At 52.6% G+C, this 57,671-nt stretch carries 52 protein-coding genes and 2 pseudogenes (2 of these 54 running past the window's edge); 32 read left to right on the top strand and 22 right to left on the bottom strand.

Going from position 1 to position 57,671, the window contains the following annotated elements; genetic code table 11:
- Positions 1 to 1,301, bottom strand: partial view of an APC family permease gene (locus tag K3T83_RS55310; RefSeq protein ID WP_220211675.1) — the 5' portion only. It extends 148 nt beyond the left edge of the window; 1,301 of the gene's 1,449 nt are visible here — the first part of the coding sequence; it begins with the start codon at positions 1,299 to 1,301; the stop codon falls past the left edge of the window.
- Between the two features lie 214 nt (positions 1,302 to 1,515).
- On the opposite strand from K3T83_RS55310, the gene K3T83_RS55305 reads away from it, so the two are divergent.
- On the top strand, positions 1,516 to 2,742 hold the full coding sequence (locus K3T83_RS55305; protein ID WP_236065364.1) for an ROK family transcriptional regulator: 1,227 nt from the start codon (positions 1,516 to 1,518) through the stop codon (positions 2,740 to 2,742).
- Positions 2,743 to 2,772: 30 nt separating this feature from the next.
- Here the strand turns inward: K3T83_RS55305 and K3T83_RS55300 are convergent, their stop codons facing one another.
- Complete coding sequence (locus K3T83_RS55300) at positions 2,773 to 3,360, bottom strand: hypothetical protein (RefSeq protein WP_220211674.1); 588 nt, start codon at positions 3,358 to 3,360, stop codon at positions 2,773 to 2,775.
- A 26-nt stretch (positions 3,361 to 3,386) separates the two neighbouring features.
- Positions 3,387 to 3,800 carry a PPOX class F420-dependent oxidoreductase gene (locus tag K3T83_RS55295; RefSeq protein ID WP_220211673.1) on the bottom strand — a complete coding sequence of 138 codons (414 nt, stop codon included), beginning with the start codon at positions 3,798 to 3,800 and terminating at the stop codon, positions 3,387 to 3,389.
- 346 nt (positions 3,801 to 4,146) lie between these two features.
- Between K3T83_RS55295 and K3T83_RS55290 the strand changes: the two genes are divergently transcribed.
- Complete coding sequence (locus K3T83_RS55290; RefSeq protein WP_220211672.1) at positions 4,147 to 5,328, top strand: epoxide hydrolase family protein; 1,182 nt, start codon at positions 4,147 to 4,149, stop codon at positions 5,326 to 5,328.
- A 399-nt stretch (positions 5,329 to 5,727) separates the two neighbouring features.
- Positions 5,728 to 9,738: a Pls/PosA family non-ribosomal peptide synthetase gene (locus tag K3T83_RS55285; RefSeq protein ID WP_220211671.1), complete on the top strand. Its 4,011-nt coding sequence runs from the start codon at positions 5,728 to 5,730 to the stop codon at positions 9,736 to 9,738.
- A gap of 72 nt (positions 9,739 to 9,810) precedes the next feature.
- Here K3T83_RS55285 and K3T83_RS55280 read toward each other — a convergent pair whose 3' ends face one another.
- The 4 genes and pseudogenes from K3T83_RS55280 to K3T83_RS55260 form a co-directional block, all read right to left on the bottom strand.
- Positions 9,811 to 10,608, bottom strand: a complete 798-nt coding sequence (locus K3T83_RS55280; RefSeq protein WP_220211670.1) for a BPL-N domain-containing protein — start codon at positions 10,606 to 10,608, stop codon at positions 9,811 to 9,813.
- Positions 10,609 to 10,824: 216 nt separating this feature from the next.
- Positions 10,825 to 11,463, bottom strand: coding sequence for a TetR/AcrR family transcriptional regulator (locus K3T83_RS55275; protein ID WP_220211669.1), 639 nt, complete (start codon positions 11,461 to 11,463; stop codon positions 10,825 to 10,827).
- Positions 11,384 to 12,029, bottom strand: a pseudogene (locus K3T83_RS55270) (zinc ribbon domain-containing protein); the annotation flags it as partial. The gene K3T83_RS55275 and the pseudogene K3T83_RS55270, both read right to left, overlap by 80 nt.
- Positions 12,030 to 12,124: 95 nt before the next feature.
- Positions 12,125 to 13,273, bottom strand: coding sequence for an alpha/beta fold hydrolase (locus K3T83_RS55260; protein WP_220211666.1), 1,149 nt, complete (start codon positions 13,271 to 13,273; stop codon positions 12,125 to 12,127).
- 104 nt (positions 13,274 to 13,377) lie between these two features.
- On the opposite strand from K3T83_RS55260, the gene K3T83_RS57570 reads away from it, so the two are divergent.
- Positions 13,378 to 13,509, top strand: a complete 132-nt coding sequence (locus tag K3T83_RS57570) for a hypothetical protein (protein WP_268963625.1) — start codon at positions 13,378 to 13,380, stop codon at positions 13,507 to 13,509.
- Positions 13,510 to 14,113: 604 nt separating this feature from the next.
- On the opposite strand, the gene K3T83_RS55255 is transcribed toward K3T83_RS57570, so the two are convergent.
- The 3 genes from K3T83_RS55255 to K3T83_RS55245 all read right to left on the bottom strand — a co-directional run bounded on the left by K3T83_RS55255 (position 14,114) and on the right by K3T83_RS55245 (position 15,458).
- Complete coding sequence (locus tag K3T83_RS55255) at positions 14,114 to 14,341, bottom strand: hypothetical protein (RefSeq protein ID WP_220211665.1); 228 nt, start codon at positions 14,339 to 14,341, stop codon at positions 14,114 to 14,116.
- 152 nt (positions 14,342 to 14,493) lie between these two features.
- Positions 14,494 to 14,640 carry a hypothetical protein gene (locus K3T83_RS55250; RefSeq protein ID WP_220211664.1) on the bottom strand — a complete coding sequence of 49 codons (147 nt, stop codon included), beginning with the start codon at positions 14,638 to 14,640 and terminating at the stop codon, positions 14,494 to 14,496.
- Positions 14,637 to 15,458, bottom strand: a complete 822-nt coding sequence (locus K3T83_RS55245; RefSeq protein ID WP_220211663.1) for a radical SAM protein — start codon at positions 15,456 to 15,458, stop codon at positions 14,637 to 14,639. The genes K3T83_RS55250 and K3T83_RS55245 overlap by 4 nt, the downstream gene beginning before the upstream one ends.
- A gap of 391 nt (positions 15,459 to 15,849) precedes the next feature.
- Between K3T83_RS55245 and K3T83_RS55240 the strand changes: the two genes are divergently transcribed.
- The 3 genes from K3T83_RS55240 (at position 15,850) to K3T83_RS55230 (ending at position 19,186) form a co-directional block, all read left to right on the top strand.
- Positions 15,850 to 16,893, top strand: a complete 1,044-nt coding sequence (locus K3T83_RS55240; RefSeq protein ID WP_220211662.1) for a sugar-binding transcriptional regulator — start codon at positions 15,850 to 15,852, stop codon at positions 16,891 to 16,893.
- A 32-nt stretch (positions 16,894 to 16,925) separates the two neighbouring features.
- Positions 16,926 to 17,834 carry a class I SAM-dependent methyltransferase gene (locus K3T83_RS55235; protein WP_220211661.1) on the top strand — a complete coding sequence of 303 codons (909 nt, stop codon included), beginning with the start codon at positions 16,926 to 16,928 and terminating at the stop codon, positions 17,832 to 17,834.
- Positions 17,835 to 18,289: 455 nt separating this feature from the next.
- Entirely contained in the window at positions 18,290 to 19,186 is an 897-nt protein-coding gene (locus K3T83_RS55230; protein WP_220211660.1) for an MBL fold metallo-hydrolase, read from the top strand.
- A 147-nt stretch (positions 19,187 to 19,333) separates the two neighbouring features.
- Here K3T83_RS55230 and K3T83_RS55225 read toward each other — a convergent pair whose 3' ends face one another.
- Together K3T83_RS55225 and K3T83_RS55220 are read right to left on the bottom strand one after the other, a co-directional pair.
- Positions 19,334 to 20,278 (bottom strand): LLM class F420-dependent oxidoreductase, encoded by a 945-nt coding sequence (locus K3T83_RS55225; protein WP_220211659.1) that lies wholly within the window; start codon positions 20,276 to 20,278, stop codon positions 19,334 to 19,336.
- A 232-nt stretch (positions 20,279 to 20,510) separates the two neighbouring features.
- The gene (locus K3T83_RS55220) at positions 20,511 to 21,356 is read right to left on the bottom strand and encodes a class I SAM-dependent methyltransferase (RefSeq protein ID WP_220211658.1); all 846 of its coding nucleotides are present in this window, start codon (positions 21,354 to 21,356) and stop codon (positions 20,511 to 20,513) included.
- Between the two features lie 351 nt (positions 21,357 to 21,707).
- On the opposite strand from K3T83_RS55220, the gene K3T83_RS55215 reads away from it, so the two are divergent.
- Positions 21,708 to 23,276 carry an aminotransferase class V-fold PLP-dependent enzyme gene (locus K3T83_RS55215; protein ID WP_220211657.1) on the top strand — a complete coding sequence of 523 codons (1,569 nt, stop codon included), beginning with the start codon at positions 21,708 to 21,710 and terminating at the stop codon, positions 23,274 to 23,276.
- Positions 23,277 to 23,283: 7 nt separating this feature from the next.
- Here the strand turns inward: K3T83_RS55215 and K3T83_RS55210 are convergent, their stop codons facing one another.
- Entirely contained in the window at positions 23,284 to 24,099 is an 816-nt protein-coding gene (locus K3T83_RS55210) for an AraC family transcriptional regulator (RefSeq protein WP_220211656.1), read from the bottom strand.
- 107 nt (positions 24,100 to 24,206) lie between these two features.
- Between K3T83_RS55210 and K3T83_RS55205 the strand changes: the two genes are divergently transcribed.
- Positions 24,207 to 24,836, top strand: coding sequence for a LysE family translocator (locus K3T83_RS55205; RefSeq protein WP_220211655.1), 630 nt, complete (start codon positions 24,207 to 24,209; stop codon positions 24,834 to 24,836).
- A 166-nt stretch (positions 24,837 to 25,002) separates the two neighbouring features.
- Here K3T83_RS55205 and K3T83_RS56985 read toward each other — a convergent pair whose 3' ends face one another.
- Both K3T83_RS56985 and K3T83_RS55190 read right to left on the bottom strand, forming a co-directional pair.
- On the bottom strand, positions 25,003 to 27,435 hold the full coding sequence (locus K3T83_RS56985) for a DHA2 family efflux MFS transporter permease subunit (protein ID WP_236065363.1): 2,433 nt from the start codon (positions 27,433 to 27,435) through the stop codon (positions 25,003 to 25,005).
- A gap of 150 nt (positions 27,436 to 27,585) precedes the next feature.
- The gene (locus tag K3T83_RS55190) at positions 27,586 to 28,212 is read right to left on the bottom strand and encodes a TetR/AcrR family transcriptional regulator (protein WP_220211654.1); all 627 of its coding nucleotides are present in this window, start codon (positions 28,210 to 28,212) and stop codon (positions 27,586 to 27,588) included.
- Between the two features lie 329 nt (positions 28,213 to 28,541).
- Here K3T83_RS55190 and K3T83_RS55185 point away from each other — a divergent pair, with 329 nt between their 5' ends.
- The gene (locus tag K3T83_RS55185; protein WP_220211653.1) at positions 28,542 to 29,798 is read left to right on the top strand and encodes a cytochrome P450; all 1,257 of its coding nucleotides are present in this window, start codon (positions 28,542 to 28,544) and stop codon (positions 29,796 to 29,798) included.
- A gap of 165 nt (positions 29,799 to 29,963) precedes the next feature.
- Here K3T83_RS55185 and K3T83_RS55180 read toward each other — a convergent pair whose 3' ends face one another.
- Entirely contained in the window at positions 29,964 to 30,212 is a 249-nt protein-coding gene (locus tag K3T83_RS55180; RefSeq protein ID WP_220211652.1) for a hypothetical protein, read from the bottom strand.
- Positions 30,213 to 30,280: 68 nt separating this feature from the next.
- Between K3T83_RS55180 and K3T83_RS58520 the strand changes: the two are divergent.
- From K3T83_RS58520 to K3T83_RS55150, 6 genes and pseudogenes are all read left to right on the top strand, one after another.
- Positions 30,281 to 30,744: pseudogene (locus K3T83_RS58520) on the top strand (MaoC family dehydratase).
- 251 nt (positions 30,745 to 30,995) lie between these two features.
- On the top strand, positions 30,996 to 32,672 hold the full coding sequence (gene hutU / locus K3T83_RS55170) for a urocanate hydratase (RefSeq protein ID WP_220211651.1): 1,677 nt from the start codon (positions 30,996 to 30,998) through the stop codon (positions 32,670 to 32,672).
- A gap of 62 nt (positions 32,673 to 32,734) precedes the next feature.
- The gene (locus K3T83_RS55165) at positions 32,735 to 32,941 is read left to right on the top strand and encodes a hypothetical protein (RefSeq protein ID WP_220211650.1); all 207 of its coding nucleotides are present in this window, start codon (positions 32,735 to 32,737) and stop codon (positions 32,939 to 32,941) included.
- Entirely contained in the window at positions 32,942 to 34,300 is a 1,359-nt protein-coding gene (locus K3T83_RS55160) for an amidase (RefSeq protein ID WP_220211649.1), read from the top strand.
- Positions 34,301 to 34,514: 214 nt separating this feature from the next.
- Entirely contained in the window at positions 34,515 to 35,255 is a 741-nt protein-coding gene (locus tag K3T83_RS55155; RefSeq protein ID WP_220211648.1) for a phytanoyl-CoA dioxygenase family protein, read from the top strand.
- 28 nt (positions 35,256 to 35,283) lie between these two features.
- A complete protein-coding gene (locus K3T83_RS55150) occupies positions 35,284 to 36,168 on the top strand; it encodes an AraC family transcriptional regulator (RefSeq protein ID WP_220211647.1) in 885 nt (294 codons plus the stop codon).
- An 8-nt stretch (positions 36,169 to 36,176) separates the two neighbouring features.
- Here the strand turns inward: K3T83_RS55150 and K3T83_RS55145 are convergent, their stop codons facing one another.
- Both K3T83_RS55145 and K3T83_RS55140 read right to left on the bottom strand, forming a co-directional pair.
- Positions 36,177 to 36,665, bottom strand: coding sequence for an anthrone oxygenase family protein (locus tag K3T83_RS55145; protein WP_220211646.1), 489 nt, complete (start codon positions 36,663 to 36,665; stop codon positions 36,177 to 36,179).
- A gap of 30 nt (positions 36,666 to 36,695) precedes the next feature.
- A complete protein-coding gene (locus K3T83_RS55140; protein WP_220211645.1) occupies positions 36,696 to 37,553 on the bottom strand; it encodes a MerR family transcriptional regulator in 858 nt (285 codons plus the stop codon).
- 218 nt (positions 37,554 to 37,771) lie between these two features.
- Between K3T83_RS55140 and K3T83_RS55135 the strand changes: the two genes are divergently transcribed.
- From K3T83_RS55135 to K3T83_RS55085, 11 genes are all read left to right on the top strand, one after another.
- On the top strand, positions 37,772 to 39,181 hold the full coding sequence (locus K3T83_RS55135; RefSeq protein WP_220211644.1) for a hypothetical protein: 1,410 nt from the start codon (positions 37,772 to 37,774) through the stop codon (positions 39,179 to 39,181).
- A gap of 162 nt (positions 39,182 to 39,343) precedes the next feature.
- Positions 39,344 to 40,192 (top strand): class I SAM-dependent methyltransferase, encoded by an 849-nt coding sequence (locus K3T83_RS55130; protein WP_220211643.1) that lies wholly within the window; start codon positions 39,344 to 39,346, stop codon positions 40,190 to 40,192.
- A gap of 140 nt (positions 40,193 to 40,332) precedes the next feature.
- Positions 40,333 to 40,836, top strand: coding sequence for a flavodoxin domain-containing protein (locus K3T83_RS55125; protein WP_220211642.1), 504 nt, complete (start codon positions 40,333 to 40,335; stop codon positions 40,834 to 40,836).
- Between the two features lie 39 nt (positions 40,837 to 40,875).
- On the top strand, positions 40,876 to 41,253 hold the full coding sequence (locus tag K3T83_RS55120; RefSeq protein ID WP_220211641.1) for a hypothetical protein: 378 nt from the start codon (positions 40,876 to 40,878) through the stop codon (positions 41,251 to 41,253).
- On the top strand, positions 41,243 to 41,704 hold the full coding sequence (locus K3T83_RS55115; RefSeq protein ID WP_220211640.1) for a pyridoxamine 5'-phosphate oxidase family protein: 462 nt from the start codon (positions 41,243 to 41,245) through the stop codon (positions 41,702 to 41,704). The genes K3T83_RS55120 and K3T83_RS55115 overlap by 11 nt, the downstream gene beginning before the upstream one ends.
- Positions 41,705 to 41,837: 133 nt before the next feature.
- Positions 41,838 to 42,383: a helix-turn-helix domain-containing protein gene (locus tag K3T83_RS55110; RefSeq protein ID WP_220211639.1), complete on the top strand. Its 546-nt coding sequence runs from the start codon at positions 41,838 to 41,840 to the stop codon at positions 42,381 to 42,383.
- Between the two features lie 20 nt (positions 42,384 to 42,403).
- Positions 42,404 to 42,841, top strand: a complete 438-nt coding sequence (locus tag K3T83_RS55105) for a VOC family protein (RefSeq protein WP_220211638.1) — start codon at positions 42,404 to 42,406, stop codon at positions 42,839 to 42,841.
- A gap of 187 nt (positions 42,842 to 43,028) precedes the next feature.
- Positions 43,029 to 43,460, top strand: coding sequence for an SRPBCC family protein (locus K3T83_RS55100; RefSeq protein ID WP_220211637.1), 432 nt, complete (start codon positions 43,029 to 43,031; stop codon positions 43,458 to 43,460).
- Between the two features lie 272 nt (positions 43,461 to 43,732).
- Entirely contained in the window at positions 43,733 to 44,215 is a 483-nt protein-coding gene (locus tag K3T83_RS55095) for a MarR family winged helix-turn-helix transcriptional regulator (RefSeq protein ID WP_220211636.1), read from the top strand.
- Complete coding sequence (locus K3T83_RS55090; RefSeq protein WP_220211635.1) at positions 44,212 to 45,198, top strand: ABC transporter ATP-binding protein; 987 nt, start codon at positions 44,212 to 44,214, stop codon at positions 45,196 to 45,198. Before K3T83_RS55095 ends, K3T83_RS55090 begins: the two co-directional genes overlap by 4 nt.
- Positions 45,199 to 45,216: 18 nt before the next feature.
- Positions 45,217 to 46,035, top strand: a complete 819-nt coding sequence (locus tag K3T83_RS55085) for an ABC transporter permease (protein ID WP_220211634.1) — start codon at positions 45,217 to 45,219, stop codon at positions 46,033 to 46,035.
- Between the two features lie 36 nt (positions 46,036 to 46,071).
- Here K3T83_RS55085 and K3T83_RS55080 read toward each other — a convergent pair whose 3' ends face one another.
- Positions 46,072 to 46,686 carry a TetR/AcrR family transcriptional regulator gene (locus tag K3T83_RS55080; RefSeq protein WP_220211633.1) on the bottom strand — a complete coding sequence of 205 codons (615 nt, stop codon included), beginning with the start codon at positions 46,684 to 46,686 and terminating at the stop codon, positions 46,072 to 46,074.
- A gap of 133 nt (positions 46,687 to 46,819) precedes the next feature.
- On the opposite strand from K3T83_RS55080, the gene K3T83_RS55075 reads away from it, so the two are divergent.
- From K3T83_RS55075 to K3T83_RS55055, 5 genes are all read left to right on the top strand, one after another.
- Complete coding sequence (locus K3T83_RS55075) at positions 46,820 to 47,890, top strand: WD40/YVTN/BNR-like repeat-containing protein (RefSeq protein WP_236065361.1); 1,071 nt, start codon at positions 46,820 to 46,822, stop codon at positions 47,888 to 47,890.
- 951 nt (positions 47,891 to 48,841) lie between these two features.
- Positions 48,842 to 50,212, top strand: coding sequence for an extracellular solute-binding protein (locus tag K3T83_RS55070; RefSeq protein WP_220211631.1), 1,371 nt, complete (start codon positions 48,842 to 48,844; stop codon positions 50,210 to 50,212).
- A 58-nt stretch (positions 50,213 to 50,270) separates the two neighbouring features.
- On the top strand, positions 50,271 to 51,218 hold the full coding sequence (locus tag K3T83_RS55065; protein ID WP_220211630.1) for a carbohydrate ABC transporter permease: 948 nt from the start codon (positions 50,271 to 50,273) through the stop codon (positions 51,216 to 51,218).
- Complete coding sequence (locus tag K3T83_RS55060; RefSeq protein ID WP_220211629.1) at positions 51,218 to 52,096, top strand: carbohydrate ABC transporter permease; 879 nt, start codon at positions 51,218 to 51,220, stop codon at positions 52,094 to 52,096. The genes K3T83_RS55065 and K3T83_RS55060 overlap by 1 nt, the downstream gene beginning before the upstream one ends.
- A 266-nt stretch (positions 52,097 to 52,362) precedes the next feature.
- Entirely contained in the window at positions 52,363 to 52,899 is a 537-nt protein-coding gene (locus K3T83_RS55055) for a hypothetical protein (RefSeq protein WP_220211628.1), read from the top strand.
- A 16-nt stretch (positions 52,900 to 52,915) separates the two neighbouring features.
- Here the strand turns inward: K3T83_RS55055 and K3T83_RS55050 are convergent, their stop codons facing one another.
- From K3T83_RS55050 to K3T83_RS55040, 3 genes are all read right to left on the bottom strand, one after another.
- Entirely contained in the window at positions 52,916 to 55,213 is a 2,298-nt protein-coding gene (locus tag K3T83_RS55050; RefSeq protein WP_220211627.1) for a hypothetical protein, read from the bottom strand.
- A gap of 342 nt (positions 55,214 to 55,555) precedes the next feature.
- A complete protein-coding gene (locus K3T83_RS55045; protein WP_220211626.1) occupies positions 55,556 to 57,451 on the bottom strand; it encodes an ABC transporter ATP-binding protein in 1,896 nt (631 codons plus the stop codon).
- Positions 57,448 to 57,671, bottom strand: the 3' end of a protein-coding gene (locus K3T83_RS55040; protein WP_220211625.1) for an ABC transporter ATP-binding protein. The gene runs 1,657 nt beyond the window's last position; the window shows 224 of its 1,881 coding nt (coding positions 1,658-1,881); its start codon lies off the right edge, out of view; it ends in the stop codon at positions 57,448 to 57,450. Before K3T83_RS55040 ends, K3T83_RS55045 begins: the two co-directional genes overlap by 4 nt.

Below are 57,671 nucleotides of genomic sequence, written 5' to 3'. Positions count from 1 at the left end.
TGCCAACCAGAAGCATAATAGACATACACCCAACCAATCAATGCAATCAGGCTCGGCAGCGGATACAGCCACATGCGATACGGTCGCCTCAATTCTGGTTGCCTCAGACGCAACACAGTCAGCGCTACAATCTGCCCAACCCCTTGAATGAGCACGATCACCGCAATCAACATATTGATGACCGTAGAAAGATCGAAAAAGGAACCAATTGCCGTGATTACTCCCATCACAAGCAACGCTCTATGTGGAATACGAAGGCGCGGATGCAATGTTCCAAACTGCCTCAGAAATACGCCATCACGGGCCGCATTATAAGGAACACGCGATCCACCAAGCAGTCCTGCAAAGACCGAAGCAAATGCAGTGATGATAATCAACACCGTTACCACACTCGACACACCCTTCCCCCACACCTGCTCTAGCACCAATGACGCAATCGACGGCGACTTCGCGACCTCCTGCCAGGGCACAACGCCCAACACCCCGATGTTGAGAGCCAGATACAGCACCATGATACCTAGCACCGAAATGATAATCGACCAGGGAATCACACGCCCCGGCGTTCGGATCTCATCCCCCATATATGCCGTCGTGTTGTAACCCAGATAATCATAAACTCCAATGATCAATCCCGCGCCCAACCCGACAAAAAAATGGCCATCGAGCGTAAATGCGTTCGCCGGATAAGCAAACGCCAGATCTGGATGAAAGTGGGTCAGCGCTGCAACTATCACGATCCCAATCGACAGCAACATAATCACAAACAGAATATTCGTCAGCAGACCAACAGACTCAATACGCCTGTAGAGCGCAAAGATAACAATTGCAACGATCAGTAGCGACACAAGATGTATCTGCCACCAGTTCATATTCGGCCACAAATACCCCATATACTGGACCAGCCCGATCACTCCCGTTGACATAATCAAAGGAATGGAAAGAATAGCCGTCCAGATAAATAAAAATGGCATCAGCCGCCCCGTGCGATACTGATACGCTTCGCGCAGATAGATATACGTCCCTCCTGCCCCCGGCATCGCTGCCCCCAACTCCGACCAGACCAGCCCATCAGCCAGAGCAAGAATTGCCCCCGCAATCCAACCTATAATCGCTTGCGGCCCACCAAACGCCGCCACCATCAGTGGAATCGTAATAAACGGCCCGATGCCACACATCTGCGTCATGTTGATTGCTATCGCGGTAGGCAACTTAATACTGCGCACAAATCCATTTGTTGCCTGCTCTACACCGCTTTCTGCTGGCATCTTCTCAGGTTGCCCATTGATGCTTGAAGAGCTCATAAAAACCTCCTCACTAATAGGGTTGATAGGAGACATGACTTGCATAAAGGGTCTATAATTAGTTAGTATAGTTTCCTAACTTCGCTTTGTCAACCGTATGACAAGACATATTTCACGCGCAAACTGTAGGCGGTATGCCCCTTCATCATCTGGGTACGATAGTTTACAATGATGGCGCAAAAGGGAGCGGACAAATTATAAAGGAGTTATGTCGATGCCCATGACCAATGGCAGTCTTTCTCACATCTCTCAGCCAGGAACTCCATCACTGCTACGTGCTATCAACGAACGATCCTTGCTGGAATACCTGCGCACTCATGGCCCAACTTCACGCGCTCAACTCGCACGCGCCTCTGGACTCTCTAAGCCAACGGTCTCGCAAGCGCTGGCAAGTCTTGAACAGGCCCAACTCGTAAAAGCTGTTGGTCAATCAGCATCGAGTAAAGGAGGGCGAGTGGCTATATTATATGAACCCAATCCAGAAGCGGGCTACGTTCTAGGTATCGATGTTGGCCGTAGCTGGGTACACGCCGCCGTCGCCAACCTTGCAGGCCACATTCTTGCCCGTGCAGACCAGCAAAACCACGCCCAAAATGCCTCAAGCCTCGTGGCCTTCATTAGCCAGCTCGCCCATGATCTGGTTATGAACGCAGGTTTATCGTGGTCTCAGGTCGTTCATGCCGTCATCGGCACCCCTGGTGTCCTCGATGCACAGAGCAAACGCGTACTTTTCTCCGCAAATCTTCCCGAATGGGGAAAGCAAGGGCTGCTAGCAGAGTTACAGGCTGCTTTTCATCTCGATCTCTCGGTAGAGAATGATGCCAACCTTGCGGCCCTCGGTGAGCGTTCATTCGGCTGGGGAACCGACGCCAGCACATTTGTCTCTCTTACCGTTGGTACTGGCATTGGTATGGGTATTGTCATCAACGGAGTTCTCTACCGAGGCGCTCATGGAGCCGCAGGAGAGATCGGTTTTCTCCCCTTCGGACTCAATGAGGCCGAGGAGCAAGGCGCGGTACTCAGCGAAAATTATCTCGGCATGTTTGAAGAGGCAACTTCAGCAGAAGGCATTGCTCGTCTGGCACGCAAACACAGCTTGCCCTCTTCGCTTTCTGTTAAACAGATCTTTGACGCAGCCGAGCAAGGCGATCCACAGGCTCTAGCTGTCATCGAACAGGAAGGATATCACCTGGCACAGGCTGTCGCGACCATCGCCGCCGTCCTTGATCCAGAACTGGTCGTCATTGGTGGAGGCATCGGACAACGCATTGAGCTGCTACGAGCGCCATTAGAACGCCGATTACAACAACTCACACCCCTGCGGCCTCGCATCGTCGCGACAAAGCTAGGTGCTGATAGCGTTTTGCTTGGTGCCATCGCAACCGCGCTAGAAACCGCCCACAATCTCGTCTTTCAACACTATTTCAACGGCCTATCATAAAAGAGCTGCTGTCCTTCAGCAGCTCACTCGCTAAGTCGATGATGTTTCCCATCTTTTATACAATATCTCCATATGTTTCGCTAAAAGTTGCCTGGTCTCAGTTTGATAGCGTTGGAGTTGCTCAAAGGTATAAGGGTATCCCTCGCTTATATATTTGCTGGCTCTTTCAGACCAGGGTTCATCCGCCCGACGTAAATAGTCAAGCGTGGCGGCGATTCCCGCACCCACCAACAATTGATCGTTCAAACCACACATGGTATCAAAACTTGTCGTTTTTGCCTCCCATAACAGTTGCACATCTTCAACTTCTGCCAGCACAAAGAGCATAAAAGCACATACTTTTATGCTCTCACTAAAACCGTAGTTATAGCGGTGATATACGATTTCTTGCTCTAAAAGCATCCGTAGAAAGGCTCGATCTGCCAAAGAAAACGATCCAAACAAGAGAGAAAGCACCAGCATGCGAAATTTCGCGTGCTGATCACCTTCCTCTGTCGGGGTATACATAATCATATCCCGCAAATACTCAGGGGGAAGAGAGGGTTGGTAGCTACGTACCTCGTCAACATAAAGCTCTGCAAACTCCTTGAGCCTGGGAAGAGAATAATCGTCATCCATAGAGCAACGATACCTCCCGAACCTGATTATTGTTTCCCTTCTGGTGGAAAGACAAGCACGCGCTCTGGCTCAACAACAAGCACTACACGCTCCTCTGGCCGCCCTGTCTCTTCGGGAGTAGCGTCTCGATTGTTGTACTTCTGCGAGGCCGCATTGATAAAACGAAAATCGGGATCTTCATCCACGCGTACAACACGGCCTCGAATCTCAAGGGCACGATAGGGATTGGCAATATCAGCAAGGGCAACTGCAACACGGGAATCACGCAACACATTGCGATACTTCTGCCGTTTCTTATTAAACGCGAACAGGAGATACGTTCCGTCCCAGAGAAACCAGACAGCACTTACCTGTGGCTCTCCCTTTGGCCCAAGCGTCGCTAGATAGCCCAGCGCGCGAGATTGTAAGATATCAAGATGGGATGCTGGAATATTCGCCATAATTCAATAACTACCTTTCTCTTTTTCTCATTTGAGAAAAGTATATCCCTCTTACATCATGAATGCAAATCATTTCTTACATAACTTTATGAATATCTCACATATACATTTAAGACTTTAGAAAAATACTGTCAGTTTGTCAACCATTTCTTTGCGCCATACGAGAGAGGTCAGTCTGACGATACCTCGTCGTATAATGCTGAGATGGGTGAGCACTCAAATTGGGCAAAAAACTGACATACTCTCTCCAAAAAGTCAAACGAGGGTCGCTCCTGTCCTCTTTCAGCAGTACATTCTCTTTGTCAGCAGAGCACGAACGAGATAGTAACACAAGGAGAAAGATCAGATGAGTATTTACCCATTTACTATCGCCATTCAAGAGACCGACCTGGATGACTTGCGCGAGCGTATCGCTCACACGCGCTGGCCCACCCAATTGCCCGGCCTCGGCTGGAGTAGAGGCGTTCCGCTCGACTACCTCAAGGATCTGGCCTCCTACTGGCAAACCTCTTACGACTGGCGCAAGCACGAGGACAGACTCAATGAGATCCCACAGTTTGTGACCCAGATTGATGGTCAGACCATCCACTTCCTGCATGTGCGCTCCCCCGAACCCGATGCCCTGCCGCTGATCCTCACCCACGGCTGGCCAAGTTCGCCCGTCGAGTTCTTGAAGCTGATTGGCCCGCTGACGGATCCACGTACCCACGGAGGCAATCCGAGCGACGCCTTTCATGTGGTGATCCCATCGCTACCCGGCTACGGTTTCTCCACACCCATGCATGAGGTAGGCTGGGGGAACCTGTTCCGCGTCGCTCAGGCTTGGGGGGAACTGATGAGCTTCCTGGGATATGAGCGCTACGCCGCTCATGGCACCGACGCAGGCTCGGGTGTCGCGCTCATCCTGGGCATGATCGACGCCGAGCGCGTCGTCGGCGTGCATATTACCGGAACAGGAGCAGCCTACCCGTTCGGGCCACCGCTCTATCTGACGGGTTTATCCGAGGCTGATCGGAAACGCGGTGAGCGCTTCAACCGGATGCAAGTTGACGGAATCGGTTACTTATGGATGCAGTCTACTCGCCCGCAGACCCTCGCCTACTTGCTTAATGATACCCCTGTCGGGCAACTTGCCTGGATTGTCGAGAGGTTCCAGGCAGGAATCGGCCCTGGAGCGTCACTGCCCGAGGAGGCCATCGATCTTGATCAGTTGCTCACCAACGTCAGCATCTTCTGGTTCACCGGAGCAGGCGCATCCTCGGCCAATGCGATGTATGAGGGGATGCAAGCATATCGTGCGATAGAGAGCACGTCCAAGGCTGCATCGGACAGCAAGTCTGAAGGGATCACTGCGGCACCGACCGGCGTTGCAGTCTTCGCCTCCGATACGACCATCCGCTCTATCTTCGATCCGGGCAATCGCATTGCGCACTGGTCGCAGTTTGATCGCGGCGGCCACTTCCCAGCGATGGAGGTGCCTGATCTCCTCGTCGGCGACATTCAAGCGTTTTTCAGGAAGCACCACTAACGTCTCTGGGGGAAGGTATCAGACTGGGAGGATGACACGCGCGAATGTGTAAAAGGCCAGCTCTGTGTTCTGATATTCGATGAAGCAAATCGTCCAATTTACCTCCATGCCAGACATGTGGTAAATGCCACTTGGTACGGCATTTACCAGCATGCACATACTTACAGCTACACCCATTATTTGGTTCCTCTGTATATGATGAATTTGGAGATAAGGGATTTCCTGCCTTCTGAGAAGAACATCTTATCTACTTAGTTTCTGGAAAAATACTTCTCGTGAACCTACCTAAAAAGAAAGGACATCAGAAATGCCTGATTACCTATCTACCAGATGCCATTGCAGCATGAAAGGGGGAAGGTATCACGCCTTTTCTATCTATCAGCAACAGAGGTCTTCACTATGCCTACTCTGAAACACAGTCAACAGGTCCAGCAACGTCTGGCGGGAAAACATGTTGCTCTTGAGGCCTTTCCTGTTCAATTGCCTCCTACCACCTTCAGAGATTTCAAACTCCTGCACCACTCCTTCGAGCAAACATGCGATACCAATCCCACCGCCACAGCTGTCATCTGTGAATCGTCTCATGTCACCTATCTGGAACTTGACCAGCGAGCCAACCGTCTTGCCCATTGGCTCATTGCACACGGATGCGGTGAAAATCGCCCGGTTGGAATCTTGCTAGAGCGGTCTCTCGATACGTATGTTGCTTTGCTCGGCGTACTCAAAGCTGGTGCCGCCTTCGTTCCTCTCGACCCGTCGTTTCCCGCTGATCGGGTCACATTCATTGCAGAGGATGCCGAGCTACAATTTCTGTTAACAACCTCAACATTGAGCAAGCGCATGAACGTTGCTCCTTGCCCACTGCTCGAACTCGATCAAGCGGTAGAAGAACTTGCGGGTCAAGCTGAAATGCGGCCCCTGATCGATATCGCTCCTACCTCTTTGTGCTACGTTATCTATACATCAGGCACGACAGGACGACCGAAGGGTGTTGCTATCTCACATGCCAATATCACCAACTTCCTCAGTGTAGTAACACCCATTTACGCTATCAGGCCGGATGATCGGGTATATCAGGGTATGACGATTGCCTTCGACTTCTCCTTGGAGGAGATCTGGCCTACCTGGATCGTTGGGGCAACATTGATCGCGGGACCGACCGACTCCCGGCGTCTTGGCTCAGAGCTGACTTCGTTTCTCATTGAGAACAATATCACCGCCCTCTACTGCGTACCAACGCTGCTTGCCACGATTGATCGCGATGTCCCTTCTCTTCGTTCACTTTTTGTCGGTGGTGAAGCCTGTCCCGCCGATCTGGTCCGTCGCTGGTCCAGCTCACAGCGCCGCATGCTCAACACTTATGGTCCCACCGAGACCACAGTGACCGCTACCTGGTGCGAGTTGATACCTGATCACCCTGTCACGATTGGCACCCCGCTGCCAACCTACTGTGTCTATATTCTCGATGAACATCTTCGCCCTCTCAATGATGGCGACAGCGGCGAAATCTGTATCGGCGGCCCTGGCGTTGCCATCGGCTATCTCCATCGTCCCGATCTCACCACAGATCGCTTTGTTTCCAATCCCATCCGAAGCGATCACACAATAGCGCCGCGCCTCTATCGTACAGGAGATCTTGGCCGCTTCACTCCGTCAGGAGAAATTGAGTACCTGGGACGCATCGATACGCAGGTGAAGATTCGCGGCTATCGTATCGAACTGGGCGAGATCGAAGAGGTACTTCGCGAAGATCACGCGGTAGAAAACGCGGTGATCAATCCTCTTAAAATACAGGGGAGCGTTCAGGATCTCGTCGCGTACATCACGCTGCGTGAGCAACTCAGCGAAGAGGAGATCAGCGCTTTACGCGAACAACTTCACGCCTCGCTACAACTCCGTCTCCCTTCCTACATGCTCCCATCATTTATAGAAATACTCGACTCATTCCCTTTGCTGGCCGCTGGTAAAGTAGACCGTTCCAGATTGCCAGCACCCGTCTCTGCGCGCCTTGGCACTTGCTCTACTCCCTATATCCCTCCCGCAACGCAGTTGGAGAGCAAACTCGCTACCGTGTGGGGGCAGTTTCTTGGACGTGAACATATCTCCGTTGATGACGACTTTTTTAGCAATCTGGGAGGACACTCACTCGCTGCCGCACTCGTTATTTCACGGCTTCGTCAGGAGGACAGGCTGCAAGGGTTGAGCATTGGTGATCTGTACGCGCATCCAACAATCCGTCAGCTCGCAGAGTTTATTAGCGCCAACGCCCCTTCGGATACCGACAAAGCGCCAGTACAAACAGCCAGGCCAGCGCCGCAACAGCACTCGAATCAGCGCGTCTGGGGTTGTGGCATTCTACAACTCCTCTCCCTCTATGCAGGACTGCTGCTGCTCAATCTTCCATCGCTCAGCTTACATTGGGCAATGGATCATCCCTGGATGCTCGCCAGACTCGCTTTTATCCAGGGCATCTGGCTGGCCATTATCAGCTTTTTTCTGCCGGCCGTGGCTGGTCGCATACTGATGGGCGGCGTGCAAGCAGGAACTTATCCACTCTGGGGGCTGACCTATGTACGCGTCTGGCTCTATCGGAGAATCCTTCTCTTTTCACCCCTTGCTCTACTGGCTGGATCACCATTGCTCCCTCTCTATCTCCGCTTACTGGGAGCTCGCATCGATCACCATTGCCACATGGCCTCCGCGAAAATCAGCCTGCCCATGTTGATCGAGATTGGCGAAGACACGAGCATCGGGTATGGAGTGCAGCTACATCCTTTCAGCGTAGAGGGAGGTAGGCTACGGCTGGCTCCTATTCGGATTGGTCGCGCTGCCTTTCTGGGAACCAACTGCGTCGTGCAGGCAGGCGCGCAGATCGGCGATCAAGCAATCCTTGCAGAACAATCCCTCGTTCCTCAAAACCACGTCATCCCAGCACACGAGTACTGGGGAGGATCTCCATGTCAACGCTTGAAAGACATTCCATCGCTCTTCACCGATCTCGCCGACAAAACTGATCAACGCCGCTGGCCGTTCCTGGTATTGGCGGGCTTTGTAGCGGGAACACTGCTCTTGCTCCTGCTTCCCTGGCTGATGATCGCTCCAGGCGTTTGCCTGGTTGACATCGTCATCAATCGCGTTGGCCTGCTCTGGGGTATGGCCAGTACACTGATAACCGGACCGCTTTTTGTGTTGGTTGTCTGCCTACTTGTATTTGTCGGAAAGCGTCTCAGTATGCCCACCGCACATGCCGGCCTTTACCCTGTACGCAGCTGGTTCGGGCTCCGCAAGTGGTTCAGCGACCAACTCATGACAATGAGCCTCGGCCTCACCAACACGCTGTACGCGACGCTCTACCTTATTCCCTTTCTGCGGCTCCTCGGCGCACGTGTTGGCAAGTGGTCTGAGATTTCGACCGTCACTTACGTCGATCCTAATCTGCTCAGACTTGGCCAGGAAAGCTTCGTTGCTGATATGGCGGTGATTGGTGCCGCCGCCTTCTATCGCGGCTGGATCGTACTCGCGCCCACAGAGGTTGGCAATCGCAGCTTCGTGGGTAACGGGGCGCTCATCCCTTTTTCCAGTCGGCTTGGTGACAACAGCCTGATCGGGGTCTACTCTGTGCCTCCTACCAGAGAAGTCGATCCCAGAACCTCGTGGCTCGGTTCTCCGGCAATCTTCCTGCCGCGACGACAGGAAAGCCTGCACTTCGAGGAGACCGTCACTTATCGCCCACACAAGAGCCTGATCGCCTGGCGTCTGTTGATCGAGTTTTTCCGTATTACCTTTCCAGCAACCTTGCTCATGTTTATCGTGCTGAGCGAAATGACGACACTGCTTCACCTTGCCACCATGCTTCCATCATGGGAGTTGCTCAGCATCATGCCGCTGCTCTATGCAGGCATCGGCGCGACAGCAACGCTTGTGATTGCCCTGCTGAAATGGATACTCATCGGTCGCTATCGCCCCCGTATGGAGCCGCTCTGGAGCCTCTTTGTACGTCGAAGTGAGTTGATTACAGGGCTATATGAAGGAGTTGCCGTCCCCTGCCTGATCAGCTTCTTCACAGGAACTCCCTGGATCGCTCCTCTGTTGAGGCTCTTTGGGGCAAAGATTGGTCGGCGCGTCTGGCTCGACACCACCTACCTGACTGAATTCGACCTGGTAGAAGTGGGAGACGATGCCGCAATCGGTGAAATAACCTCTTTACAAACTCACCTGTTCGAGGACCGGGTGATGAAGATGTCGTTCGTCAAAATCGGTGCCTCCAGTTCCATCGGCCCCCGTTCTGTCGTCTTGTATGATGCAGAAGTAGGTATCGGGGCTTCCCTCGATGCACTATCGTTGGTCATGAAAGGAGAAAGCCTCCCGCCGGAAAGTCACTGGCAAGGCATTCCTGCACGCGCTCTCTAGAGCCAACTATGTCACGCTGCTGGCGGAATTTGAGCCAGCAGCGTGACATGCATTGCCTGACAGATCAAGATGTTACTCCTCCATCACAGTCGTAATCAGATCATCGCCAAGATCCCAGTTCAAGCTTGCAGGAACAGGAAGGTGATGCACACGATACCACGTATCCGTTGCCTCAGGATGTGGACCAACCACCCCAACAACTCCCTTCCCATAAGTGGCTACCAGTGCTGCAATCTCGTCGTTGGTGTACCGTGCCAGGATCGTCACCTTTGTTTTATGCATATGAATGATGAAGTACGCCCCATCCTGAAAGTAGAGGGTGCGCAATTGACCGCGCCAGTACACACGTACGGTCGTATCAACCAGCGTTCTCACACTTGCCCCCGGAGAACCAACGAACTCATTGCTATCGCCCGGCAACAAATGAAAACCAGGGGTGGCACCTGCTAAATACCCGCCCATACAGAACCCGAGGTAGTGTCCTCCAGACCGCACAAACTGCTCAATAAGAGGTACATCATCTTGCATGAACATATATGCCCTCTGCAAGCTTCCATTTCCACCCGGCTGTGCATAAACAGTCGCAGTCTTCAATGTCGCAGCCGAAAGATGGAGGCGCTCATTTGGACCAACATACCGCACTGTAAAATGCCACTTCGAGCGTTGGAGCAGCAGCGCCACAGCTTCAGAGCAACGTTGACACCCTGCTGGTCCACGATACACCAGCGCGATAGGATGGCGCATCTCCATTGGTGCCGCAACAGGCAGAGTGCGTGCCAACACGGGTTCAGCAGATTCCAGATTACCCATCAACAAAGGCAAACCAAGCAAGAACAGCAGAGAAAGATGAGAGAAAAAGTTCAAACGCATACGATCTCCTTTTGAAGTCAGAATGACCTCTAGTGAAGAAGCCGCAAAACGCAGCGATGCATACCATTCACCGCTACGATATTTCTTATCATCGGAGATTACACAGGTTTGATATACCTCGATCTCATGCCACGTTCTTCTTTGAACAATACGTTCTCTGTCTTCTGTGAAACAATCTCCCTCATCAGATCACACAGCTTTGCTCTTCGCGACAGTTCAAAGCTGGGGGTTTACGGCGCGAACAGACAAAGTAGGCAAAGCTTGTGCTAAGCCACGCATCAGCACGTTTGTCACCTGGTCCGCCAACTCTTCTGGTGGCAAGGTCTCCGTCTGCTCGTCCCATTGGTTGAAACATTGGAAACCGCTCCCAAAAATCGCCCAACTGGTGACCATAGCAACAGTTTCCAGGTCGGCCAACTGATCCCATCGAGAACCGGCCACCGATTTGAAGCCTTGCAAAAGCAGTTCAAAGAGGGCTTCTTGCAGAGTCGTCACCATCAGGGGGATCAGCGAGCGGTCGGCTGAACTGGTCAACTGGTGGAACTCCGCGAACCATTCGACGACATGCAGAATGAGCAAGCGGAAGGTATTCAGGCTCCAGGAATCTCCTGTGAGTACTCTAGAAGCTACACGCAGCTGAAATTGCTCACGCACCCAGCTTTCCAGGATCGCGAACTTGTCCTCAAAATGTGTATAAAATGTGCTACGATTAATTTTCGCCCGTTCTGCTATATCCTGTACCGTCATCGTTTGAAAACCTTTTTCCAGAAATAGTTCAGAAAAGGCTTGCAGCAAGAGTTGCCGCGTACGTAGCACACGTGGATCTTCTCTCTCGTTGATCTTGCTCTGTGTCATATGCTACCTTCTTAAACGTGTTCAAACGTATGTAACACATATCCGTTGCGGTGAAACCATCCGCACACCGCAAGGAAATCCGCTCCCTGTGTGGCCCACAGCCAGGCAAGAACCTCATCAGGATGTTGACGGCACTGTTTTCGTCTCGATCCATGACGAGTTCACATTCTTTGCAGTGATAGATTCGTTTCCACAGTGGCATAGGTTGTTTGTGCCCACAACCACTACAGATTTTCGACGTATCACGCTCATCTAAGATCACTAACTCTTTCCCATAGAGTATACGCTTATAGCGCACCATCTGAACAAAGGTGTAGAGCCCCCACTCGTTTCTCGTCATGGACAAATGATGCGTAGTAATGTCCCTGTCCATCCCTGGAGATCGCCACATCTTTGTAGCCGATCGGTGCTTCCTCGGTAAGCCTGGCAACCGCATCAGGCTAACGCTTCGAGCCATGCTTGCCGCCTCCGCCGGTTGGAAGCCTGATCGACAAGCCCTCTACCTGGATGTACATGGCAGGGTAAATCAGGGTGAAAAAGTTATGGCGCGTTCCATTCACAGGGAAGACCGCCGGGATCTCGCGCTCTCGATGGGGACAGACACAAGATGAGCCAGGAGTTCCTCCTGGCTCATCCGCTCGGCGTAGCTGCCTCGTCGCGCTCATCGACTTGGGCAGCCAGGAGGCCGGGAGGTCGTGGAGCGGCCCACAAACTGATCGGACCAGCTCAGCGCGTCCTGCACTTGCAAGCGATTGTTGGGATGCAGGCTGAGGTCGTGCCCAGACTGGGGGATGGAGACCACTTGCAGGCAGGCCGCCGACGAATAGAACGGCGCCTCTTCCTGCTGGATCGTACTGCTCTTGTGACAATTCAGGATGGCATCGCAAAGCAGGAAGTCTTTCTCACCAATCATCACCTGGACGGGCACCTTGATCAGCCGTGTGTCAGGCACGACCAGATGCAGGATGCTGTCAAACTCCAGCAGTGTGAGCGTCTCCTTCGTCTTCTCATCCAGCGCGATCACCTTAACATCAGCGGTGGCAGTATTGTAGAAGAATTGGGCGCGAAAGCCGTGCGCCACATTCCCAAGCAGGGGCGGTTTGATCGTCAGATACCCTACATCGGTGGCCCACGGCCGACCAGCAAAGCGCGAGTCCAGCCGGGCCGGAGAAATGGCGAGGGGAAGGCGGGCAAGAAATGCGGGCGTCAAGCGATGCAGCATGTCGGTGATGATGACGCCATCCACGTCGTGATAGTTCACCACCTCGACCCAGGTGATCAACGAGCCGAGGGAATGGCTTACCTCAATCACTTTGGCGAAGCGGGTTCCGGTAATGGACCCGTTCTTGAGCCCCTGCACCACCTGGTGGACGATCGTGGCGTTGGTCTTAACATCCACGAGCGCACTCAAGGGATGGTCACTGTTGCCGATGCCTATCCGATCCAGCACGAAGGTAGGATAGCCCGCGGCGGCCTCATCGCGCGCGTAGGAGTAGCTCACGCCGTCGATGGGAGTGGGGCTGAAGTCCCAGTAAACGTGGCTGTAGGTGGCACCTGAGACGAGCAGTTGCACCGTCGCCGTGCCATCTGGCCGTGCCAGCTCCGCAGGGGTCGCGCATAATTCCCCCCAGACATGATAATTGGCTTTTCCCAGGTTGGTGAGGGCGACGGCAATCCTGGGGAAGGCTTGACAACTGACGGTCTCGGCTCTGGCTGGCCTGCTCCCTACCACACTCTCGGCAACGAGCAGCATCGCGATAAAGATCGCCTGAAGAACGAGGCGTCTGATAGGTGGCTTGAATGAACCCATGAGCTTCACATATCTCCATTTGGATGCCCCTGGCCTTCAGGCAGGGGAGGAAAAATAGCTCCGGCGTCGAGCCGGAGGAACCCCTCGCAGGGGAGCGTTTTTGGGTGGGAACGCTCAGACCCACGCCTCTCGGCCTGCGCCTGGAGGGTAACGTTGGCCTCGACGAACTTATAGGCGGTTTGAGCATTCGTGGCACTGCGTCGAACCCCATCTCGCTGTTTAACCACGAACCGTAGAGGGCGGGGCTGGCCTCACACCCTGCCGTACCTAATCTCGCCCCTAAGGTGGCCCGATAGCCAGCTTGAGTCTATCCAAGCTGTCTGCCCTGGCCGGGTCTGGTCAAGTCCGGGGCTGGCAGAGACGGGCTGAAGTCACCCCTGATGCAAGCCCCCACTTTGAAAGCGGGAGTACTTGACCGAAATACTTCCCAAAGGCAAATTATTAATTTGCACATGATAATCTACAAAAGCGTTATTGTCAATTTGTATAGCCAAAAGGAGTGTTCTTGGATTGTTCGCAATTCTTGTGCAATAGCACGGATAGCAATCATGAAAGCAGACAGCCTCTCCTCACCAGAGAGACCCTGATGAACCAGGAGCCTACAGGAGGGAAACAGCACGATGATAGGATGAACCTCCCCTGTTTCACTCCATCACCATGCTGTTCTCCTGCGCACGCATCCCTACTGAGCGAGCGATTGGGAGCCGCTCTCTCTACCCAAGGGGGCATCCATAGGCTTGCCGTGCCTGCTTGTTCCTCTGGAACCGCCCATGTGCTCGCCGCTCACGCGATCCAGCTCCTAAAGGGAGGCTTTGGGTGGGATACGTATGACAGACCTGCTCAGGCGTGAGGCTGGCAGCCAGATGGCATCTTGCGCCCGATCAGTTGTGCATGCCCATCAGGGCAAATCAGGATCGCGACTCCCGTCTGCTCCAGCGATGCCAGCACGAACTCTATCGAGACATCAGGCACATACAATCGCCTTCGGCAGACGATACAGTTCATCTCCATATCAACAAGATAGCGGCTCTCTACTCTTGCTTGAGCGAGCGGATTGGCGTCTGGCATGGCTCCCTCCTTTCCTTGACTGGCATCCTGGGAGCAAAGAAGGATGCTGTTCCTGATATTTCCCAAAGCGATAGGCGTGCAAATGATAGCTTTGTAACCACAATTCCACATAGCCCACGCGCACTTGCCGGACGGCAGACCCGGCTGCCAGGTCAGAGAACCAGGCTATCGCCTGCCGGGTATCGCTCTCCTCTTCGCACTACATTCTTATGCACATGACGCACGAATTGCATCGTCGGGAAGTGTTCCTTGAGCTGAGCCTGTGCAAGCAGTTCAAATTTCACCCCAACCTCGATCATGCCATGACCTCCCTGTGCTCAAGCAGCCGCATGACCTCCGCTGAGGACTGGAAGGCTCGTCCTCCTTGCTTCTCGATCATCTGGAGCAGCCTCTCCAGACGGTCTGGATCTTCGTAGCGTGTCCAGGTAGGCGCATGGGCCGACCAGGAGACCGGCTTGGTCCGGCTGGGAACCTGCGCGAGTACATCAGGCGGGATGAAGCGTACGAAGCGCCCACGTTTATCGGCATAGAGCGGCCCCACAATAAATCCCTCGCATCCAGCAAGCAGGCCCTCGATCACGATGCGCTCATATTCCCGCTCCGCGATATGCGGCAGCACGGGTCGCATGGCGATGAACACCGGAATGCCAATCCGGGCAAGATTGGTCACGGTGCGTATCCGCTCCTGGGGAGAAGGTGTATGCGGCTCGACGACCGGGGCGGAGTCCCAGCAACTCAGAGAGAGCAGCGCGCTCAACGTCTTGCCCTCGGCTGCCATGCGGTGTCGCAGCGTGCTGAGCGCGTCTAAGATGGACCCTTCGAGCAGCGCTTTGGTGCTGAAGTTCACATGTTTGTGCATGCTCGCCAGTTGCTCAAGCATGGCAAGACCGCGAAGCGGGCGGGCGAATGGGTCGCCGTCATAGCCCAATTGAATCGTCTCGAACGAAGTTTCTCTGGCAAACACCTGCAAGCGGGAAAGGATGTCTTCGGCTTCCACGCGCGCCAGCCCTACGGCTCCGTCGCGCGTATAGCAGTAGCGACATCCAAACGGGCATGGTTCCCCCACCGGGACCAACACCCGATCCTGTTCCACTTTGAAGAAGATGTGCCTTTCCATAACCACCTCTCTTGCTGTCTGCTTCTCCGGTTGACCGATAAGCTACGATCCCTACTGGCTTTCCTGACAGACGATTAATCATCGTCTGAGAGAAGTATACCAGAGCGAATGAAGAAATCAAGACATGTGCAGTAATTTCAGAAAAGAGTAGCAATTGCTCATTGACTGGTTCTTTTTTAGAAGATGCTCCATCTTTCTCCTTTCTGAGCGGGGAGATGAGAAAAGCGAAAATCTGGACAGAAGGCAACCAAAAGTGTATACTTGGGTCGGAAGGGTACGCTTGCCCTAAAGTGGAGGATGGAGCGCAAGACTCGTTGCTGTCCTGCCTGTCTGCTGACAAGACAGCAACATGGCGGCTTCGAGCACGCTCATTTGAGAAGGAGATGAGCATATGGCAGACCTCTTTCAAGGAACAACTTCAGAAGCGCGGCTGCTTGCCGACGAACGCTTCCTGCGCAAGATCGCCTATCTCTACTATGAAGAGGGGCAATCCCAGGAGGCCATCGCCGCTAAAGAGTCGTACTCCAGACAGATGATTGGCAAAGCCTTGCAGAAGGCCAGAGAGCGGGGTATTGTGCGCATTGCGATTGTCCCCGATCTACGTGCCGGATATCTACGTAATCTCTCCCGCGAAGTGCGTCTCCAACTGGGGTTGGAAGATCTCGTCCTGGTTGCAGGCCAAAGCATGAATGAGCTTGCTCCCGAGGAAATGCTGGACGGCGTGGTGACCGAGATTGCGAGCATGGCTGCCGAGTATCTGGACCAATTGCTCGCCGAGTCCGATATTCTGGCCGTCTCCGGTGGTCGGGTCTTTCTGCGCAACCTGGTACGCTATCTCAAGCCAAGCCGACTCCTGGCGCATCTGCAAGTGGTGGCGACCATCGGGTTTGTGGAGGCCAGGACCACTTATGGGGACGCCAATCTGATTGCCCATGATCTGGCTGAGGCGTATGGGGCCAATCACCTGTGGTTTCCGGCTCCGGCCTTTCTAGTCGATGAGTCCCAGGTGCAGCGAACGCGCAGCCTCCCAATTATCAAAGAAGCCTATGAGATGATGCAACGAGCCAGCATTGTGCTAACCAGCGTGTTTCCGCCACATACCAATGAAGCGCTCGTCCATCGACAGATCATCACGCCCGAACAGCGCGAACTGATCGAAGCGTATCGGCCCGCCGCCGATATCAATCATTGGGTCTTCGATGAAGAGGGGCGCTGCATTAATGAACTCCTCACACCACCACCGTACTTTCTTTCAGGGATGGAGATCCCGCGGTTAAAAGACAAGATCGCGCGAGGTGAGACAAAAGTGCTGCTCATAGCAGGTGGTAGTCCAGCGTATGTTTCTGCGATTCGTGCAGTGTTGCATGCAGGGCTAGCAAATATCCTGGTCACGGATCATGTCACCGCCCAACTTTTACTCAGAGATGATGACTGATTTGGAGAGATACCGATGAAGGAGCTAAGGCAATGTCTACCCCTGCTGATCCCCGCCGCGAAGTGGGTGGCACCTATTTTGTCCAGAATCGCGACAACCTGGAAGAACTCAGTCGTTTGCACATTCAGGACCGGATGCTGACGGCAAGTATGGGCGGCGTCCTGCCTGAGCAGGGCGATCCCGCTCGCCTTCGGCGGGTGCTCGATGTCGGCTGTGGGACCGGAGGCTGGCTCGTCGAGGCGGCGAAGACCTATCTGGATATCGAGCGGTCGGTGGGCATCGATGTGAATCGCCAGATGATTGCCGCGGCGCACCAGGAAGCCCAGGCGCAGCAGGTCAGTGCCCGCGTGCAGTTTCGCCTGATGGATGCACTCCAGATGCTCAAATTTCCGAGCGATTCCTTTGATCTGGTCAATCAGCGCCTTGCGATGAGTTGGCTACGGACCTGGGAGTGGCCCAAAATGCTGCGAGAGGAGTGGCGCGTGACGCGCCCCGGTGGGGTGATCCGCCTCACAGAAGTAGCAATCGTCACAGAGAGTAGCAGCCCGGCCTACTTACGTTTGTGCACCCTCATCCTTCATGCGTTGTACCGCGCCGGACACTACTTTAACCCCACACCAGACGGATTGACGAGCCAGCTTGTCCCCCTGCTCCATCAGTTCGGTGTGGAGAATGTGCAGACGCGGCTTCATGCCGTCCGCTATCGTGCCGGGACGGCAGAGGGGCAACACTTCGCCGAGGATATGCGGCTCGTCTCTCGCACCCTCGCACCCTATGTGCGCAAGTGGGGTCAGATGCCTGACGACTACCAAGCACTCTGTAAGCAGATGCTACAGGAATTTGAGCAACCGGACTTTTTCGCCGTGCTCAATGTGCTCACCGCATGGGGCACCAAATCACAACCACCCACGAAAACAGCGTCAGGCCGTGAGCAGCCCTGATCCATGTGCGTCATAGTGAAGGATCTCCTTGTATGGAGCACGACTCCTACAAGGATAACGAATGAGAGCAAGAGGCACTCATCCATTGCTCTCCAGATCTATTGCTGACCTTATCACCAAACCTGTGTCTGAGCCAGGATATGCTTCACAGACACTGCCTGCAAGGGGGGTAAAATCACACCTGTTTTCAACAATCAGCTCCATCTGTGGTCTAACCAACAAATCTCCCACTTTGTCCATCATCTGAAGGGGATTATCCGGTAGCATTATATCCAACAGGGAACTGTTCCACAACTATGCTCAGCTTCCTGTAATAGCAGACCAAACAAGATTTATGCTTCTTCATCGGAAAAAGGGAAGATCGCACCTATAGGTTCAGAAAGAACTCAACCGGCAAGAGGCATTGTCTATCGAGTGTGTTTTCCACCCCTAGTTGTGACTTGGAGAAAAAGTAAATGTCTCAATTCAACCATCCCCCTCTGGTTCAACCAGCCCTGTCTCGGGAAATTGCTCCGGGGGTTCTGGTAATTCCTGACCAGCATATTGACCTGGTGCCCAATATTGGCATCGTGATCGGCACCGATGCCGTCCTTGTCGTTGATTGCGGCATGGGCAGAGAAAACGGCCAACAAGTACTTCACAAAGCAATGGAGGTAGCCGCAGGGAAGCGCCTGTTGCTTACCACGACCCACTTTCATCCCGAACACGCTTTCGGCGCACAGCCCTTCAAAGGTTACGCCACTATCCTGACTAATACCACACAAGCAGATGAAATGCAAGAAAAAGGTGCTTTCTTCCTGACCCTCTTCCGCGATATGGGTCCCGATGTCCATAAGGCACTCGAAGGGGTGGAATTAGTGATGCCAGACGAAACCTATCAGGGAGAAAAAACCATCGACCTGGGTGGCAAGCAGGTAGTGCTGCGCGAACTACCCGGTCATACTCGTGGCGACCAGATCGTCTTCCTGCCACACGAACAGGTTCTCTTCACGGGTGACCTCGTGGAGAACCGCCTGTTCCCGATTTTCCCCGATCAGGATGCAAGCGTCGGGCAATGGAGCGAAGCTCTTGCCCAGATGATCCGCCTTTCTCCTCAAATGGTGATTCCAGGACATGGAGAGCTGGGAACAGTCGAATTGTTGCAGGAGTTTCAAGACCACCTGCTCTTTGCTCGCCAGGAGGTGAGCCACCGCGTCAAGGAGGGACAGGCGCTTGAACGCATTGATCAGGAAGGTAGCCAGATCATCAAAGAGCGCTATCGAGAGTGGGGCAACGACCGCTGGATTCCCCTTGAAATCCACAGCATGTACTCAGAAATAACAGGCGAACCACTGATCTTGCCAGCTTTTTGACAGAGCAGGGACCAGTACTCCAACGCCGGATCAATTGGGCCTTCAAAAATCTGTGTGTTGTTTGACAGTGGCGTAAAAGGAGACAGAGACGCAGGATGAAGGAACCCTGCGTCTCCTTTCTCTTCCTATAAGATAGGAATAGCTGTACTACAGCTTATTGATAAACTCTCTCGCGAAGCGGCGCAGCGGCTCCAGATTTCTCACACTTGGGAAAGGGAAGTCGATAATAAGCTCATGAACACCATTCGCTTCCAGCGTCGCGATACGTTCACGGATCGTTGCGGGGCTGCCAACCAGAGATAGATCCGTGAGCGTATTTTTCCTTGTATCCGGCACCAGGGCCAATGCCTCCTCATCGGTATCAGCAATAGAACAGTACACACCCGTTGTGACGTGGATATCCGAGAAGTCGCGTCCAACGTTTTCGCAATGCTTTTTCAGTACCTCTAGCTTGTGTTGCAGGGTCTTCAGATCACCACCGACGTTACAGGCATCACCATATTGGGCAACCAGCTTCAAAGTGACTTTCTCACCGCCACCACCAATCAAAATCGGAATGTGTGGTTTCTGTACTCCCTTTGGCTGATTAATCGCGCCACGAACCTGATAGTATTTTCCTTCAAAGACTGCCTCTTCCTGGGACCACATGGCATGAATCACTTGTAGCGCCTCACGCAGCATACGCAGACGCTCAGGAGCATCAGGATACGGATAGCCATACGCTCTGTACTCATGTTCATACCAGCCTGCTCCGATGCCGAAATTTAAGCGCCCATGACTCAACACATCAAGTGTACTTGCCATCTTCGCCAACAGAGCCGGATTACGATAGCTATTACACAGCACGATCTGCCCGATGCGAATATTTTTTGTATCACGGGCCAGGGCAGCCAGCATCATCATGCACTCAAACGTGACTTCCTGTGTTGGGGTAGGAACCGTGTGAAAGTGATCAACAACCCACGCTGAATCGTACCCAAGCTCATCACCAGTGGTGACAATCTTCGTCATCGCCTCGTAAGCCTCAACGGGATCTTTAATATCCACGAGACTCATCTTCCAACCATTTGGGATATCAATACCAAACTTCATACAAAACCCCTCTCATTTGATCCATGCAAATATACAGCCGAACAAATGAAATAGCCAACTATCCTTTCTTTTGCCATCTCAAATGCCAACATAGTAAAGCTTGTAACAACCTATCAGCGTAATTGTATCTCATCCTGATAGGCATACTCAATGGTGCTTTAGCGCTCAAAAGAGGACAGATCCTCTTTCCAATTCAGAAAGGAAGATCTGTCTTCTATACTCTAGAGCGTTCTTATTCGTTGGGAAGCCTGGTCCAGGCAGAGATGACATCTGGTCCTCGCATGACAAGTCCCTGGTTGACAGCTTCCTGGCGCAACCGCTCTGCCAATGTATCGATCTCCACATCTTCCGCTGTCGCCAGACCAAATTTGAGTATCAGGGGCAGCAGAGAACGTGTGGTCTCGGCCCCCAGGCGGCATCCAATCGGATCTGTACCAGTTATAATCATTGCCTCCCCCAACATCTGAGGCGCGGGCAATCCAGCATCCAGGAAGACCTGGTAAAGTTCCAGACCCATACGAAGGGGTAGCCCTACCCGACGAAACGCCTCACCTATCCAGGTGAACATCTGTCCTGCGAGTGTGTTGGGAGGATGAACCGCCGTCGTCGTAAAATGTGCCATATCATATTCCTGGAAAGCGACGATTCCACCTGGACGCACCATCATGCTCAGCCGATGCAAGGTGCTCGCGGGAGAGGGTAGATGGATGAAAATGAGGCGGCCAACAATGGCATCAAACTCCCCCTCAAGCGGCAGATTTGCAATATCAGCATTCACAAAAGAGACGTTGGTGAAGCCAGCTTCCCGCACCCGCTTGCGTGCAGTCTCAATAATATCTGCATCGATTTCGACGCCGATCACCTCCCCCTGTGGACCAACTCGCTCAGCCAACAACAACGCCACATCCCCGGCACCACTGCCCAGTTCCAACACGCGCATCCCTGGACCAATGCCAGCTTGCTCAAAGAGCCGTTGGGTCACAGGCTTTAACATCTGAGCCTGAACTTGCAGACGCTGCGTTTCTGCTGGCGCACGCTGCAATGCGTAGGAATCGACAGAACTTGTTCGCTCTTGCATCCTCTCCGTACTCCTTCCTTTCTAGAGAGATAATCTCTCATGATCTGACAACAGAACATCTTCCTTACTGCATCGAGTATATGTCAGAAAAAGGACGCAAGCATGGGCAAAATTACGCATATGAAAGCAGGTCTTGATCAATGGGTAATCCTGCACACGTTTTTCTCTGTTTTCTTGTGTATGATTCTCTCATTAAAAACAGTCCCCTGTATCATGCCATAGCTATTCTTACATTCCGGGAAGGCATATGTACATACAAGGCTCGCTCTGATGCCGTCCCCTTCCGATCCTATCATGGCGTCCCCAATGAATTGAAAAAATCGATCCCTGAGTTCCAGGAGGAATGCGCTCATGACACATTCACATACAACACAGCTCGCTCCTATAGAAATTGCTTTTGAGGCATTCCAGCAGCAATTTCCCACCTTCGCAGCCACGCGCTCTCTTGATACCCTCCGCGCCACAGAATATGCTCGCCTGGACGCCCAACAGCAGGTTTACCTGGACTACACTGGTGGAGGACTCTATGCCGAATGCCAGTTGCGAGAACATCTGGAGCTGCTTTGCAACCATGTCTTCGGCAATCCCCATTCAACCAATCCAGCTTCACAGGCGATGACCACCCTGGTAGACCGTGCGCGTCAATATGTACTCACCTACTTTCACGCCTCGTCCGATGAATATGTCGTCATCTTCACAGCCAATGCCAGCGCTGCCCTCAAGCTGGTCGGAGAGTCCTATCCCTTCACCACCTCGGGACGTTATCTGCTCACTTTTGATAACCATAACTCGGTGAACGGCATCCGCGAATTCGCCCACGCCAAAGGGACGCCTATCATCTATGAGCCTCTCGTGCCTCCTGATCTGCGGGTGAACGAGACCCACCTGTATCAAATGCTGACACAAGCCCGGCCAGGACAGCCAAACCTGTTTGCCTATCCTGCCCAGTCCAATGTGACCGGCGTACAACATCCGCTCGACTGGATTGCTCAGGCACAGAGTCTCGGCTGGGATGTCCTTGTTGATTGCGCCGCGTTTGTCCCTACGAATCACCTGGATCTCTCTGTCTGGCACCCCGATTTCGTGCCTCTCTCTTTCTACAAGATGTTCGGATATCCGACAGGGATTGGCTGCTTACTGGCTCGCAAGTCCGCGCTGGCGAAACTACGTCGTCCCTGGTTTGCTGGCGGCACCATTACACTCTCATCAGTACTGGCTGCCGATGAGACAGGAGCGGGATTTTACCTGACTCCTGGAGAAGCTGGCTTTGAAGATGGCACAATCAATTACCTCATGCTGCCTGCCATAGAAATCGGACTACGCTATCTCGAAGCAATTGGCATGGAGATGATTCACGAGCGGGTCCGGTGTTTGACTGGCTGGCTCTTAGCACAACTACTTGCACTGCATCATAGCAACGGTCAACCGGTGGTGCGTATCTATGGCCCAACTACAACGGAGAGGCGCGGGGGAACCATCGCCTTCAATTTCTGTGATCCCTCTGGCACGGTCCTGGATTGCTATCAGGTTCAGGAAGATGCCAACCAGTGTGGACTCTCGCTACGAAGTGGCTGTTTTTGCAATCCAGGTGTACGTGAGATCGCCCTGGGCCTGCCACGCGAGGATCTGGCCTCAGCCTTTCGTCAGAAAGAACACATAACCTACGAGCAGTTTCTCCACGTCATTGACGGTCGCACACAAGGAGCGCTCCGTGTTTCGGTTGGACTGGCGACGAATTTCTCCGATGTCTACCACTTTCTGAGGTTTGCTCAGAGCATCATCGACCGCTTCACTTCCTCGCCTCCAACAGAGCAAACCAGGCTTTCACCGGAATCCTCCTCTCTGGTCTGTCTATGTGGGTATAACGATACAAGGCGGGACAAGCAATTTTGTCCTCGATGTGGACGACCAGCCCTGTGATGTGATTTCAGCGAAAGAGATATGTAAAGCCATCATTCTTCAGCGCACAATACCGTGCAGGCGTCATACCAAATGTAGCTTTAAACATCCGACTGAAATGTGCCTGGTCAGCAAAACCAGTTTCTATAGCAACCTCAACCAGCGATTGGCCCGCAGAGAGTCGTCGGCGGGCCAGGTCAAGACGCCTCATGAGCAAATAGCGGTAGGGGCTGGTCCCACATACGAGTCGAAACTGCCGGGCCAGATCGTAGCGACTGAGTCCAGTCACCACCTCCAACTCCGACGAGTGAACAACTCGCGTTTTCTGAGCGTCAAGATACTCGCACGCCCGTTTGAGCGCTGCCATATCGAGATGACGAGGAAGGGGAACATGCTTGCAACCAGGATCTGCTTCCATCAAGCCCTCCGCCAATTGCACAACGAGGCTATCAATCATGAGCGGTTCATGGATATCCTCAAAGGCACTGATGATTGCAGCAGACAATTTTTGATTCCTTACTACAGGCATACGTACAAATGGCAGGGAACAGGAATAGGGACAGATAGTCTGCATCGCTTCAAAAATCAGTGCCGGTTCCACATAGATCTGGCGATATCCAAAGCCCATTTCTGCACCTGCATACCCATCATGAACCTCATCGGGATGCAACACGACCACCTGGCCCGGAAGACTGATCTCGGTGTTGCCTCGGTAATCAACAGCAAGGACACCAGTGGTTGTCAGGCAGATCGCATACATGTCGTGTCGGTGCTTTTGATAAGCTTTCCCCTGAAACCATGCCTCGAAGAATTCCATCCCTTCAGATGTCTGAGTACTTTGCATCCAATCCTGTTTGCACGATCGTTCAAGACACGTGCCATTGTCTTTGCTATCCTTCTCAATCATAGCCACTGACCTCAAGAGTTTCAGAATGAGGAGGGATCTCAACCATGTTTGTTTCCAATCTCCTACTCTTTGCAAGCCTGATCGTTGTTCTTGCCTTTACGCCCGGTCCTGATGTGATCTATATCATAACACGTGGGATGGCACAAGGGAAAAAAGCGGCCCTGCTCTCGACGGTGGGCATCTGTCTTGGTTATCTCGTCTATACGATGCTTGCGGCACTTGGATTGTCTGCCTTACTGCAATCATCGCCTCTTGCCTTTACCATCGTCCGCTACATAGGAGCAATCTATCTTGTATATCTGGGGATTCGCATGTTCCTCTCAAAAGCAGGTGGTTCTCTGACTCCAGGTGCGATCACTACAGCTTCTGCTGGACGCATTCTGCAACAAGGCATTCTCACGAGCATGCTCAACCCAAAAGGCATCCTGGTCTTTGCCGCCTTGCTCCCACAGTTCGTCAATCCTCATCTTGCCAGTATTCCTTTGCAAATGATCGCCTTTGGCCTCACCTTCACTATGATCTGTCTGTGCATTTATGGAGGATACGCCTATCTCTCGGGAAGCTTGCGAGAGAAACTTGCAACACAACCTCGCATCGCCTCAATCCTCAAATACCTCACGGGAAGTGTTCTCATCGGCCTAGGAGTTCGTTTACTCTTCTTGGAGCGAAGCTAGAGAGCCGCATGCTCTCTGTGTGATCGAAAATGGGAAACATGGGGTTGAAAGACTGTGGAGGAGGGATGCTTCTCCACAGTCTTTCAATGTTAGCAGTCAAAGAGAAAAAGATAAGTGTATGTTTGCCTCAGATGGCTTGCACCCTTAATTCGTGTACAACGATACGCTAATGCAGGTGTATCGTCACCTCCACGCTCATGCCAGGTGCCAGTGATCCATCATAAGGTGCATCAAGTTTGACATAGACAGGGATACGCTGGCTAACTTTGGTATAGTTACCGCTGGAGTTGTCCGTCGATGGCAAGAGCGAGAACTGACCGGCCGTAGCTCCAACAATTTGTGAGACATGGCCAGTAATATTGCTATTGTATGCATCAACGTGGATATCCACTTGCTGTCCCACCATAATGTTTTTGATCGCACTCTCCTCTACATTGGCCGTGACCTTGATGCTACTCGGATCGACCTCTTGCGCAATCGTTGTGGCCGTACTCACCAGCTGACCAACAACGGCAGGAACCTGCACAATCAACCCGGTTCTGGGTGCGAAGATATGCTGTACGGGCAACAGGCCGGTGGGCTTTACGGTGCCAATATCTTGATTGGCCTTCACATAGCTACCCACCTCAACATTCAGAACAATAAGCGTACCGTTGGTAGGTGGAACAAGATTGACCATAGTGCCAGCAACCTGAGCATCGTCGGTTGAATAGAAATTGTAGCTATTGTAAAGAATATACCCCACGACACCAGCTATGAGGATGACCGCTAGCATAATCGAGGGGATCAAGACTGAGGGACGCATAAAGCGGCGCATACGTTTATCCTTTCTTTGCTCTGGCATCAGAGCATTTCCGTTATTTAAGTGAGAAGAGTTGCTTTGCTGACGAGTGAGGGTAGTCGATGGAGATCTCCTCATGGGCACATCTGAAGAGTTGGCAAAGGCCGACCCGCTTTTTTGCTGAGTCGAAGCAACAGCTCCAACAGGTTCGGCAACCCGCTCTTCTTCCATGCTGGATATCTCCTCTGGCATGTGTTCCAATGCCATGGCTGACCGCCCCTCGCCTGCCGCTTTACGAGGTGCGCGGATAACAAACAGCACAACGAAACCAGCGAGAAAGATAGCCCCCAGTGTGAGTAAAAACGTATCGTTCATTGCCAGCAGGTAGGCTTGCAGCTTCAGGTGTTTGACCAGCTGCCCCATTGCTGCGAACAGGGCAACCTGCTGCCCCATCCCCTGACCCATCAGGACCGCCGCCGTCTGTTGCACTCCCTGTCCTGCCGCGCTATCTGGCGTCACCGCCTCCGCGAGGTGCTGATAGTGAAACGTGGTGCGATTGGTCACCAGCGTTGAAACCAGAGCAACAGCCAGCGCGCTGACCATCGAGCGGACGACCGAATTGAGCGAGGACGCCTGCGAGAGCTGAGCAGGTTTAATCTCGGATAGCGCCGCCGCGCTCGTCGGTTGAATGGCGAATCCCAGCGCCAGGCCGCGCAGGATCAGGAGCCATTGAAAATCTGCAAATGGTGTGTCCAGTGTCAGGCGCGATAACCCCCATAGTGCGCCACCTAAGAGGATCAGCCCCGGAATGACGACCTGCTTCATCCCAAGTTTATCCACCAGACGACCACCAAACACCGAGGAAACCATCGAACCAAGCGCTTGCGGCAACAATATGAGGCCCGCATCATACGCGCTCAGCCCGCGCAGATTTTGCAGATAGAGCGGTATCAGAAATTGACCGCCAAAGAGCGCAAAGACAAGCAACGCCATAGCGATGTTGCCGCCCGTGAAGGTTCTGGAACCAAAGATACGTATATCGAGCAACGGATCTTTGCCACTCTGAATCGTGGCTAGTTCAATGAAGACGAACGAAATCAATGAGATAACGCCGAGCGCCATGAAGCCTGAGACGGTGAGGGAACCCCAACCATCAGACCCGGCTTTGTCGAGGGCATAGAGCAAGGCACCCAGGCCAATTGTGCATGCTATGAAACCTGGAAGGTCAAAGAAAAGAGGACGATTCCTCGGCGTCCTGATATCGCGCAGGAACATCATCGCCAAGATGGTTCCAATAATACCAATTGGCACATTGATATAGAACAACATACGCCAATCGACGTATGTGACGATGTAGCCTCCCACAGTCGGACCAAGCGCCGGAGCTGCCATGAGTGGCAAGCCCAATGCTCCCATCGCGACGCCACGCTCTTCAGGCGGAAACTCGCTGAACAGCAGCGTAATCGAGAGAGGTAGCATGCTAGCGCCTGCAAGACCCTGCAAGATACGAAAGATGATCAACGCTTGCAGGCTCCATGCCAGCCCACAAAGCGCCGATCCAATAGTAAATAGAACCAAGATTATAATATAGAAGCGCTTATTGCCCAGAAGGGCAGCAAAAAATGGCATGAGCGGGATGCCAATGCCTTCGGCCAGTGTGTAACCAGTGGCGACCCAGTTCACATCAGCCAGCGGAGCGCCAAAAGTTGTCTGTAAATGCGGAATAGCAGTATTGACGATAGTAGTATCCAGCAACACCATAAACATGCCGAAGATAACAACTATCGTCACTAACCATTTATAAGACACATTTTGCATAGAAATGTCTCTACCTTTGTACCAGGCCCGCAATGTCCTGGAGGGAATATGCACATTCAATTATCTGTCAATACAACATCTATGCTTTCTTTACCATGTACCGACTTGTGTGACCATGTAATATAGGCTTTTCTTTGTTTTATGCTCATCCTATATACTGTCTTCACGACGGGCGGCTATGCCATATAGGAGCGCATCAACCACCTGCTCTGCCCAATGATCGCCAGCGGAAACGATCTGGCCACAGCACATCATGCGATAGATGATATATGGGCTATAGCAAAGCCCTGCAAGCACGCTGGAATCGAGATCCTTGCGCAGCTCCCCACGCTGCTGAGCACGTTCGATCATTTGCACCAATTGCTGCAAACGCGGCTCCACAATGCGCGCATAAAACATTTGGAAGAGTTCAGGACGTGTTTTGATTTCCCCAAGCAGCTTGAAGGTCAAATCTCCCAGAATAGGCTTCTTCTCCTCTATAAGTTGAATAAAATCTTCAATCATAGCAATAAGGTCATGCCGCAGATCACCCGTATCGATGACAGGGTGTCTGGCGTAGACATGTTGTAATGCATCAAGGGCAAGGCTCTCTTTCGAGTCCCACCAGCGATAAATAGTCGCTTTGCCCACGCCAGCACGAGTAGCAACCTCTTCGATACTCATCGCCTCATAGCCCTGCGTAGCAAGCAATAAGAGTGTAGTATCAAGAATAGCCTGCTGTGCTTCCAGGCTCCGAGGCCGTCCAACCCTACGCCCTTCTTGCTCTTTCAGGTGCATCTGCGCTTCCCCTTTTCTTTCCGAAACAGTTTCGTTTTGTTATTATCGATACTATAACATCTCCAGAAAAAAAATGCAATACGGATAGTCCAGTTTCTTTCCGAAACAGTTTCGTTTTATTATTATCGATACCATAACATGCTCAGAGGAAAAATGCAATACGGATAGGTCCAGAGATGGAGGAGCGGGAGCATATATTCATCACCTTGACAACCATTCTCCTCCCTGCTATACTTCCTTAGTGGAATTGGAATTCCGTTTCCATATGACTGGCAACTCTTTCCCCGATAGGAGAGGCGCTGGCAGCGTATTATAGAAAGAGAAATCAGATGAGTCACGAACAACTGGCCTCTACCGATAAAAAGAAACAAGAAGAGATCCCATCGTATCCCTTCCCATTTGCCGATCATAGTCTGGAATGTCCCGCGATGTATGACCAGCTGCGTGAGCAATGTCCAGTAGCACGAGTACATATGCCCTTTGGCGGAGATGCCTATCTGTTGACCAAACATACGGATGTAGTTAAGGCATGGGCCGATCCCAAATGTGGCGTTATTCAGACGTCTGATGGCGATGTCCCACGTCGCGAAGTGAGTAAACTCGGAGCTGGTGGAGAAGAAATGGTCTCCCTCATGAGCGTCTCCGATGCTCGCCACAATCAAACACGCCGCCTTGTGACCCAGGCATTCACGGTGAAAGCTGCCAACGACCTGGCTCCGCGTGTGGTGGAAGTCACCAACACCCTCATCGACGCGATGAAGCACAAAGGCCCACCTGCCGATCTGTTTGAAGATTATGCGATTCAGACACCCATGACCGTCATCTGTGAGATGCTCGGCGTGCCACGCGACGATGAACCTCTCTTCCGTGAGTGGGGCAAGGTCATTGTCTCAAACACCATGACAGCCGAGGAGAAGCAAGACCGCTGGAAGCAGCTCACAGCGTATCTGCTCCCCCTGGTTGAGCAAGAGCGCCAGCATCCCGGCAACACGGTGTTTGGCACGCTGGTCAAAGCGTATGAAAAGGGCGATGAAGTCATCACGCAACAGGAGATGCTCTCGTTTGCCGCAGCCCTGATTGGTGCGGGCTTTGAGACGGTAAGCACAACCTTTACCAACTCCGCCTTCATCCTGCTTCAGCGTCCCGATCTGATTGCACAACTGCGCGAACGCCTGGATGACCCGGAGCGTCTGGCTTCGGCGATTGAAGAGATCTTGCGGATCACCCCAATTGGGCTGGGACGACCGCGTATTGCACGGACAGACGTGACACTCGGTGAAACCACGCTTCATACTGGAGAAGTGATGATGCTCGATATACTCGCCGCGAACCGGGACGAAACCGTCTTCTCTCAAGCCCATGAGATCGATTTTGATCGAGAATACAATCCGATGGTCACTTTTGGCCGGGGCATTCACGCCTGTCTGGGTCAACAGATCGCCCGCATGGAGCTACGCGTTCTCTGGAGTACCCTGCTGCGACGCCTACCCACCATTCGCCTGTCAGTTACCCCAGAGGAGGTTCCCTGGCGTCCGAACGATTCAGCAACGTTTGGTCCTGCTCATCTGCCCGTAACCTGGGAATAATAACATTTCACCATCAATGAAACATCTAGCAAAGGACGGTCCCGCCTCCTTTGCTAGATGTTTCATGTAAAAATAATTATGAATCCATCCACTACCCACTACGTAGACACAACACCGCTTTACAAGAATGGTGCATGTTCTGCAAAACAATACGATCAATAATCGCTATGAGTCATCCCGGATTTTTTCGCGGCGACTTCTGCCCGCAATGCTCGCCGCTACGCGGCGAGCAGGTTGAGGAGGAGATGGTGGCTGGAGGCACAGCCTACCTCCAGCCACCATCTCCTCCTCAACCCCGACGAAGCGCCGAAGGCGCTGAGGCGTGCGAGAGCCACAGGGAAAAGCCTGAGATGACTCATATCCATCTAGAAAACAGACCTCCGGGCGAGACGGCAGGTGGTAATATGTGTACATATTTCCTTTTATCTACCATCTCTTGACCACGAGACAGCCATACATACGAAACAAGGAGAGCAAGCAAAATGCCCGAAGACATTCCCCTGTTCTATTTTGATGATTTAGAAATCGGCCAGGTATTCGAGTTGGGAAGCATCACGGTGAGCGAAGAAGAAATGCTGGCCTTCGCCCAGCACTACGATCCGCAACCCTTCCATATCTCAACAGAGCAAGCAAGACACCATTTGGAGGGCTGATTGCGAGCGGTTGGCAGACAGGATCGCTCTTTATGCGCTTATTTGCCGAGCGGTTTCTCAATCAAACAATCAGTCTGGCCTCACCCGGCGTGGATGAGCTACGCTGGCTCAAACCAGTTCGACCAGGGGATGTATTGAGAGGACGTTGTACGATAGCCTCCTGTACGCCTTCAAGAAGCCGCCCTGAAATGGGCGTCGTGCGCACCCACTGTGAGTTCATCAACCAGTATGATGAACCGGTGATGACGCTACAACCAGTCAATTTTATCGGTAGAAGACCACCCGAGCAATGATCCGCCCGCTCCTCTCGCGCTCTTTAAGAATTAAGAACGTATGCTCACTAAGCGCTGTTTTATGATGCTTGAGATGGGAAGCCATCTCTCTGGCATCCTCGACATGGATTGATAAATGTGTAATTATAAGAACAAAGAGAGGTTAAAATATGAATATCGATGCATTCAATGCGGAGCGTGCTGACGGCTTTTTGGGACTATCGTATATAGTGTAGATCGTTGAACATCCCCCAGGTAAGGAAGGTTTTCATATGGCTACTCCTGAACGCTCACAAGCAAACGCACGAACCATCAAAGCGCCTCGTGGCACAAAACTCTCAGCACAAAGCTGGCTCACTGAAGCCCCGATGCGCATGTTGATGAACAACCTCGACCCGGAGGTGGCCGAGAACCCAAACGAACTGATTGTCTATGGCGGCATCGGCAAGGCTGCGCGCAATTGGGAATGTTTCGACCGCATCGTCGAGACGCTGAAACGCCTGACACAAGACGAAACTCTGCTCGTGCAATCGGGCAAGCCGGTTGGCGTGTTCAAAACTCATGCCGACGCGCCGCGAGTCCTCATCGCTAATTCCAACCTGGTGCCGCATTGGGCGAACTGGGAACACTTCCGCGAACTCGACCGCAAGGGACTGATGATGTACGGTCAGATGACCGCTGGTTCGTGGATTTACATCGGTAGCCAGGGCATCGTGCAGGGGACGTATGAAACGTTCGTTGAAATGGGCCGCCAGCATTTCGGCGGCAACTTATCCGGCAAGTGGATACTGACGGCGGGCCTGGGCGGAATGGGCGGTGCCCAACCATTGGCTGCGACAATGGCTGGTGCCTCCATGCTTGCTGTTGAATGCGATGCCGCCCACATTCAGAAGCGTCTCGATACCGGCTACTGCGACGCCATAGCCAGTACGCTCGATGAAGCGCTCGACCAGATTCGCGAGGCATGCGAACTGAAACAGCCGCTCTCAATCGGTCTGCTGGGCAACGCCGCTGAGATCTATCCAGAGCTGGTGCGTCGGGGGATTCTCCCTGATATGGTCACAGATCAGACCTCAGCGCACGACATCCTGAACGGGTATATTCCAGCCGGGATGAGTCTTGCGGAAGCAGGTGAACTGCGCAAACGCGACCCCGAAAGCTATGTCGAGCGTGCGAAGGAATCGATTGCCAGGCAGGTCCGCGCCATGCTGGAGTTCTACAAGCAGGGGGTTCCAGTCGTCGATTACGGCAACAACATTCGGCAGGTGGCATACGATGCCGGTGTGAAAGATGCATTTGATTATCCCGGCTTTGTCCCCGCTTATATCCGCCCGCTCTTCTGTCGAGGCATCGGACCGTTCCGCTGGGTAGCGCTCTCCGGTGATCCACAGGATATTTATAAGACAGACGCGAAGATCAAGGAGCTTATTCCCGACAATCCGCATCTACACCGCTGGTTGGATATGGCGCAACAGAAAATCAAATTCCAGGGACTCCCCGCCCGTATCTGCTGGGTCGGTCTTGGCGACCGCGCAAGGCTGGGGTTAGCATTTAATGAAATGGTTGCTAAAGGCGAATTAAGCGCGCCGATAGTCATCGGTCGCGACCATCTCGATTCCGGCTCGGTGGCAAGCCCCAACCGCGAAACAGAAGCTATGCAAGATGGCTCCGATGCGGTATCAGACTGGCCGCTGCTCAATGCCTTGCTCAACTGTGCCAGCGGCGCAACCTGGGTCTCCATCCATCACGGCGGCGGAGTCGGCATGGGATTTTCGCAACATGCTGGTATGGTCATTGTTGCGGACGGCACGCAGGAAGCAGCAAAACGCCTGGAGCGCGTCCTCACCAACGATCCTGCCAGCGGCGTTATGCGTCATGCCGACGCAGGTTACGACATCGCCATCGAGTGTGCCAGAGAAAAGGGGCTACATTTGCCAATGATCTCATAATTGGGAATATGTGCCTCGCACATGCTGACATATTGTATCCAACAGGCGAGAAAGGAGCGATTATGCCTCTGAATATCACGCAAAAGCAATTGATGCAAATCCTTACCCAACAAGCCATCATCTGGTTTGGAGAAGAGCAGGCTCGTGATTTGCATGCTCAGCTTGAGGAACGAGCAGCACATCTCTGGCTCCTCTCTCAGCACCAGCCTGATCGAGAACAGGAGCCAGATTTTCTCTGTTCCCTTGCACACAACGAAAAGGAGAGATAAATGGCCGGCCTTTCCTCTTTGACCATCCGACAAGCCGCCACGCTACTCCAAAGTGGTCAGGTATCCTGTGTCCAGGTGGTTCAGGAACTCCTCCATCGTATTGATGATCTTGATCCGACTTTTCGCGCCTGGGTCACGGTAGATCATCAGGGAGCGCTTGCCCAGGCCGAACTCCTGGATAAGGAGTTCGCAACAATGGGGCCACGAGGAGCCTTGCATGGGCTTCCTATCGCTTGTAAAGATCTCTTCTACACGAGCGGAATGAAAACAACGGCCTGCTCTCCCCTCTACGCTGATTTTGTCCCGGCCTCTGATGCCGCCGTCGTCAGCCGTCTCAAACAAGCCGGCGCGATCATCATTGGGAAAACCATGTGTACCGAATTAGCTGTCAACGATCCTGCTCCAACTGTGCATGCCTGGCATCCAGCTCATACTCCAGGAGGATCTTCTTCTGGTTCGGCGGTCGCGGTCGCAACTCGGATGTGTTATGGCACGGTCGATACGCAAACGGCTGGTGATATCCTCCGACCAGCCGCTTACAACGGAGTCATGGGCTTGAAACCGACCTATGGGCGTATCAGCCGTGCTGGTGTGATTCCTGTGGCCTGGAGTTTAGACACAGTGGGTGTGACGACACGCAACGTCGAAGATACAGCCCTCCTGCTTCATGTATTGGCCGGGTCCGATTCCCATGATCCCTCCGCTGCTTCCGTCCCCGACTACATGGCAGCATTGAATTCTCAGCCTGTCGTTCCCCGTCTGGGACTGGTGCGACAGTATTTCTATGAACAGGCTGACGCAGAGGTCAGGGCACATACCGATCAGGTAGCGGAGACCTTGCGCAAGGCCGGTGCCCAGGTCAAAGAGATCGTGCTGCCAGAAGATCTCTCCCTCCTGCATGCGGCCCATCGCATTCTTGTGAGCGCTGAATGCGCCGCCTACCATCAAGAACTGTTTTCCGCTCATCCAGAAAAATATGGGCCGAAAATCCGACAATTTATCGAAGGAGGAATGCTCACTCCAGCAGTGCCTTATCTGCAAGCGCAACGGTTGCGTAGTCAGTGGGGAGTTGCCTTCCAGGATGTTTTTCAGCATGTGGATGTTCTCTTGACTCCAACTACGCCTTCTGCTGCTCCAGCCGACCGGAGTACGACCGGGCAGCCTGTTTTCCAGATTCCCTGGACCCTGTGTGGCTTTCCATCGCTTTCCTTGCCTTCAGGCTTGAATACCGATCAATTACCATTAGGTGTCCAGTTAGTAGCCGCTCCCTGGCAGGAAGAGCATCTCTTAGCGGTCGCGGCGTGGTGTGAGCAAGCCTTACATCTCGACCTGCTTCCTCCCTGTGTATCCACCTCTTAAAATCGCTGAACCTGCTACAAGGTATAAATCAGAAATGCGAAGACAATCGCCTCCTTTCGCTTGACAGAAGGAATAGTAGAAGTGTATTGCTCTATTCAGGAAAATATGTTGACTTTTGTGGAAGAGAAATCGAGTGAATTGCTGCATTCTCAATTATGCTAGAAACAGCCAGTAAAGGCGCTGGCCCAACAGCAAGAAGAAAGGGAATCGTCTCATGAACACTCTTACCCAGGAACAGGTGCAAACATTTCACGAACAGGGGTATATTCTCTCACACCAACAACTGTTCTCACCGGAGAAATTTGCGGCGTTGCAGGCCATCTTTGAGGAGCAGCTTGCTAAAAAAGGCGACAAGCTTTCCGACGAACTCGACACTCCACATTTCCGCGATGACCGCCTGCTCGATTTTCTGTTGAGCAACGAGGTTCTGGATCTGGTTGAGCCACTGATCGGCCCAAACATTGCATTATGGTCGAGCCATTTCATCTGCAAAGATCCACAGATCGGGCGTGCAACCCCCTGGCATGAAGACTCAGCCTTCTGGAAGGGCCGCTGTAGCAGGTATGATAAAATCGTAACTATCTGGCTCGCCATCGATCGCAGCACGCGGGAAAATGGGTGTATGCAAGTTCTCCCTGGTACACACCTGACTGGAACTGGTGGCTTCTCCGAATATGACGATGTGGACTCTCAGCGGAACACCTTCAGTCAACAGATCAAACACGTTGATCGTTCCAACGCAGTTGCCTTTGAATTAGAGCCTGGGGAATGTTCGTTGCATGATGGGCGTATCATTCATGGAGCGGAGGCAAACACCAGTCCGTATCGACGCTGCGGCTATACGATGCGCTACATGTCTACCGAAATTCTGGTCTATCCCGAAAAAAATCGCGGGCATCGTATCTGGCTGGCGCGAGGAAAAGATCTCGCAGGCAATACCTACGAAGTCATGTAAATATACATAGGAGATGAAAGGCGAGGAGATGCCGCGAAAAAGAAAGGCTGCTGACCCGGCTCCACAACGTTTGAGCAAGCAGGATTATCTACTCCAGCAATCCTCGCCAGTACGCATCTACCATCAGTTTATACACGAACAGGTGGATGTCCACTGGCACGAATTTTATGAAATCCATTACACTCTGGCAGGTAAGGGTACGCATCTGCTCAACGAGATAACACGTGAACTACGTGCGGGGACACTGTTCTGTATGACTCCAACCGATTTCCACGCGGTTATCCCTTCGCACGAGCAACCATTAGAGCTTTTCAATGTAATCTTCACAGAGGAACAACTCAGTACAGAACTCCGATCCCTGTTATTCTCAACCTCTCGCGAGCTAGCCGTGCAGGTCGATGAAGCGTCTCGACCAGAGATAGAACGCGAGTTTCGCCGCATCTGGCATGAGTCTGAACAACAACAGCCCGGCTATGGGCTGGTCATGCGCGGTGCGCTTGAACGTATCCTGATTGATCTCAGGCGCATGATCGTTGTAGGTCAAACATCCTCCATCACCAGGGAAGATGAGAGCGCGATCTCCCCCGTGATACGCCAAGCCTTGATCTATATGGAACACCATTTCCGCGAAGCCCTCCCGCTCGCCGAGGTAGCACAGCACGTAGGACTTTCTTCACACTATTTCAGCGAGTGCTTTCATCGCTTGGTCGGGCAGACCTTTCAATGCTACTTGCAAAGTCTCCGTCTCCAATTTGCACAGGCGCTTCTGGCAGCCTCTCAATTGCCGATCACAACCATTTGTTCTTCTGCCGGTTTTCATTCTCTCACGCATTTTGAGCGCCTGTTTAAACAACGCTACGGCCTCACGCCTCGCGCATATCGCCAACACTACGGAAAAACTGAACTGGTATGATTGTGCAATCACCTGGAGAGACATGCAAGAAAAACCAGTACCGTTGCTATTATTGATGCAAGTGTACGTATTGTATGAAAGTTCATCCAGGGAGTTCCAGGTGCCTGGAATGATTTTCTGATCGGGTCCGCTTCCTTTTCTGAGAGCTGATCGACATCATATCTGGCAAGCTTATTGTTTAAAGGAATATTGCCAGCTGCGGTTACACCGATTGCTCCAACAATATGCAGGAGCGAAGCCGCCAGCAAGAGGCCAAATTGTGGCCGATCTCGAAGAAGAAATGCGGCCAGAGGCAGCAGGAGGGCCGGGCCAAAAAAACTCAGGAAGAACACGGGATTGATGATCTTGATATTGATCAATTGCATGGCGGCGATATGTTGTGTCCCCTTGATGGCGCGCAGCGCAGGCACGATAGCCACACTAAAGCCATAGAACACCCCGGCGAGCAGACCTGTCAGGGTTCCCCCCACAACAAGCACGATGTCTTCAAACGTCATAAATACATCCTTTCCTTGCAAAAAACTATTTCAAGCAGAATGATGGAGAGTAACAGGAAACTGGATTTCCGTTATGAGATCGCTGCCATCGGGTTCCTGTGGAGCTTGCAGCGTAATCTCACGTGGCATGCCCACAACATGATAGCCATGTGTTTCTGTCCAGGTGCCAATGTCTATGTAGCCAGCATGGATCGTTTCTAACCCGCCCTGCACAACGTATGTAGCCATTTCAGCGACGGCAGGCAGTTCTCGAAAGCGGAGGTGTAAGCCATCGCAGAGGAGGACAGGAGCATGAGAGGCCACTTCCAGCAGATGTCCCATTTCCAGATCGATATTGTGCTTGGCGAAGCTTTTGCTATGGCAGATACAGAAACGAAACCCATAGATATCTTTTTCTGGGAGAGCCGCAGTAACTTCATCGAAGAGAGAAAGGCCAGCCGTAAATGATGCAATCGTTGTTCGCACGCTTAATACCGATTGAGCGGGGACGTGTTTGAGGATCACATCAATAGGAAGGCTTGCCTCTACATGGCGCATGGCTTGCACCCGCGCTTCAATACTGCGGAGGCGCTGAAGATCTGCCTGGATCTGTTGCTCAATTTGAGCTTTTTTCAGCAGAAACATACCTTGTATTTCATCGGTGGAGATATTTCCTTTTATAAGCAACTGAATCTGCTCAAGCGAGAGTCCCAGATCTTTTAATGCGAGAATGCGGTTCAAAAGCAAGAGTTGTTCTGCATTATAATAGCGGTAGCCAGTACCACGATCCGTATGAACAGGTTTCAAGAGACCAATTTCGTCGTAATAGCGCAAGAGTCGCGTAGAAACCTGGGCAATGCGCGAAAATTCTCCGATGGTAAACATGGCAGCCCCATCCTTTCTCAGCATTCTATTGTACACCTTGACGTAACGTGAAGCTCAAGTCCTTTTCATCGGAGAGGCTTTATTCTGATGCATAGATTGGCATATACGGCCTATTTCAGCAACTTTCGTCTGAAAAGAACGTAGTAACGGATGGGGATATATTTCATTGACACCAGGCCTCAATGTGCCACTTGCTTATCGCAAGTATTGCAAGTCGATCATAGGTTTGAAAGGATGCTCTTATGATATCACCTCTGATACTCTTTCTCGTGGCTCAAACCATCTCCATCATCGCTTTAAGTTACATTGGGGTGGTTGCAGCGAAACGTCACACCCAAGAACTGCAACAAGAGATCGAGACAGAGAACCCCTCATTAGAAACATATCTGCGTTTCGCAGTTGCACGCAACTACCTGGGCTATCCATCACGTTGGAGCAATCTCTGGTCTGCCGTGCTTATTGGTATCCCCCTCGTTTCGCTTGTCATAAACTATTATGTCGTTTCCATCCCAGGTTTCCTCCTCTTTTTCCTCCAGGTCAACGTTCTCTATCCTATTTATCTGGCTCTGAGCATTGGCAACACCATTGGCTCATCTGCCTACTCTTTCTTACGAACCGTATTTAGTGATGCACAAGCAGTGCGTATTTTTCAAATCAGCACGCTACAACGCCATGAGATCGCATTTCTGAAAATCCGTGAGGCGCTCCTGCAAACGCTGCCATCCGTCCTCTACATGGAGGCGGTGGCCCTTCTCCTCATGCTCGCCCCCTCTGCGAATCTGTATTACCTGCTCGCATTGCTGTTCATCTTCTGCTCTGGTGCCTTTGTAATCCTGGAAGCTGTGTTTGACACGCCTCTGTATGCATTGAAGAATAAAGTCGAGCAACTTGCCAACACGCCCTGGGCACCTCTTGCTCCGCGCATCGCGGCCTGGGAACAGGTAGGACAGGTCAAGTTCTCCTCAGTGCTGATACAACAGGACATACGAGAGATCCCCGGTGTCAGTGTCTCCGGTCTGCTCAAACCTACGCTGATTCTCAACGAGTTCTTCCTCCGCCACTCCGACTGGCGACAGCAAGATGCACTCATTGGGATTGCTATTGGCATGGTCAAGAAGAGAATGGCGCTTCACGCGCTGCTCAATCGCCTAGCAGCCTGGGCTATTATCGCCGCGTCCGTCCTGTTATTCTTTTTTAGCAGTCTGTTGCCAGCATCTCTCAGTTCATTGACCATCGCAGCGCCCTGGATCGGTATGTTTATCGCTTTTGATGTGATAAAAGCTCGCTCAGATCGCCAGACAACAAAGAACCTGACTGAGGTCTATCGCATGGCCTCTTTCCTCACAGGCGATCCAAACGCGGTGAGAGTTGCGCTAAGCATCACCTCTCTCTTCAGAGGCGCTTCAGCCGAACAGGTACAACAGGATGGACAAATACAAAAACTGGACGAACTGGCACAGGAGTCATGGGCACGCGCTCCACAAGCGGATGAGCCTGTTCCTACCGTCAGCCCTGAAAGCTTCGACCCCTATCCCCTCACTGTTCCCTTGAACCAGGCCACCGCTCCCGGTCCTGTGCCCACCGCATCATATCGGGAACTGACGCTTCCTCCATCACCTATCAGCAGGCAGGAAAGAAAGTGGCCCATGTAATTATGCAGTTTTAAACTGCGTAACTACAACCTGATCTTTTTTGTTAGTAGACTTTGATATAGCTCGACATATGCGCATTATTGCTTTATACTCAAACAGGTGCGGAAGTGGCAGGATGGATGTGGTGAGGCAAATATCGAACATAATCAATGAGGAAAGCGCATGGAGAGACAGGACACATATATTTTCGACCTCAACAGCCCGGCTGAACTGGCCCGGCTTATCAATCAGGATCGTTTTCTTACGCAAGCGATGGGCGGTCCCCTGGCCGGCCTGCCCGACCTGCCAGCGCAGGCCAAAGTGCTGGATGTGGCCTGCGGCCCCGGTGGATGGGCGCTTGATGTTGCGCTGGATCGCCCGGACCTGGAAGTGGCTGGTATTGATCGCAGCGAACCAATGATCTCATATGCCACAGCACGCGCACAGGCACAAGGGCGCAAGAACGCCACGTTTGGAGTGATGGATATCACTCAACCCCTGGATTTTTCAGATGCAACCTTTGACCTGATCAATGCACGCCTCCTGCTTGGAGTGTTGAAACGGGAGGCATGGGATGCACTTCTCGATGAATGTACTCGTATCCTGCGACCGGGTGGCATCCTGCGCTTGATCGAGCCAGATGATAGCGGCTCAACCAACTCAAAAACCTTTGAATATCTCAGCAGTTTAGCCATCAAGTCTCTCTGGAACGGAGGCTATGGCTTTTCGCTAAATGGCCGCTCTTTCGGCCTGGGACCGGCACTGCTCCACAAGCTCAAACAGCGAGGTTATCAAGCAACCGTCTCATCATTTGTTGGCGACTATTCTCATGATAGTCCTGGATGGGCGGATTTCTATCACAATGCCGAAATCACGACCCCTCAACTCCGAATCCCGCTGATAAAAGCTGGAGAGCTTACTGAGGAGGAGTTCGATCAGCTTTATCAGCAAGAACTTATAGAGATGTGGAGCGAAGATTTTACAGCACTATGGCATTTTGTGGTCATCTTGGGCATCGCTCCCACTCGTTAGTCACAGAGAAACCTGTAACCATTCTGTGAGCAGAGATCGGTCGGTTGAGATCCTTTTGTGAAGTCTCCTGCATACAATCAAGATATACATAGACCAGGGAATATGAAGGTGGGGGCATTCCCACTGGCAAGGAGACGGCAATGACATCAACAATCCTTATCGCCTATGCAACACGTTACGGCTCAACGCAAGAGGTGGCTGAGGCTATTGCGGACAGGCTGCATGAGCGTGGGCTCGAAGTGGAACTGAAACCCATATTCGAGGTCTCCACGCTTGAGCCATATCGCATGATCGTGCTTGGCGGGCCAATCTATATGGATCGCTGGCACCCGGAGGCCCGTCGCTTCCTCAAACGACACTATGCAGCCCTGCAAGAGAAGCCAACGGCCATCTTTGCCCTCGGCCCCATTCACCAGACCCCTGAAGAGTGGCAGGATGCACGCGAACAGCTTGATCGCGCACTGGAAAAAGCCCCTCTGCTCAAACCGATTGCCATCGAAATGTTCGGCGGCGTGATCTCTCCCGCCAAGCTCCACTTCCCGTTCAACCACCTGAAGGCGAGCGACGCGCGCAACTGGACAAATATTATCGACTTTGCCGATGAGCTCGCTGAACTATCGTTTATCGGACGCGCGGTTGTGTGAAGACGCGGCACAAACAGGCACAGGAAAAAGGAAGTGTCTATGAAACGGGTCACGAGAGATATTGATCCAGGCTGTGCGCGGGATTTGCTGGAGCGCGTTTCCCGTGCCTGCATCTCCTTTGCTTGTAATCAGGAGCCAGAGGTATTGCCTGTTGCGGTACGATGGCAGGATGATCGCTATCTGGTTGGTATCCCTGAGCATACCAGTTGTCGGCCAGAACCAGGACAGGAAGTAGTTCTCCTTGTTGATGAGGGGATCTACTTCTTCGACCTGCGCGCCATCTACATTCGCGGGCATCTCAGTTCTGTCGAACTTCCCCCGAACGCACCCATCAATCATGTATGGTTCGAGGTTACTCCTCTCAAAGAGGTTGCCTGGGATTATGGAACGTTGCACGAGGTGAAAGATGCACACTGATGATCCCACAGTTCTCACTACGATACAACACTGCATGGTTGCTCGTATCGCTACCCTTTCTCGCAATGGGCGGCCATGTGTCACCCCGATCTACTTTGTCCGGCACAATGGCAACATCTGGCTCGGCACCTCTGATCGAACGCTGGCGGTTCATAATATCAAGGCCCACCCCCAGGTAAGCGTTCTCCTCGCAGTAGAGCAGGATACCAACTCACCGCGCACCCTGCGTATCAAAGGAAAAGCCAGGCTGCTTACAGATCAACAGACCCAGCGCACCTATAGACTGAACATCGCCCGCAAATACTTCATGACGCTCGGCGGGGTTCGCAATACCCTGGCCCACATTCATCAGATCCAACCCTTGCGCTACCATATACAAAATACGGAAAAGGGCAACCCCTGCATTATCGAGGTTATCCCCGAGCAGGCCGAGTTGCTCTCTAATCCATAACCCAGGCTGCGTAGAGAAAACGTCGCTTTTTAACAATACTTCCGGCGGCATTCTCTGCTATGATATCTCCCAGAACTGACAGCAAGAAGTATACGGGTAGTTCTGAAAGATGTATCAGGAGAAGACATAGTCTATGGGAAAAGTGCTCCATCAGCCAATCGCCGTCCCACAAGATGGAATCTGGCTTCGTCTTGCACAAACGCTGGAAGCAACGGTACGCCGCAGCGCATACGCCCAACAACTCCTCTCCTCACAACATTTCAATGAAGCACGTGCGCGTTGGACCCGCGCCGATCTGATCTTTCTCCAAACGGCGCTCGAACAGCTCTACAATGCGCACGGCCTTATTCGTATGTACGCGCTTGCCAACGCCTGTGGTCTCTCTTTACGCCAGTTCGAGCGGAGATTTAAGCAGCGTATCGGCATTTCGCCGAAAATATTTGCGCGCCTCCTCCGCTTTGAGACGCTGATGGCCTCCCTGCTACAAAATCCTACCCATCCTCTCGCTCAGATGGCTTCTCATCCTGGCTATCAGGATCAAGCGCACGCCATCCACGAATTCAAACTATGGGCAGGCTGCACGCCATCCGCGTTTCTTGTCAGGGCAAAACAACGCACGGCACAAAAACCGCTCCATCCTGATCCTCGCCCGGCTCATACGCCCATATATATTGTCTAACACAAAAAAGAAGGATTAAAATGTCTCAACAAACATTTCAACTTCCCTGGAATGGTATCCATCATATCGCCCTGGTCACGGCAGATCTGGACGCAACCATACACTTTTATAGAGATGTACTTGGCATGTACGTGAGCGATATCGCCCCCTCAGTTAAGGGACGTGGCAGGCATTGTCTCATTTTCGTCAAGCCGAACGATGAGAACGTCTGGGGCTTCCATTTCTTTGAGCGTCCTCTATCTTCCAAAACGACATTAGGAGCTGCGGATAAACACCCGTCCAGCCTGGTTCCCCATGTCGCCCTGCGCCTCTCCGATGGCAATGCTGCCGACGCCTTACGCCAGCGTTTGAACAACGTACATGTCTCCATCACCGAGATTCCTGAACTGGGATCATTCGTCTTTTTCGACAACAACCAGCTTTGCCTGGAAATCACATGGCCCCAAGCGCAAGCATAAAGGTCGATCGGCATTGTATAAAGAATCGCGTTAATCCTCTTCAAGGATTTGCTAGATCAGGGTGAGTCATGTATCCTGGCTTTCCTTTCCTCCTTGCAATTTCCGGTTTTGGGGAGATGAGAAAGAAGAAGAGAGAGAGAAAACTTGTAGATTACAAGTAGAACGCAAGAGAAGGAAAGAGTAGAGAATGGATACTAGAACAATTACAAAAGAACAATTTATTAAAGCAGCACCAGAACGAGTCTTTAAAGCACTTACCGAAAAGCAAGATTTAGAACGCTGGTTTGTGCCAAAGGCTGATATCGAATTGAAACCAGGAGGAACATTTCGCATAGAAATGGCACCTGGTATTGGAGAACATGGAAAAGTAAAAGAAGTAAAGCCATTTCAGTTGTTCAGTTTTACCTGGGAAGCACTTTCTCCTACTCCGACAACCCTTACTTTTGAGCTAACAAAAGAAAAAGACGGTACGTTGGTAATATTTACTCATAGCGATATTGGCGAAGGAGAAGGATGGGAGGTGTATACTACGATCAACAAAGCGTGGGATGCTCATCTTAAAGACATAACGTCCTGGATTGAAACGGGAACATGTCCACTCCCAGGTCCAAGAGGATAATACAAGGGACGGTAATCTCGCAATGTGGGTCGGAATAGTCATTGACACTATCTGGCCCTTTTTGTTGTTGAAGGAAAGCGAGCGCGTTCTTCCTCATACTCTCTTACTTACCACTCGGCCCATATCTTATTCCGCAACGTGCAACGCCGACATGCCATCTCACCATAATAAACTGCTACTATTCAAAGCATTGACAAACGTTGACGCTTCGGCATACAATATATTTAGATAGTCTAAGTATTAGCGAACAGAAATAAGTTGAGGGAGGGCCGATGACGGAGCATGATTCCCAGGAATGGGCCATCGCTGATGAACTACTGGATCTTATCCCTGGCCTGTTGCAGCAAATTCGGGCGAATTTTCCCGCTGAAGCCGCTTCCGAGCAACCTGAATGGCGCGATCTCAGCGAGTTACGAGCGACGGCGGGGCAGGCCCGGCTGTTGCGTTCTCTGAGCAAACGTCAGCGCTGCACAATGCAAGAACTGGCCGATCTTATGGGCGTGGCCGCACCAACGGCAACGGCAATGGTCAAGCGGCTGCTCACTCTGGGATTTGTCGAACGTATACGCGACGAGCAAGATTGGCGTGTGGTCTGGATCTCGCCGACCGAGCGTGGATTGCGAACCGTCGCGCTCTACGATCAATTTCGTCGTACCAATCTGCAACGACGCCTGGCCCGGCTCAGTCAGGACGAGCTAAAGCTGCTCCGCGCTGCACTGCCAGTCCTCCATCACCTTATCGAGGTTGAATCATGACAATTACCGTCGAGAAACTCACGCGCTCCTTCGGAGATGTGCAGGCCGTCAAGGGCATCGATCTGCATGTCGAACGCGGCGAGACCTTTGGCTTTCTCGGTCCCAATGGAGCCGGGAAAAGCACAACCATTAAAATGCTCTGTACGCTGCTCCATCCTACCAGCGGGCAGGCGTGGATCAATGGCTATAACATCGAGCAGCAGGCCTCGCAGGTGCGCCAGAGCATCGGCATCGTCTTTCAAGATCCCACTCTTGATGAATATCTGACAGCGGAACAGAACCTCTATTATCACTGCATGATCTATCACACACCCAAAAAAACACGCGCCGCCCGCATCCAGGATGTGTTGCAACTGGTCGGTCTTGAGGATCGCAGCAAGGATATCGTCAAAACGTTCTCAGGTGGTATGAAGCGTCGTCTGGAGGTGGCACGCGGCCTGCTTCACGAACCACAAACGCTCTTTCTCGACGAGCCAACTGTCGGCCTTGACCCACAAACACGCCGAAGCGTCTGGGAACATGTCCTCCGGTTGCGCGAACGAACAGGGCTGACAATCTTTATGACGACGCACTACATGGAAGAGGCCGAATATTGCGACCGGATCGCCATTATCGATCATGGAGAGATCGTTGCCGTTGATACTCCTGCCGCGCTCAAACGCATGGTCGGTCAGGATAAAGTCCGGCTTACTACTTCATCGACTGAGCGAGCCGTTCCCATTCTGGAACACTATCTGGAGCGGCCAGTGCGTCGTGAAGAGAACAGTATCTATGCAGAGGGAGAAAACGGGCAGGCGCTCGCCGCCAGTGCTATCCGCCAGTTGACGCTGGCAGATATCGAGGTCCATAGCGTCGAGGTTACAGCGCCCACGCTGGAAGATGTGTTTGTTCATCTCACTGGTCGCGCCATTCGCGATGAGTTGGCTGGCGCGAAGGAACGCATGGGTTCGCGTTTGCGTAGCCGGGGCCGTTTGCGCCGCTAGAGAAGGAGATATACACTCATGATTAATACCACACAACCGGTCTCAACGCCGCAAGCCTCGCCTGTTCAACGCTCTGTAGTCGCATCGCTGATCGATCTGGAGGGGATCGCTATGATCTGGCGGCGCGACATGGTGCGCCTGTGGCGACAACGAAGCCGACTGCTTGGCGCGGTGGCGCGGGCGCTGGTCTGGCTCTTCGCGCTGGGCTTCGGTCTGCGCGGCTCGCTGGGATCTATCGCGGGCTTTAGCTACGAGCAATTCGTCTTTCCTGGCGTCATCGCAATGACTGTCATCTTCAGCGGCCTGCAATCAGCCATCTCGATTGTGTATGACCGCGAATTTGGCTTTCTCAAGGAGGTACAGGTTGCGCCCACGCCGCGTTCAACGCTCGTCATCGGCAAATGTCTGGGTGGTGCCTCAAGCTCAACAGTACAGGCGCTGATCATTCTCGTCTTTGCTCCCTTTGCCTCTGTGACGCTCACGCCCTGGAATGTGCTTGCCACGCTGGTTGCAACCTTCTTTACGGCGCTGGCGATTTCGAGCATGGGCGTCGTGATTGCGATGTGGATCACGGACTTTGAGAATTTCGGCACCATTCAAAACTTTATTACGTTGCCGCTCTATATGTTTTCGGGAGCGATCTTCCCGACACGCCAGGTTCCCCCATGGTTACATACAGTGCTGGCCCTCAATCCGCTAACCTACGGCGTCAACGCCATTCGCGGCGTGCTGCTCAATTACGAACTGAGCAGCGTTCCCTTCAATCTCGCCGTCCTGTTGGCCTTTACGGTGGTCATGCTCATCGTCGCCATCGCGATGTCGCGCAAGGAGGTGTAGTACAAAAAGGCTCAACTTGTGCGGACATTATTTCTATCACATCTGCACAAGTTGAGTATTCTGTGCTTTATCCCGCAATGGCACCTCCCCTTGACACAGGGAATGCCAGTAATGAGCAAGTTCTTCTGGCGAAACCACCCCCTCGTTCTCAAGCCACCAGATGGCCAGTGCCAGGCGCGCCCCAGCATAAAATTGGGCGATGACAGGCAGGGGAATGGGAAAATGACGCCCCTGGGTCTGAGCATTCGCCAGCCTCTCCTCGATCTGCTCTGCCGTCTGGCGTCGCAACAGGGTGGCGAGCCAGTGATCCTCTTTGTCCACTAGCAGGCGCCTGTAGTAATGGCGATCTGAGGTGATCTCTTCGAGAAACTGCGCGATTTCCTGTTCCCGTTCCACTGCACTCCTGACCCGATGCCGTTTTCGTTGGGCAGTTTCTTGATCGTATTTGAGGCCATAGGACAACAGCTCATATTTACTCTCAAAATGCTTATAAAAGGTCGTGCGATTGATCGTGGCCTCTTCACAGATGTCTGTGACACTGATCTGCTCGAAGGAACGCTCCTCTAAGAGCGTGCGCAGCGCTTCCCAAAGACATTTTTGGGTTCGTTTGACGCGTGGATCTTCCGCATTGGGGGATGTGTTTCTCAACATTGTTGGCTCCACTGTTGCTTAATCAACAATCTGAACTCGATTGTGACTTGACGGTCCGGCTCAGGGCTTCTACCCTTGAAAAGAGACATCTGTATGGTTAGTATAACATGCGTTGCTAAAAGAGAGAAAGATCATGAATATGTATCTCGCTATGGAAAGAGAATTGTTAGTAGCACGTCAACAGCAAGGGAAATGGCAAGCTGAAGCGCATCTGGTTGGTATGCAACCTACCTGCGTCTCCGTTGATCCCTTGCGACCGGAGCGCGTCTATTGTGGTACGTTTGGACGGGGCTTATGGCGTAGTAGCGATGCGGGCCGCAGCTGGGAACCGGTAGGAGATGCCAGAAGCAGCATGATATCAGGGTATGGAAAAGCTCTTCCTCATCCACAACTGACTTCAGTTGCCGTAAGCCTCACAGAACGTTCGGGGGGCTATGGCGTCGTGTATGCTGGTGCGGAGCCAACTGCCATGTATCGTTCCGAAGATGGAGGCAATACCTGGTGGGAACTGAAAGAGTTGCGCGAGCTTGCTTCCGCCCCAACCTGGCGGTTGCCAGATCTGCCCTCCATAAGCCGTGTGCGCTGGATTACACCTGATCCGAGTGTTGTCGGACGCCTCTTCGTAGCAATTGAAGCTGGTGCGTTGATCAGAAGTCAGGATGGCGGAAAGCACTGGGAAGATCGTCAACCCGAGGGGCCGCTGGATACGCATACACTGCTAATGCATCCGAAGATTCCCAATCGCCTCTACTCGGCAGCAGGTGATGGCTTTCTCTATCAAGGGAGAGGCTACAATGAGAGCTACGACGGCGGCGAGACATGGCGGCATCCCTGCGAAGGATTACAGCATCACTATCTGTGGGGAGCTGCTGTTGATCCCGCCGATCCCGATACCGTTGTCGTCTCAGCAGCGGAGAGTCCCGATCTGGCGCACTCCTTAAAGTGTAATGTCCAGTCGGTCATCTATCGCAAGACCTCCGGCCAGCCGTGGCGCAGGGTAACTCAAGGGCTGCCAGACGCGCAGGGAACGGTAGTTTACACCCTGACCAGCAACTGCGAGGAACCCGGCGTCTTCTACGCCCTGAGCAACAAAGGCTGCTACCGCTCGGCTGACGCAGGCCAAAGCTGGGAGCCGCTCCCCATCCCCTGGAAGTCAGATTACGAACACCAGCGCCAGCAAGCCCTGGCAATAAACAACGTATAAAGTGCGGAAGAAATGAACTGAGGACATCTGTCACGACTCAGGTATGTTTACTCACTGAGTGCCCACCAAACTCTTTTACCCTGGTGGGCGCTCGCGGTGATAGCTGTCCATTGTGACATGAAGCGGTTGAAATGTGTTCTATTTCAGACCAGAAAATAGCAATAACAACATACATCTTTGAGCGCTTCATCCGTGAACATCAGGTATCCACGATACTATCCATCAACAAAGGGCTTTCCAATTCTCCCATCTAGCGGGAGTGCAGAGGGCGGCAGCCCTCTGCCGGGGTGCGGGGTGTCCCCGCAAAAAACTTTTTTCTTCTCTTTTGCGCGCCGTCGCAGGCGGCGCGCGAAGGAGGGAAGGAAACTGGGGACACCCCAGACCCCGGCAGGGAGACCCTGCACCCCTTTGAGCGGAGAACTGGAAAGCCCTGTCCATCAATAAAGGTAGGCTTGACAGTAGCTCACAGCCATGCTATAGTTAAAGCGAACGTTCGTCTTATTTGAAGAGGGAACTCTAGTCGTCTATCCCGATCTGAGATGTAGCATTTCGTATTTTTGTCATTCCTGATAAGAGCAAACAGAAAGGGTTCGACCAACAAAGCACCGCCCCTCTCTCCTGGCACCAGGACGACGCTTTGTTAGAGCTGCACGCATCGCAGGTTATACCCACACATTTGCAGCTTCTTCTCGCAGCCCACTCCCTTTCTTTGCAACGCCCTCTTATCACATTTACAGCTTCTTCCTCGTAAAGCAGGTAAGACAACCATGCGATTGCACCTGAATACTGCTGAGAACAGAGAAACAACGAACATTCCTTGCACATATCGCCTCATATGCGTTCTTCTCATACCGTTGAGCGGCTCACATACTCTGCTTGTTTGTTCCTGCTAATGCTTCCCAGGAGCGCGGTTTTGTAGCGTTGTGTCTATCAATTCCAGGAGGATTTCAGATGGTCTCTGAGCAACGGGGTTCCCTGACCGAATGGATTGCAGCGGTCCGGTCCGGGCGCATGTCACGCCGTTCTTTCCTTGAACATGCCGTCACAGCCGGAGCGAGCAGCAGCGTCGCGCTTACCCTCCTCGCTGCATGTGGCGGTCCCACCCCCTCCGGGCCAGCCGCCAGCATTACGTACTGGAACCTGTTCGGCGGCGGCGATGGCGTGCGCATGATCCAGATGGAAAACGACTTCGCCAAAGCAACCCCCTCTATCGACGTACAATCGGTGACGCTGGCCTGGGGCGATCCCTATTACACAAAGCTGGCGATGGCCGCATCCGGTGGTCGCCCACCCGAAGTCGCTATTTCACACATCACACGTATGTCAACCTACGCAGCACAAGGGCTGTTGGAGCCGTACGATCTGGCAGAGCTGGCCCGCGTTGGCATCACCGAGGACAAGTTTCTCCCCGCCGTCTGGCAAAAAGGGCACTATAACGGCAAGCTCTACGCTATCCCGCTGGATACCCATCCATTCGTCGCCTACTACAATACCGACATCTGTAAGAAAGCCGGGCTGCTCGATGACAGCGGCAACCTCAAGCCCATCCAGGGAACGGAGGCGCTAATGAACGCACTCAAAAGCGCTCAACAGGCGGCTGGACCCGGCGGCTATGGAGTTGTGTTCGAGGTCGAGGGCGTCACGCTCTGGCGCATCTTCTACTCGCTGTACAGCCAGCTCGAAGGACAGGTCTTCTCGCCCGATGGTAAAGAACTGGTCCTGGATGATGCCAAAGCTGAGCAAGTACTGACCTTTATGGCCGATCTGACCAGCACCAGCAAGGTCGCTCCCCCCAATATCGACTATGGCGGGGCGGTCGCGCTCTTTGGCAGCGGGAAATCTGGCTTCCACTGGAACGGCGAGTGGGAGGTGACGACCTTCATCACGCAGAAAACCCCATTTAGCATGGCACCCTATCCCCAGGTCTACAACACCTACGCGGTCCAGGGCGATCTGCACTCGTTCGTTATGCCACGGCAGCTCGCACCCGACCCGGCACATCGCGCCGCAGCTCTGCAATTTATCAGCTTTATGCTTCAGGACAGCTTCACGTGGGCACAGGGCGGACACGTCCCGGCATATCTGCCTGTCACTGATAGCGAGCAATATAAAAACTTGAAGCCACAATCGAACTATGCTAGCGTCGCCCCTCACGTGGTCATCGATCCTACCGACTGGTTTAGCGGCTCCGGCTCCGAGATGGAAAACAAGACACAGACGATCTTCGCCCCGGTCATGGGCGGTCAGGTCACACCAGCGCAGGGGATCAAGCAGTGGAAGGCCACTATCCAAAAGTTGCTCAATACCAGACTGCCTTTCTAAATAGTTCTCAGCAGAATAACGTGTTTTGTAGCGATTAGTCTTCACAGGAGAAGCCAGTATGTCAGATATTTCGCTGCACACAAACAGCACACAGGAAGCGATTCAGCCGCGCATCAAGGCCATACGCCGCCGCAACGCTCTCGTGGGGACGGGCTTTGTGCTGCCTTTTCTTATTGTTTACGCCATCTTCCTGATCTGGCCGGTGATCCTCGGTCTGCGCATGAGCTTTTATAACTGGACAATCAGCGGTGCCGGATCATCAGAATTTCTCGGCCTGGCAAACTATCAAGAACTGCTCAGCGACCCTGATTTCTGGCGATCGCTGGGAGTCACCTTTCTCTTTACCATCATCAGCACGCCACTACTGGTCGTACTGGCCTTAGCGCTGGCCCTGCTGGTAAGCCAGGTTCTCTCGTTGCAAGGGCTGTTCCGCTCGATCTTCTTCGCACCTTTCGTGCTGCCCGTCTCGGTGGTGGCGTTGATCTGGAACTGGCTCTACCAACCCGGCTTCGGATTAATCAACGGCATCATTACCGGTCTCGGCCTCAAGCAGGTTGGCTGGCTTTCGGATGCTAACGTCGCGCTCCTCTCCGTCATTATTCTCACGGTCTGGTGGACGATTGGCTTCAATTTCGTTCTCTTTCTCGCTGGCCTGCAACAGATCCCACAGGAGTTACAGGAGGCGGCCTCGCTCGATGGTGCTGGCACATGGGCCAGGATACGCTGGGTGACGATCCCGCTCTTGAACCGGACAACATCGCTGGTCATTATCCTACAGGTCATCGCCTCATTACAAATCTTTAATCAGGCATATCTCCTATTTAATGCTGGCGACGGTCCAGGCTTCTCAACACGAGGAGTGGTGCAATACATCTATGAATGGGGCTTCACCGATTATCGCGTCGGGTTCGCCTCGGCTATGTCGTATATTCTCTTTTTGATTATCTTGATCGTCTCATTAGGGCAGTTCGCGCTGCTCACTCGTCAGGGGAGGGAAGAAGCATAATGGCGGTTCAACAACTTGCAACACCCGCGACCCGGCTTGCAGAGAGGCCACGACGCAGACAGCGCTCAGTTACCCGCATCATAACCCTCGTGGTGCTGGCGATATTAGCGATCATCTGGATCTTACCGATTCTGTGGGCCATCGATACTTCGCTCAAACCAGAGGGCGAGACGACGGCGGTGCCAGTCTCCTGGTTCGCATCCCATTTCACTCTCGACGCTTATATCACGACCTTCGCCACCACCAATCTGCCGCGCTGGTACTTCAATAGCTTCCTGACCTCGGCGATCATCAGCATTGTAACAGTTATTCTGGCGAGCATGGCGGCCTTTGCGTTCTCGCGCGTCCCGTTTAAGGGGAGAAGCATCTTGTTCTGGATCATCCTGGCAGGCATTATGGTGCCGGTCCAGATCCTCATCGTGCCCCTGTTTACGCAGATGCAGTCGCTCGGTCTGGTTGATACCTACTGGGGCATTATGCTGCCTCAGTTTGCCTCGCCGATTGCAGTGTTCATCTTCAAACAATACTTCGACGGCATTCCAAGAGAGCTTGAAGAAGCGGCAATCATGGATGGGGCCAGTCGTTGGCGCGTCTACTGGCAGATCTGGATGCCTCTGGCCCGGCCTGCCATCGCCGCTGTTGCTATTTTTGCCTTCGTCATCTCATGGAACAACTTCCTCTGGCCCTTTATCGTGATTACCGGCAACAATATGATGACGGTCCCGGTCGGCCTCTCGACGGTGCAGACCTCCTTTGGCATCCGCTACGCCCAGATCATGGCGTCCGCCGTGCTTGGAGGCATCCCCGTATTGATCGTCTTCCTCTTCTTCCAACGCCAGATCGTGCAGGGCATTGCCGGCACTGGATTGAAAGGATAAACGGTTGCATAGGGATAAAGACGCCATGTAATGTAAGGTTGTAGTCTCGCGATGATGAATTTTAACAACCAAAAGCGGTAAGGTATTTCGTAGTGGAGCGATTTATCGCGTTAGGTGGAGGCTCCTGGGATGTGGCCCAACGCGCATAATCGCTCCACTACGAAAGAGGGAAGCACCGATCTTGGTTGTTAAAATTCGTCATCGCGAGACTACAGCCTGCATTGGGCATTCCTCTCATCAATTATTACTGGAAGGAGAAACAGCTTATGCAGTCAGGAACCCAACCACCCGCTAGGCCTGGTGGCTCAGACATTCCCGAATCCTCGCCGCGAACTTCCAGCCGACGGCCTCTCGTCCAGTCTGCCCAGATACGGAACTGGCTGGCCCGTCCAATCGCAAAGATCGTTCTGACCGTGCTGGTGGTCATGGTCGTAAGCGCGGGTGGTTTTTTCCTCGTACACAGCCTCCAGCGTCATGGTCTGCCCGACGATATCCCTTTACCCGATCACAGCAATTTTTTCCGCTCTGATCAGGCCAGCATCAACGACCCGACGCTTGGAGCCTTCACAAAACAGAAGTGGGGCTTCACGGTCTCTGGTACAACCTTAGAGCAGATTGACACTTTCTATCGAAGCCAACTTCCCTCAAATGGCTGGCTGCATGTCGAAGGAGGAACATCCACGGTGCTTTCCGCCGATAAAGGGGGCAACCCCCTGGTGAAAGGATTGTTCATTGGTGCCCGGCCTTTACCGTATAACGGTGATATAACTCTGATCATTGAGCTGCATCTACCCACCAGTTGAGCCAAAGATCGTGCGACTACAACGTGAGAAACACTTCCTCCTTAATTTTTACACAGGAATAGCGCAGCCAGCTTTCGACATACAGGTCGATCAGGTGAAATGCATATGGGTGCAGCCTGTATTGAGGTGGACGCGCATACTGGGCACCGATGGACCGCAACAACGAGGCGCTCTCGAAATGCTCGGCCCCCTGATAGACGGCGAAATGCCAGATCGGGTGCGCGTGCAGGTGCCGCTGGTTGGATGGCTGTTGTGGACCGACGATATAATTTCCGGCATCATCATACCAGACGCCTTCGTACATCTCAAGCCGATGATGCCGCCCCCCCGCTTTCTCCTTTCCTTTGCAAAACCAGCCGCGCTTCTGATAATATCCTTTGAATTGCCCACGCGAATAATACCCATGCTTATCAGGTTGCAATTCAAAAATGCGAATGATCTCCTCCCAATACGCGCCTTGTGTTAGACGACTGAATGAGATCAACGGATCGTGACGCTTCACCTCATCTAGAAAAGCATCGTATGCCTCAAGTTGACGATAGAAGTTGAGCGATGCCAGTTCCCGTTTACTCCTGAGCGGGGCGTGTGGCTCCAGCAAACCCCGACGCATCAGCGTGCTGAACGGAAGACAATAGGCGGTCCCCACGTCATCATAGTGAGGCAACAGTTTGAGATCCTCGACCGATACGGCCACATCCATTGAAGCGTCCCGCCTGATAATCTCATCATAACGATAGAGGACGCGCTCGTTGGCAGGTTTCAACTCAACAAACAGATCCGGGCCAACAATCACATCATAGCAGGCCGATTCCTGCCCGGGTTCCATTTCCCCTCGCTTACGTGCAGTCTCCAGCATCTTCTCATACATCGCCACCCAATCGACGCCCAGACGAGAAAGCAAATCATCGCGTCCAACGACCTGCGAGGCATCGCGCAAATCGAGAAAATTGATGGCATCGTTCTCAACGTACAGCAGCGTTTCGTATGTGTGATCCTTGCGAATGAAGATATATTCTTGCGGCAAGGATGGGAGATGTTGTTGCACGCTGCGCTGATAATACAGGATATCCTTGAGCGCAAGCTGTGCCAGCGCCATCTCGACATTCATGCAAAAATCCTGATCATCCAGCTTTGGGAGAACATAATCAAGATATCCATGCGTCTTCTTTGCGCTCTCAGGCTTGATATTTACAGACAAAGATTGCCAGGGTAGATGCGAGTACAGGTAGAACAGTTCGGCAAAAGGATTGAGATGCTCGGCCAGTATACCCCGCTGCTCAAAATCCTCCTGATCGTAATCTTGAAGAATCAGCGCCCTCTCCGGCTGCGCTATATTTGCTCCCGATACAATTTGCACATCAGGAGCAACATGAGCAAGCAGTGTAAGGCAAAGTTGGAAAGGTACAGCTTGATTCAGGCGATGATCGAAGACAGCAATGGAAGCGGGCGAAACAAGCGACAAGCTCAATGGCTCTTGCTCACATGACTCAAAGCGATCGAACAGGCGCGTTTTGGCATGGCAGATGATCCCATAACCGACAAGATTCATCGAGAAATCGCTCAAAAAACCGTAGAGCTGCTTGCCCACCTCTTCCTCGATAGCACGCAACGCGCACGAACTTGTATACGCACAGATCTCATAGAGTGGCTCCTTGCAGCGTTTATAGAGATCGATATCAGATTGCTTGATCTGAAAAATGCTGCTCGTTCTATTGCTCTCCTTCCGCGCGAAGTAGGCAGTGGAGGGCAAGGACTTTCTGCCGGAGCTAATGTGCTGCAATCGGCGCGGCAGACCGACAACCTTGATCTCCTGCTCATCCTCTTCTGTGTACTCTGAGCTACCGTCGAGCAGTTCGATTTGCAGACAGGCATCCGTGTGTTTCCCTAGAACATAGCAGAGATCCTGGCCGGTGAAATGCCTGGCTTGCCCGCTGCGGCAATACACAATTTGCAATAAGCTCAGCAGCGAATACAGATCAAGCTGCTCAAAAGCGATCTCCCTGGCTGGGAATGCACCATCTGGAAATAAGGGCAACATAACCGTTGCGGGCACGAGATAGCGCGGATAGAGCGCATAGACGACCCATTTCTCATCACCATCAAGTCGATCATGCTTGAAGAGCTTATATGGGCAATCTAGCTGCTCGTACAGGCTGTTTTGCACCTGACCATACGTCATACAATTATTTTTCGAGACACGATAGAGGATTTCTGGCAATTCATAGCGAACGAGTTTATAACGCGTTTCCAGACGATGAAAATTAGTCGGCCTGGTCACGATAAGTGTTGTTATTGGTGTTGCATATGTTGACACAATGTTCCCCTTGCCATCAGCACAAAAAACAGGCACCGCCATGCAAGCTTATCAATAGCGGCTCCCGCATCGATAGATGCAATGTATTATACCGCCTTATATTGCTGCTGTAAATATAGAGATATACAAAATAGCACACTGATGAATGAATCGTAACATGCTATAGTAATCTTCTAGCATAACTTCAGAATCAATGCGGAGGAGAATGAATAACAATGGAAGATGCATGAAAAGATCTTCATGTGTATGAATGGCTCATGCAAGCGAGAGGTGGTAAAAGTCCATTGTATCTGCGTCTGTGAAGACACAACGGACATCAGCAGGTATTGCTAGCTCACCTTGCTAGACAGCACTGCTCTCTGTGTGGCGAAAACCCATTGCATATAATGAGGCATACGCGCCCTGAAGCTGGAGTAGCTCATCATGCATGCCTTGCTCGATAATGCGACCAGACTGCAAAACCACGATAGAATCGGCCCCTTTGATCGTTGAGAGACGGTGCGCAATGACAAACGCAGTGCGACCATGCAGCAGGCGGCGCAATCCTTGCTGCACCAACAATTCGGTCAATGTATCGATATTAGCCGTAGCCTCGTCGAGAATCAAGATGCGTGGATCAGCCAGCAGTGCGCGTGCGAACGAGATGAGCTGACGCTGACCAACGCTTAGATTACGCCCGCGCTCACGAATGATCGTATCATAACCATCGGTCAAATGAACGATCAGATCATGCGCTCCAACCACCTGCGCGGCCTCTTCGACCTCCTCATCGGTCGCGCTCAAGCGGCCATAGCGAATATTCTCGCGGATCGTTCCCGTGAAGAGAAACGGCTCCTGCAACACGATTCCAATCTGGCTGCGCAACGAACGCTGCGTCACATCGCGCACATCGTGCCCATCGATCAGCACTGCGCCATCCTGAATCTCATAGAAGCGCGAAATCAGGCTTGCAATCGTACTTTTGCCAGCGCCCGTTGGACCAACAATCGCCACTGTCTGACCCGGCAGCGCGTGCAGGTTCAGGCCGTGCAGTACTGGACGGTCGGCCTTGTAACCAAAGACGACATCGCGAAATTCCACATCGCCCACAACCGGCGGCAGCTTGTATGCTCCCGGCTTATCAACAATCTTCACTGGCATGCTCAACACCTGGAAGATACGCTCAGCTGCGACACCAGCACGTTGCAACTGTGTGTACTGCTGGCTTAGCTCACGAATAGGATCGAAGAAGCGGTTGATATAGAGCGTAAAGGCAACCAGAATACCGATCTGAAGCTCGCCCTGTGCCACCATCAGGCCACCAAAGATGACTGCCAGCGAAATTGCCAGCGCCGCCACCACCTCGACCAGCGGCAATACCAGCGCCGCAATCTTGCTCGCATGCAAGTTAGTATCGCGGTTATACGCATTCAATTCGTCAAATTCGGACTTATTGCGTTCTTCACGCACCAGGCTTTGAATCACGCGCATCCCGGAGATGTTCTCCTGCAATGTCGCGTTCACCAGCGAGATCGCCGCACGCGTCACGCGAAATGAGCGCTGCGCATGACGCTGCCAGAACGCAGCAATGATAAACATCAACGGCAACACCGTGAACGAGATCAACGCCAGTTTCACGTTCATTGCCAGCATCGTTCCGATAATTCCCACCAGCGCGATCACCGAACCGAGCATCGAGAGCAGACCCGAACTGAGCATCCCTTCCAGCACATCGATATCGCTTTGCAAACGCGACATCACGCGCCCGATCTGCGTATGATCGTAGAAGCTGAGCGACAACTTCTGCAAGTGCGAGAACATATCAGCACTCAGATGATACAGAATTTGCTGTCCAGCCCACGACATCGACCAGACCTGCCAGTACTGCGCCTGCCACATCGCCACATTGACTACCATCAACGCAATCGAGATCCAGGCCAACCCGGTCAGGTCGCCACCCCTGATAAACTGGTCGATTGCCACCCCGATCAGATACGGGTTCGCAATATTCAAAGCAGTATAAACCAGCATCAATACAACACTGGAGATCGTGGCGAACTTGTGACGTGCCAGGTAGGGACCGAAGAGGCCAACTGACTTCCAATCGAACTTCCCGGTGACATCTTCATCTGAAGTCGCCAGGCTATTCTCGTTCCAGGCATGCTTGCGGCGATATTCCAGATACGAACTCGCCTTGTACATGCTCTCATCCATCTTGACTGGCTTGTTATCCTCTTTCACGACGATATCTTCCTTCATCGCAGCACCTCTCTCCCACGTTCTTCAGGCTGCTCTGGCCCATCTAAGAGCATCTCCTGCTCTGAAATTGCGAGCATCTGCTCTTCAACCTCCTCTTGTTCGCGCAATTGCAGATCATATAAACGTGCATAGGAACCGCCATTTTTGATCAGCGTAGCATGGTCTCCCTGCTCCACGATGCGACCATCTTCAATCACGAGAATCTGATCGGCATGTTTGA

The sequence above is a fragment of the Reticulibacter mediterranei genome (assembly GCF_016587455.1).
This window is presented reverse-complemented; position numbering and strand designations above follow the sequence as displayed.

Coding starts and splice junctions, on each gene's coding strand:
- K3T83_RS55100 (WP_220211637.1), top strand. CDS start 43,029: ATGGATACTAGAACAATTACAAAAGAACAATTTATTAAAGCAGCACCA.
- K3T83_RS55250 (WP_220211664.1), bottom strand. CDS start 14,640: ATGATCGAGGTTGGGGTGAAATTTGAACTGCTTGCACAGGCTCAGCTC.
- K3T83_RS55065 (WP_220211630.1), top strand. CDS start 50,271: ATGTCAGATATTTCGCTGCACACAAACAGCACACAGGAAGCGATTCAG.
- K3T83_RS55220 (WP_220211658.1), bottom strand. CDS start 21,356: ATGCAAGAGCGAACAAGTTCTGTCGATTCCTACGCATTGCAGCGTGCG.
- K3T83_RS55255 (WP_220211665.1), bottom strand. CDS start 14,341: ATGCCAGACGCCAATCCGCTCGCTCAAGCAAGAGTAGAGAGCCGCTAT.
- K3T83_RS55185 (WP_220211653.1), top strand. CDS start 28,542: ATGAGTCACGAACAACTGGCCTCTACCGATAAAAAGAAACAAGAAGAG.
- K3T83_RS55105 (WP_220211638.1), top strand. CDS start 42,404: ATGTCTCAACAAACATTTCAACTTCCCTGGAATGGTATCCATCATATC.
- K3T83_RS55075 (WP_236065361.1), top strand. CDS start 46,820: ATGAATATGTATCTCGCTATGGAAAGAGAATTGTTAGTAGCACGTCAA.
- K3T83_RS55230 (WP_220211660.1), top strand. CDS start 18,290: ATGTCTCAATTCAACCATCCCCCTCTGGTTCAACCAGCCCTGTCTCGG.
- K3T83_RS55045 (WP_220211626.1), bottom strand. CDS start 57,451: ATGAAGGAAGATATCGTCGTGAAAGAGGATAACAAGCCAGTCAAGATG.
- hutU (WP_220211651.1), top strand. CDS start 30,996: ATGGCTACTCCTGAACGCTCACAAGCAAACGCACGAACCATCAAAGCG.
- K3T83_RS55210 (WP_220211656.1), bottom strand. CDS start 24,099: ATGCAAAGTACTCAGACATCTGAAGGGATGGAATTCTTCGAGGCATGG.
- K3T83_RS55145 (WP_220211646.1), bottom strand. CDS start 36,665: ATGACGTTTGAAGACATCGTGCTTGTTGTGGGGGGAACCCTGACAGGT.
- K3T83_RS55070 (WP_220211631.1), top strand. CDS start 48,842: ATGGTCTCTGAGCAACGGGGTTCCCTGACCGAATGGATTGCAGCGGTC.
- K3T83_RS55130 (WP_220211643.1), top strand. CDS start 39,344: ATGGAGAGACAGGACACATATATTTTCGACCTCAACAGCCCGGCTGAA.
- K3T83_RS55245 (WP_220211663.1), bottom strand. CDS start 15,458: ATGGAAAGGCACATCTTCTTCAAAGTGGAACAGGATCGGGTGTTGGTC.
- K3T83_RS55080 (WP_220211633.1), bottom strand. CDS start 46,686: ATGTTGAGAAACACATCCCCCAATGCGGAAGATCCACGCGTCAAACGA.
- K3T83_RS55240 (WP_220211662.1), top strand. CDS start 15,850: ATGGCAGACCTCTTTCAAGGAACAACTTCAGAAGCGCGGCTGCTTGCC.
- K3T83_RS55225 (WP_220211659.1), bottom strand. CDS start 20,278: ATGAAGTTTGGTATTGATATCCCAAATGGTTGGAAGATGAGTCTCGTG.
- K3T83_RS55055 (WP_220211628.1), top strand. CDS start 52,363: ATGCAGTCAGGAACCCAACCACCCGCTAGGCCTGGTGGCTCAGACATT.
- K3T83_RS55190 (WP_220211654.1), bottom strand. CDS start 28,212: ATGCACCTGAAAGAGCAAGAAGGGCGTAGGGTTGGACGGCCTCGGAGC.
- K3T83_RS55260 (WP_220211666.1), bottom strand. CDS start 13,273: ATGGGTTCATTCAAGCCACCTATCAGACGCCTCGTTCTTCAGGCGATC.
- K3T83_RS55090 (WP_220211635.1), top strand. CDS start 44,212: ATGACAATTACCGTCGAGAAACTCACGCGCTCCTTCGGAGATGTGCAG.
- K3T83_RS55300 (WP_220211674.1), bottom strand. CDS start 3,360: ATGGATGACGATTATTCTCTTCCCAGGCTCAAGGAGTTTGCAGAGCTT.
- K3T83_RS55110 (WP_220211639.1), top strand. CDS start 41,838: ATGGGAAAAGTGCTCCATCAGCCAATCGCCGTCCCACAAGATGGAATC.
- K3T83_RS55215 (WP_220211657.1), top strand. CDS start 21,708: ATGACACATTCACATACAACACAGCTCGCTCCTATAGAAATTGCTTTT.
- K3T83_RS55290 (WP_220211672.1), top strand. CDS start 4,147: ATGAGTATTTACCCATTTACTATCGCCATTCAAGAGACCGACCTGGAT.
- K3T83_RS55140 (WP_220211645.1), bottom strand. CDS start 37,553: ATGCTGAGAAAGGATGGGGCTGCCATGTTTACCATCGGAGAATTTTCG.
- K3T83_RS55150 (WP_220211647.1), top strand. CDS start 35,284: ATGCCGCGAAAAAGAAAGGCTGCTGACCCGGCTCCACAACGTTTGAGC.
- K3T83_RS55235 (WP_220211661.1), top strand. CDS start 16,926: ATGTCTACCCCTGCTGATCCCCGCCGCGAAGTGGGTGGCACCTATTTT.
- K3T83_RS55115 (WP_220211640.1), top strand. CDS start 41,243: ATGCACACTGATGATCCCACAGTTCTCACTACGATACAACACTGCATG.
- K3T83_RS55155 (WP_220211648.1), top strand. CDS start 34,515: ATGAACACTCTTACCCAGGAACAGGTGCAAACATTTCACGAACAGGGG.
- K3T83_RS55160 (WP_220211649.1), top strand. CDS start 32,942: ATGGCCGGCCTTTCCTCTTTGACCATCCGACAAGCCGCCACGCTACTC.
- K3T83_RS55125 (WP_220211642.1), top strand. CDS start 40,333: ATGACATCAACAATCCTTATCGCCTATGCAACACGTTACGGCTCAACG.
- K3T83_RS55305 (WP_236065364.1), top strand. CDS start 1,516: ATGCCCATGACCAATGGCAGTCTTTCTCACATCTCTCAGCCAGGAACT.
- K3T83_RS55285 (WP_220211671.1), top strand. CDS start 5,728: ATGCCTACTCTGAAACACAGTCAACAGGTCCAGCAACGTCTGGCGGGA.
- K3T83_RS55135 (WP_220211644.1), top strand. CDS start 37,772: ATGATATCACCTCTGATACTCTTTCTCGTGGCTCAAACCATCTCCATC.
- K3T83_RS55095 (WP_220211636.1), top strand. CDS start 43,733: ATGACGGAGCATGATTCCCAGGAATGGGCCATCGCTGATGAACTACTG.
- K3T83_RS55280 (WP_220211670.1), bottom strand. CDS start 10,608: ATGCGTTTGAACTTTTTCTCTCATCTTTCTCTGCTGTTCTTGCTTGGT.
- K3T83_RS55120 (WP_220211641.1), top strand. CDS start 40,876: ATGAAACGGGTCACGAGAGATATTGATCCAGGCTGTGCGCGGGATTTG.
- K3T83_RS55165 (WP_220211650.1), top strand. CDS start 32,735: ATGCCTCTGAATATCACGCAAAAGCAATTGATGCAAATCCTTACCCAA.
- K3T83_RS56985 (WP_236065363.1), bottom strand. CDS start 27,435: ATGCAAAATGTGTCTTATAAATGGTTAGTGACGATAGTTGTTATCTTC.
- K3T83_RS55085 (WP_220211634.1), top strand. CDS start 45,217: ATGATTAATACCACACAACCGGTCTCAACGCCGCAAGCCTCGCCTGTT.
- K3T83_RS55205 (WP_220211655.1), top strand. CDS start 24,207: ATGTTTGTTTCCAATCTCCTACTCTTTGCAAGCCTGATCGTTGTTCTT.
- K3T83_RS55295 (WP_220211673.1), bottom strand. CDS start 3,800: ATGGCGAATATTCCAGCATCCCATCTTGATATCTTACAATCTCGCGCG.
- K3T83_RS55275 (WP_220211669.1), bottom strand. CDS start 11,463: ATGACACAGAGCAAGATCAACGAGAGAGAAGATCCACGTGTGCTACGT.
- K3T83_RS55180 (WP_220211652.1), bottom strand. CDS start 30,212: ATGTACACATATTACCACCTGCCGTCTCGCCCGGAGGTCTGTTTTCTA.
- K3T83_RS55060 (WP_220211629.1), top strand. CDS start 51,218: ATGGCGGTTCAACAACTTGCAACACCCGCGACCCGGCTTGCAGAGAGG.